A 56,606-nucleotide genomic window follows, 5' to 3' on the forward strand; every position below is an offset into this window, starting at 1 on the left:
GTTTGGCACCGAATAGACAACCTTGCATACAATGGCCGGATTTTTGGCAGTTTTTTCGTGCTTGGGGAACCGCATGCCCTTCCCAACCTAATCGTTGTGAGGCTCCACGAAACAAACGATTCATAGGATTAAAATATTCTTCACCGGCTGGCGTAACATGAAGATCCGATTCCAGTTCCGGCCAAAAGGATTTTAAATCTTCCGGTAAGTGGTGTTCAATTCCATATTTACGGTTCCAGAGTAACAATCGGTCTTCGGGTGTGCGGTAACTGTCTGCCCAGTAGTGGACTGATGCCCCACCCAAATTGTTTCCATACACAAGGTTGATTCCACCATCTGCAGTGGTGTGAAAGTTTCTCTCTGCAGAAACCTTTCCTCCCATATTCAACTCATTGTTGTCAAAAGTTCCCGTATGGTAGTTTCCTCCCTGTTCGATGAGGGCTACTTTGAATCCTTTTTTGGAAAGTTCGTAGGCCATGGTAGACCCACCGCACCCAGAACCAATCACCACAACATCAACGGTAATGGTTTCCTTTGGTTGGTAGGATTTATAATCACGATAGACTCCCGATTTCATATTATACCCCGTTTCCTTTCACTAAATTTTGGTAGTGGATTCTTGCTTCACTCCACTTCTCAGGAGGATTGGCAAAGGGACCAGGATAGGAAATCGAATTCCAAGTGGACTTATGACCGTAGTAAACAAGACAAACCAATAGTTTTAAATTCCCTACCACTGCCCTGAGAATATCAGAGTCTGTTTCTGCCAATGTGGATAGAAGGTTTTCCCTTTTTACCAAAGTAAGGTTCGAAAAAAAACTAAAATGTCCATAGAGCAGAGGGATATATTCCAAAACCATCACTGCGGAATGAAAATCTTCCTGAATTTCCTCAGACACAAAGTATAATTCTTCATCCAATCTTCGCATAACATTTGCTTCTTCTAAGTTTGGCATTCCTGGTTCTGTAATTGGTAGAACTACTTCGGAAAAAGCAGCGACTGTTTTTGTTTCCGATTCACTAAAATAGAAATACCGGATTTTGGATTTGATGCCCGCACAAAATAGCAAAAGTGCGAGAAAGGATTTTCTAGAGAAAGAGTACATACATTCTTCCTTGGGTTTTTTCTTCTTTGACAACATTGATTACCGGTTTACCACCGAGAGATAAAAAGGCATCTCCACCTGCTTTCAGATCCCAAATTTCTCCCCGGAAAAATACATTAATTCCGGCTTTAACCTTAGGATCTTTCAAACGACCAGCCATGGCATATTTTTTCCATGCTGTTCGTTCCGATATCAAACCAATATCCTTCTTTTCTATATCTTTCGGATTCGCATAACCGTTGTAACCATTCCATTTAGTTGTCCAGGCATCAGCAGGTGCCACAAAAGAAGGAACGGCCAAAAGTTCTGCTTCCGATTTTTGTAATTCCTCATACACTTCAGGAAACCAAGAATCAGCACAAACCATCGTATATAACTTACCGAGAGAGGTTTGATAAGTAGGGTTTTCTTCTAATTTTCCTTCTTTTAAAAATTCTTTCTCCTCGATAATGGGAAAGAGTTTACGAACGATTTGGTCATCCACTTGTCCATCGGGATGAAAATAAAAACTTACGTTTTCCAAAGGGCCATCGGTGGGAGTGATTTTTCCTTCAATGACTTTGGGATGAGGGAGGACAATGGAACCTGCTACAATTGCTACCCTATATTCGCGTGCAAGTCTAAGAAACACAGATTGGTATCTGTCAGACATCTGCCAAGCCTTCATCCGAAATAGTGTTTCTTTCAAACTATCTGCAGAGTAAGAATTACTAAATAGATAATGCCAAAGAAAGGAACCTAGGTTTTGTTTTACGAGTACTTCCATAGCCTCTTGGATTGTATTCGTTGCAAAAATAGATTTGTCTTCGGCTGTCACTACAAGCCAAGTTCCGATATATTCCGGAAGGACGATGATACTGCGATCGACAAAGAGAAGTTCCTTCTCTTTCGCCATTTGAAAGTAATCGCGTAAGGCGAGATAAAAACTATCTTCTGTTGCGTAGCTGTACTGATTGAGATAGGGTTCCATCCCTACAAAACTTCCACGTTTACCCGTTCCCACTGTTTGGATGTAAACTTTTGGTTTGGGTAGGAACTTCGTGATTTCCTCTTGAGGTACAACTTGCTTTTGGCACTGGATCGTAAAAATGCTGAGGCTTACAAAAACTGAGAAAGAAACGAAAAAACGCATCCACCAAATCTACTACACAATTTCGTTTCAGACAATATTTAATTGTGTTCTTAGTTTTTTCTTTTATTTTGACCTTATTCTATGAAAGAGAAACCTGCTCCCAAAAAAATCGTTCTCGCTTACTCCGGTGGACTAGATACTTCCGTCATCCTTGCTTGGTTAAAAGATACTTACGGTTGTGAAGTCATTGCTTTTTGTGCCGATGTTGGTCAAAAAGAAGAGCTAACCGGTCTCGAAGAAAAAGGTAAAAATACAGGAGCTTCTAAAGTCTACATCCAAGACCTTCGTTTGGAATTTGCACGTGACTTTATTTTCCCCGCCATTCGCGGAAATGCAATTTATGAAATGCGTTATCTTTTAGGAACTTCTTTAGCAAGACCACTCATTGCCAAAGCAATGGCAGAAGTGGCTACCAAAGAAGGAGCCGACGCTTTTTCTCACGGCGCCACAGGAAAAGGAAATGACCAAGTTCGTTTTGAACTTACTTTCAAAGCCCTTTCCCCAAATTTACAAATCATTGCCCCTTGGAGGACTTGGGATTTTGGTGGCCGAGCTGATCTTATTGAATACGCAAAGAAAAAAGGAATCCCTGTTCCCGTAACAGCCGCTAAACCTTATAGTATGGATAGAAATTTAATGCACCTTTCATTTGAAGGTGGAATTTTGGAAGATCCATTCAATGAACCTAAAGAAGATATGTTTATCTTAACGGTTTCTCCTGAAAAAGCTCCCGACAAACCAACTTACTTGGAATTGGATTTTGAAAATGGGGACTGCGTTTCTATCGATGGAAAAAAAATGAATCCACTCGAAGTGATGGAGACATTAAACGATTTAGGTGGAAAAAACGGAGTCGGAAGAGTAGACATTGTAGAAAACCGACTCGTAGGAATAAAATCTCGTGGTGTTTATGAAACCCCAGGCGGAACCATTTTACACATTGCCCACCGCGATTTAGAATCCATCACTCTCGACCGAGACACCCAACACAAAAAAGACGAACTTTCTCAAGAATTTGCTCGTTATATTTACAATGGCCAATGGTATTCCAACCAAATGAATGCTCTACGAGCATATATGGATTACACACAAAAATACGTAAACGGTACTATTCGCATTAAATTGTATAAAGGTAATTGTACAGTAGTGGGACGTAAATCCAACAAATCTCTGTACAACGCTGGACTTTCCACTTTTGAAAAAGAAGAGTTGTACAATCAGTACGATGCCGAAGGGTTTATCAACCTTTACGGACTTCCTATGAAAGAGTGGGCTAGGGTAAACAAGTAAGATGAAAAATATCGCCGTATATCCAGGTTCTTTTGATCCGTTCACCAACGGTCATCTCGACATCATACGGCGAGCCCATCCGTTATTTGAAGAGATCATCATTGCGGTAGCCATTAACTCTAAAAAAAGCTCTCTTTTTTCACCAGAAGAAAGGGTAGAAATGATCGGAAAAGTTTTTAAGGGATGGGATAAAATCAAAATCGATTCTTTTGAAGGTCTCACCGTAGATTATTGCAAAGAAAAGAATTCACGTGTCATTTTGCGGGGACTACGGGCAGTAACGGATTTTGATTACGAATATGCGATTTCTCTTATGAATAAAAAATTAGCCCCAGAAATCGAAACTTATTTCTTAATGGCAGACAATGAGTACTCCTTTGTATCCTCGACAATCGTCAAAGAAGTAGCAAGACATGGAAGAGCTGTATCCAACCAAGTCCCAGATATTGTGGGCGATGCCCTTACAAAAAAATTCTCCGTTTAAGGCGAAAATGAGGATTCTATGAGAACACGTTCCACTTTTTTTTATGGCTTCACCTTACTTCTATTTGGTTCCCTTGGTTACTTTCTTTTGCAAGCGGGAAGTTTACTGGAAGTTGCTAAAAACATAGCCTCCGTCTCAAATGAACATTTAGACACTGAGAATTTCTTTAACCGATTCCACCACCCACTAGCTCTTCTTTTCCTACAAATCATAATCGTATGTGGATCGGCACGATTTGTTGGGTATGTATTTTCTAGAAAACTAAAACAACCATCTGTTATGGGAGAGATCGTTGCAGGGATTTTGCTTGGGCCATCCCTTCTCGGCTATTACTTCCCAGAAACCATGGGATTTTTGTTTCCACCTGCCAGTCTTCCCACACTCGGAACACTCAGCCAAATTGGTTTAGTTCTTTTTATGTTTATCATTGGGATGGAACTTGATTTATCCGTTCTCAAAACCAAAGCCCACTCAGCCATCATTATCAGTCATGCGAGCATCATATTTCCTTTCTTTTTAGGAATGATTCTGGCTTACTATTTTTATACAGATTATGCTCCTGAAAATGTAGGATTTTTATCTTTTTCACTCTTTATGGGAATTGCGATGAGTATCACCGCTTTCCCGGTACTGGCAAGAATCTTACAGGAAAGGAACCTCACAAGGACACCACTCGGTGCCATGGTTCTCACTTGTGCTGCTGCCGATGATATTACTGCTTGGATCTTACTTGCGATCATTGTTACCATCTCCAAAGCCGGAAACCTGAATACAGCTCTTTTCACGATTGGTTTATCCTTCGCTTACATACTCACTATGATTTATTTGGTTGCCCCCTTTCTCAAACGATTAGGTTCCATTTACATCTCCCGTGAAAACCTAACAAGAACAGCTGTGGCCCTCATCCTAATGATTTTATTCCTATCCTCACTCACAACGGAGGTGATTGGAATCCATGCCTTATTTGGAGCCTTTCTTGCCGGTGTGATTATGCCAGCAGAAGGAAATTTAAAGAAACTCATCGCGGAAAAAATTGAAGACCTTGCAGTCATTTTGTTTTTACCGATTTTCTTTGTTATCACTGGACTGAGAACAGAAATAGGCCTCCTCAACGGTTCCCACCTATGGTTGGTCTTTGGTTTGGTGATCCTTGTTGCCGTAGTGGGAAAATTTGTGGGAAGTGCCTTTGCTGCCAAAATTGCGGGTTCCAACTGGGAGGATTCTCTTTCGATTGGTGCTCTAATGAATACACGTGGCCTTATGGAACTTGTGGTACTTAATATTGGATATGATCTCGGAATCTTAAGTCCAGAAATCTTTGCTGTATTTGTTCTAATGGCGCTTGTAACCACTCTCTCCACAGGTCCACTCCTAGATGGAATCCAAAAGTTTTTCTCCAAGCAAGAAAAACTAATTCCAACAGAAAAACCAGCCGACCACAAGTTACGAGTGTTAGTGGCATTTGCCCAAGAAAAAATGGGAAAAAGTTTGGTTCGTTTTGCTTATTCTCTATCAGGAAACCAAAAGAAAAACTTAGAAATCACTGCACTTCACATTTCACCAAACGATTCGCTTTCTAATGAAGAAATCCGACGTTATCGCGATGCAAGTTTTGAAGCCATTCGCCAAACAGGCTCTAGTATGGGAATCCAAGTCCAAACAGAATATCGTATCACAGACAATGTTACATATGAAATTGTCAACTTTGCAAAAATTAAACATACTGATATTCTGCTGATTGGTGCTGCTAAACCTCTATTTTCCCGCAGTTATACGGGTGGAAAAATCAAAGGGATTCTAAACTATTGCCCGGCAACGGTCGGAGTACTCATAGACAATGGCCTCGAATCCGTAGAAAAAGTGGCTATTCTTTATAAAGGTGAAAAAGACCCCATTCTAGGTTTTGCCCAAAAACTAACTTCACTCAAAGGAATGAAGTCGAACAAAATCAAAGTAGAAGACCTGTTACAACCAGAAACAGATTTGAATCCTTACCCAATTGCTCTGAATAAAATCACAGGATTTTCACTGATTCTCATAGATCTGAATGTTTGGGAAGAAATGGGATTTGAAAAAATGGATCTTCTCCCCACTTCTTTTCTTTTGGTTCGTTTTTTAGCCACTTAAAGATTCGATTGCTTTTTTCGGTTTCTCCAAGCTTTTGGAGATATGGAAAGAACTTTTATCATGCTTAAACCCGATGCTGTGAAAAACAAACACATCGGTGACATCCTTCAAAGAATTGAAAAAGAAGGATTTAAAATCCTAGGAATGAAATTCCTAAAACTCAGTCTCGAAGACGCAAAACAATTTTACGCGGTTCACGCAGCTCGTCCATTTTACAATGACCTTTGCTCTTATATGGCTTCTGGTCCGATCGTTGCTTGCGCTCTTGAAAGAGACAACGCGGTAGCACATTGGAGAGATGTCATTGGTGCTACTGACCCGAAAGAAGCGAAAGCTGGAACTATCCGTGCACTCTTTGCAGAAAGCAAGGAAGCAAATGCCGTTCACGGTTCTGACTCTGTTGCAAACGCACTTCAAGAAATTGCGTTTTTCTTCAAAGGGTATGAACTTAACTAAGTTCGAACAAAAACAAAGATCGGTTCTTTAGGTAGAACCGGTCCTGTACAAAGTGCCAACTCACCTTTCAAATATTCTAAAAAAATCCAAACAACTTTTTGATTCTTTTTTTGAATCCTATACCAAAGAATTATTTTCTCCAAAAACTCGCATAACAGACGCTTGTATGTACAGCCTCAGTGCTGGTGGAAAACGAATCCGACCCATTTTTGTAATTAATTCTTTTTTTAATCCAGAAGATTTGTTGAAAGAGTCAGATCACAAAAAACATAAGTCTGTATATTTGGCTTCTCTAGCTGTAGAATGTATTCATACTTATTCTTTGATCCATGATGACCTACCAGCTATGGACAATGACGACACTCGGCGAGGTTTGCCTACCTGCCATATTCAATTTGATGAAGCAACCGCAATCCTTGCTGGAGACACTCTTAATTCCCTTAGTTTCTATCTCTTGTCTTTACTGGATTCCAAAGACCCCAATACCATTCGCGACTCCATTCAAATCCTTCACCAAGGTGCTGGTATTCGAGGAATGATCCTTGGGCAAATGGAAGATATTGAAGAAGAAAAAAATCCAAGCTACAAGGATCTAGAATCTAAACTTACTTCGATTCATGAAAAAAAGACCGGTGCTTTGATAGAGGCTTCCTTTCGTTTGGGCAACCGTCTCCGTCCTGATTGGAAAGAAAGAGAAGCTGTTCTTTCTAGTTATGCGAAAGAAATTGGATTATTATTCCAAATCACCGATGATATTCTAGATGTGGAAGGAAATCTGCAGGAACTGGGAAAAACTCCAGGAAAAGATGCCAAAGCCGGAAAACTCACCTATCCAGGTCTTTACGGAATGAATACTGCCAAAAAGTTAAGAGATGAATCTGTAGAAAAAGCAATTACACTTGTATCCGCATTACCATCACTTAACAATGAATTCTTTTTAGGATTACCTAAATACATTGCCGAAAGAAAAAATTAGACTCGATGACTACCTCGTTCGCGAAGGTTATGCGATTGATATAAAATTTGCTCAATCGTTAGTTCTCTCCGGTTCTGTCCTAGTAAATGATGTAGTAGTTTCCAAAGTGGGAACAAACATCACACCAAAAGACATTGTGCGTACGAAAGAAAAAATCAAAACTTATGTTTCTCGCGGTGCCTATAAACTTCTCGGAGCATTTGATTCTTTTCCCGATGCCAATGTCCAAAACAAAACCTGTATTGATTTAGGTTCTTCTACTGGTGGATTTTGTCAGGTTCTTCTAGAAAAAGGGGCCTCACGTGTCATCGCCGTGGATGTTGGTTACGGGCAATTGGCGCAAAAAATTGCAAACGATCCCAAAGTTACAGTCTTTGACCGTACCCATTTAAAAGACCTTACCATTACTCAGTTGGATCCTTTAACACCTGAAACTTGGATCACAATGGATTTGAGTTTTATTTCTCTTGTGCCGGTCTTTGGATCACTCGTTACTTTATTTCGATCCAGTCCCAAAATTGTTTGGGAAGGGATTTCGTTATTCAAACCACAATTTGAAGTCCATCCTTCGCAATTGGACCGAGGAGTTTTGAAAGATTCGCATAAGATTGGCTATACGATAAGGTCTGTATGGCATAAAATAAAAAGGATAGATTCTAAACTAAAATTTTTGGGACTTGCTGAGTCTCCCATCCAAGGTGCAGATGGGAATCGAGAATTTTTAATTCGCTGGGAATGGAAAGGTTAAGGATAAAAAACTTAAACTGTAAAACCGGACACAGCTTCTTTTAGTTGGTCTGTAGTAAATGGTTTCATCAAGTATGCATACGATGGATTTTGATTGATTCTCTGTTTTGCAGCATCGTCTAAAAACCCGGTCAAAAACAAAACAGGTACAGAGAACTGTTCCCTCAATGACTCAGCTGTATCAATTCCATCTAATGAACCTTCCAGATTGATGTCCATTAGGATGAGATCCGGAACTTTTTCCGAAACTATTTGGAAGGCCTCATCCCCGGAAGGTACAACTGCGATCACATGAAAACCAAAAGATTCGATTTTCTGTTTGATGTTGAGTCCGAGGAAGGGTTCATCCTCAACGATGAGGATGTTCTTTTTCGTCATATATGCTTTATTTTATAAGGGGGGGTCTGTTAAAAAGTAAAAATACTCTATGGCTGATAAAAGTATCAAACAACCCGAAAATGTCCCAGGAAAATACTATGTCGACCAGACCTGTGTGCCTTGTAACGACTGTATTAAGGAAGCCCCTAACCTTTTACAGTACAGCGCCGACGAAAGTCACATATTTGTCAAAAAACAACCAACTAACCAAAATGAGGAAAAACAGGCAAAAGCGGCCATGGCGATGTGTCCCGTGGATGCAATTGGCGATGATGGCGAGTAATTAAGTATTATAGAATATTCTGATATTACTTGCGACCACTTCTGGTTTTTCCAAATGAATTGCATGCCTAACTTTCGGAATCCAAACTAATTTACTTTTTTTGATATAGGATTTCATTTTTTTCATCATAAATGGCGGGGTGATTTGGTCTTCTGACCCAGCCAAAATCAAAGTAGGAATTTGAATCCCCTTCATTTTTGAATCAAAAAAAATCTCATCCTCTCGTCTTAAGGTATTTTCCTGTAAATACTCATTTGGTTTTCCATTCCAAATAGTAACAAGTGTATGGCGAAATAAAAATCCAGGCTCGGGAAATTCTTCGCCATAAAGATAACGAAGAAGTAAAACCACTTGTTTTTCCGTTTTTGGAAATAGTATTTTTCGCATTCTTTCTCTTTCGGGATGAGGAATCCCACCCGGTGCCAAGAGAATTAATTTCTGAACTCTTTTTTGGATGTCTTGTAATACTAAATGTTGTGAAGTAAGACCTCCCATCGAGTGTCCTACCAAACAAATGTCTTTTAATTCTAATTTTTGAAAACACTCCAATAGTAAGTCTGCCCAAACATCTATTTGGTATAAATATTTTACTAATGGTAATTTACTTTTTCCATATCCTGGCAAATCAAACACGTAAAGTGGATAACCATCATTTAACAGTTCTTTAATGACTCGGCGAAACCCAAAACTCTCATCGAGCAAACCATGCAAAAAAACTATCGGTTTTTGGTTGCCATTTCCAAATTTCCAATAAAAGATTTTATGTCCGCCCATATCAACGAAACAGGGAATTCCACCCATATTTTTCATTGATTTACGTCTCTGGAATTGATAGTTTCTAAAAAGGCTTCGGTAAACGTATTTAATCATAATGTTGAATTCAAAAATTGAAAGACTATCGCAGCTCCTCTCCCATTCCCAGAATGGATTGGTTTTCGTCGATCTTAAATCCAAACAAATCCTTTATGCCAATGAAATAACAATCGAAAGATTGGAACTAAAAAATCCAAATTCTATGGAAATCCAAAATCTCTTTTGTGACCACGAACTTTTAATTTCAGAAATCCAAACCCACCCACAATCAAAAAGTGAATACAAATGGTTCCTAAAAAATCAAAAGTTAGAAAAGATTCCGGTTTCTGTTCACTTTTCTTCACTTACCGAATTCTTTGATTCTAATTCAGAAATTTATTCGATTACAATCCTTTGGAATTATGAGTTCTCAAGTAAACAATCTGAGATCATTGATGATTTAGAAATTCCATTTCTTCATGCAGATCTAAACGGAAAAATTCTATATGCAAATCCTCCTTTAATCCATTTTTTCCGTTTATCACCTAATCAAATTCATTCATATTATATTTCTGATGTTCTTTCTTTACCTGAAGATATTAAAAGAGAAATTTTAGTCAAAAATACAAAAAGAATTCTCGAATTTAAATCTCAGCTTGGGAAAGAGATCACTTTCCAATTACAAAGTTTTATTACCACAACCCAAGAAAAACCCAATGGGATTACCGTGATTTTGTTAGATCTTTCTGAATTACAAAATGCAGAAAGGATCGTAAAATATGGTGAAGATAAATTAAAAACATTCTTTGCAACCATGAACAATGGATTTGTAATTATTAATCAAGATGCAATCATATTAGAAATTGCTCCAATATTTAAATTTTTGTTATTCCAAGTATTTGCATTTGAAGTTGGTGAAGGTATTTTCCATTTTTTCGATGAAAAAACGAAATCTAAATTGATGAATGTATTACAATCTGTTGTGGAAAACCAAACGATCCAAACAACAGAATTTGAATATATTCTGCTTGGAGAGGAAAAAACTTTTGAAATTCGCTTCATTCCAGTTAGGCGTGATAATCCCAATGATAAAAAAATTATGTTGGTTTTTTCTGATATTACAGAAGCAAAGCGAATGGATCGCCAACTGATCGAATCCATGAAATTTGCAAGCATTGGAGAAATAGCAGCCGGCCTTGCACACGAAATTAACAACCCTTTGCAAAGTGCTCTATTGTATTTAGATGATCTGATTACTGTGGACGAATCGGATCCGAATGAACGAAGAAATATTCTGAAAAAAATCGAATCTGCTAATTTAAGAATTCGTGATTTGGTGAAGTCATTACTCGATTTAGGAAGAATGGAAAGTCCAAATCGAGATTTTGTATCACCTTATTATATTTTGGTTCGAACCAGCGAACTTGTTGAAGTCAGTTGTAGAAAAAAAAATATCAATTTTACTCGCCACGCTGGCCCAAATTTACCTGGAATTTTTGTTCGTTGGCAAGAAATTGAACAAGTATTAATCAATTGTGTGGTAAACTCCATCAACGCACTTTCTGAAATGGAAACAGCGAGACAATTTCCAAAAATTGAATTGGGGATAGATTTAGTTAAAAATCAAAAAAAAGAATGGGTTGTTTTTTCCGTAGAAGACAACGGACCTGGGATCGATGAGAATACTTTGGAAAAAGTTTTTTTACCATTATTTACAACCAGAAGAAATAAACAAGGAACAGGATTGGGTCTTTCTATTTCAAAAAAGATCATCGCTGAACATGGCGGTGAAATTTACATTAAGACAAAGGAAGGAACAGGAACAAAGGTAGAAATTTACCTTCCTGCCCATACGGATGAAAATGGATAAAATTCTAATAGTAGATGATGAAGAAGACATTCGAATAGCCTTAAAAAGAGTTCTTTCGCGCGAAGGTTATCAAATCGAACTCGCTGAATCTGCTTCAGAAGCAATTCAAAGAATATCTGCTGGAGAAACTTTTTCTGTAGTCATTTCAGATATTCTAATGTCTGGAATGTCAGGTATTGATTTCACAAAGTTCGTTGCCGAAAAAAACATTAACTTACCGGTGATTTTAATTACAGGAAATCCAAATCTTTCTTCTGCTGAATCTGTGATTCGTTACCATGCTTTTGAATATATATCCAAACCTGTAGACAGAACGCAGATTCTATCAGTTGTTAAACGAGCATTAGAAATTAAAAATCAAAAAGATTCCGATTTAGAAAAATTAATGTTATCGGAGAAACTAGAAAAAGCTCTACGCACTCAAAATTTAGATTTAAACAGACAGAACGCTGCCATATTGAATGCAACTTCAGACGCAGTAATCACTATAGATTCTAAACTGACAATAGTATCAGCAAATAAAGCAAGTTTTGAGATGTTTCGATTTCAGACACCGCTAGATCTCATTGGTCAATCGGTGAAAATCTTATTTACCGAAAATAAAATGCAAAAGTATATGGCACAAGTTTCTAAGGTCCTGAGTGAAGAAGAAAATAAATCCACATTGCAACTTTCAGATGTAACTTTATTACGTTCCGATTTATCTACCTTTTTAGCTGACATTGCCATTTGTTCCTATAGTTTAGATGGGGATACGTATTACACAGGTGTCATTAGAGATGTGACACAAAAGAAAGTGATGGTAGAACAACTAATCCATTCGGAGCGTAGAGCTTTTTTATCCGTAGTGGCAGCTAGTATTGGTCACGAAATTAATAACTCTTTAACTGCAATCCAAGGTTTTGTGGAAATGGCTTCTAGAGAAAACGCTGATACAATGTTGAAAGATCGAGCGTTAAAAGTGACTCTAAATCAGACAGAAAAATTAAGAGCACTCACATCCAACTTATTACAACTTGGAAAATCATTAAAATCAAATAATGAACAATCCAAGATATTGAATTTAAACAAAGAAATTTCTTCCGTTCTTCAAGTTTTCAAAGAAACAGCAAAATTAAAATACTGTCATATTAAAAGAGAGGAATCTTCGGAAGAAATACCTTTCCGAATGAACTCAGATCAATTTGCATTATTACTATCAAATATTCTTCTCAATGCAGCTGATGCCACTAACAACATCGGCACGATAGAAATTATTACCTACCAGGACCAAAGAAATTCACATCTTATTATTAGTGATGATGGCGACGGTATGTCACCCGAAACCTTAGATAAAATCTATGAACCTTATTTTACAACAAAAGAGCTGGGAAAGGGTACGGGACTTGGAATGTTTGTGGTCAAACAAATTGTAGATAATTTTGAAATTCGATTGGAAATTGAATCTTCACCAGGTAAAGGCTCGAAATTTCATTTTATTTTTCCTAAAGCATTGGAATCATAGTTGTTAAGTGTACCCAGGAATAAATGAAACACAATTAGAACTCATTTTTTCTCGTTATGGTAAAGATTGTAAAATTGAGCCATTACAAGAAGAAGCCTCCACTCGGCGATACTTTCGTATTACATCTGTAAACGGGAAAGAAGAGGTAGTATGTGCAGATGAAACGGTAAACGAGGATTTTATCGTTATTTCTGAATTTTTAAATGCTAACGGAATTCGTGTTCCGAGAATTCATGATACAAATCAAAATCTTGGACTCACCTTTATGAGTTTTGAAGGATTGAAGGATTTTAGTACTTACAACCTAAATGATTACAAAAATAAATTTCCAATTCTTATCGATTTAATTTTAAAACTCCAATCACTAGACCCACCTTCATTAGTCAAAACCAGAAAATTTGATACGGAAAAACTTAGTTTTGAAACAAACTTAACTTTAGATAAATTCGAAGCGTTTCGAAAACAGTTTCAAATTAAAACAGATATTACCAATGAAGCTAAAGCCTTTATTGAAGAGACTGTTGGTTATTTGAACAAATATCCTATTAATGTTTTTACTCATAGAGATTTCCATTGTCGAAATATCTTAATCGCTCCAAATACAGATTATGCATTAATAGATTTTCAAGATGCAAGAATGGGAGTTCCGCAATATGATTTGGCCTCTATTTTATACGATGCCTACTATCCTTTGCCTCGAGATTTTCGTTCCTTAATGTTGAAATCTTTCCGCGAAAGAAATGTTGACCAAACAAAAAAATTTAACGATACATTTTACCTGCAAGCTTTACAAAGATCTTTTAAAGCGCTCGGGACTTACTTTCGAATGGTAACAGACCATAAGAAAGATAAGTTCAAAACATCAATCATCTCTTGTTTGAATCAATTGGAAGAAATTATCCAATTGGGAATGTTTGCTGACTCCTTGTATATTTTTGTTAGAAGTTTGAGAGAGGAACTTAGTCGGCATAAGGAATTCAAAAATTTATGAAAGCCTTTGTTTTAGCTGCTGGATATGGAAAACGAATGGGAACGCTCACTGAAAATTGTCCGAAACCTTTGTTAAAAATCCAAGGAATTACTCTTCTTGATTATAGTTTGTATCTCCTATATGAATGGAAGATTTCAAAAGTTTGGATCAACACACACTATTTAGGCGAAAAAATTAAAGAACATATTCAAAAATTTATAAAGTATCCAATTGAACTATTGGTAGAAAAAGAAAAAATTTTGGGAACTGCCGGTGGAATTCGAACAGGATTATCGGATAATGATTTTGAGAATCCTATTTTGCTTATTAATCCTGATACATTATTTTTTCCGAATCAAAACTTTTCACCTAAGACAAGTTTATCGGAAAATGTCAAAATTCATCTGTATTTACTTCCTACGCCTGCAGGTCATTCTTATACAAAAATAAATATCGATGAAGGAGGACTATTAAATTTTGGAAGTGGGTCGTATTACTATATTGGACTTGCGATCTTAAATCCAAGCTGCCTTCTTCATTTAGAAAAAAATCAATATTTTGATCTTTCTGATATCTTTAAAGAATGTGCAAAACGAAAGGAAATTACCGGAGAAGTATTCTCCGGCACTGTTCTAGATTTAGGAACAAAAGAACTCTGGAATTCATACTCCACAAAGGATATATTTGGAACGAATCTTTCCAAAATCCAAACTTTCCTAAATTCCTCATATATGACTTAGGATTTCTTGTTTTCTGTTTTCATATCCCTTTTTTCCAAGTAAAGCAAACATATTGTTTTTATAGTCTTCCACACCTGGTTGGTCAAAAGGATTTACACCTAACATATATCCAGAAACTCCGCAAGCGAACTCAAAGAAATATAAAAGTTCGCCAATTGTTTCCTCATTTAATCCAGGTAATGCGATTTCCAAACAAGGTACTCCACCATCTTTATGAGCAATCAGAGTTCCAAGCATTGCACTTTCGTTTACTTCAGAAAGTTTTTTTCCTGCTAAATAATTCAATCCATCACGATCATCTGGTTTTTCAGTTAAATATACATCTTGTTTAGGTGTTTCTATTTTAATGACTGTTTCCATAAGATGTCTTTCCCCATCTTGGATGTATTGTCCCATAGAATGCAGATCTGTTGTAAATTGAACGGAGGCAGGAAAAATTCCTTTACCAGTTTTTCCTTCACTTTCACCAAATAGTTGTTTCCACCATTCTGATAAAAAAGCCAGAGCGGGGGTATAACTAACTAATATTTCTGTTTTTTTGCCTTTTGTATACAGGCAATTTCGAATCGTTGCATAGATTGTGGCAATATTTCCTTCGGCAGCAGATTTTGTTTTTAATTCTGCCTCCATTTGTTTTGCCCCATCTATCAGTTTATTGATACTAAAACCTGCGGCAGCAATCGGCAACAATCCAACCGGTGTAAAAACAGAATATCGACCACCTACATCATCAGGGATTACAAAAGTGGGAAATCCATATTCATCTGCCAATTGTTTGAGTGCACCTTTCTGTTTATCTGTCGTAGCGAAGACTCGATTTTTTACATTTTCTCTTCCATATTTACGTTCCAGAAGAGAAAGTAACAAACGAAAGGCGATGGCAGGTTCCGTAGTAGTTCCGGATTTAGAAATTACATTCACTGAAAACTCTTTGTTCTCTAAGAATGCCAACATTCGTGAATGATAATCTGCATCTAAATGATGGCCTGCATAAATGATTTTTACCGATTTCTTTTGTGTTTCAGGAGCACTGAATTCAGGTGTTAAAGCCTCAATAACGGCTCTTGCTCCCAAATAACTTCCACCAATTCCAACCACCACCAAATACTGTGAATGAGATTGGATTGTTTCCGCAGCGATCCGAACCTTTTGGAGGTCCTCAGAACTTATTTTGTTTGGAAGGTCTACCCAACCTAAAAACTCATTTCCGGGTCCAGTTTTTTGAAGCAAAGTTTGTCGGGCTTTTTCGGCATTTTCCAATTCCTTTTGAATCAAAGTTTCAGTAAGAAAAGATTTCGCAAATCTATCCGAAATTTTTAAGTTCGACATAGCACCGATCCTTGAATAAAGTATAGCATCGAAAGGAAGATGAAGTGGATTCTTTAAGAAGTAAAGAAAATTTGAATCGATTTGAATCATTATTTGGAAAAACAAAAGAGCTGCCTCGTTTGTTCCAGGCACCCGCTAGAATCAATATCATAGGGGAACATGTAGATTATTTGGGTGGAATCGTACTTCCGGCCGCCATCGACTTTTTTGTCGAAGTGTATCTTCGCCCGAATAATACAGCTTCTTACAATTTACACTCTGTCACATATAACGAAACTGTAGAACTTAAAAAACCACTCCAACCAAATTCAAAATCACCTTGGACAGATTATATATCCGGAGTCATTTCTGAAATTGAAAAGAAGGGTCATATAGTCCCAGGATTTGATTTGTTAGTAGATGGAAATATCCCGCAAGGATCTGGCCTTTCTTCATCGGCTGCTTTTGAAGTGGTAACTGGTTATGCGATCCAAGAAACCTTTGGGTTGGTTATTTCACGCGAAGAAATTGCTCTCATAGGACAAAGGGCAGAAAACAATTTCGTAGGAACCAAATGTGGAATCATGGACCAATTCATCATTGCAGTTGGCAAAAAGGATGATTGTATATCCTTAAATACGAGTACACTAAAATATTCGTACCATCATTTTGAACTAGGAAACAATGAGTTTTACCTTATCAATTCGAAAGTGAAACATAGTTTAAAAGATAGTGCTTACAACAAACGTAGAGAAGAATGCGAGTCTGCATTGGTAAAAATCAAAGCAAAGTATCCAAAATTTACACATTTATATGAAGTTGAACTATCTGACAAAGAATTAGATGAATGCCACCTAACAAATGAAGAATTAAAACGAACCAAACACGTGACATCGGAACGAGAAAGGACTAAAATTGTAATCGATGGTTTGGAAACAGGAGACTTTAAAACTGTTGGTACTTCCCTTTTTCAGACACATTGGTCATTATCGAAAGATTTCGAAGTCTCTTGTCCCGAAATTGATTTCATAGTTGATTCTTTGCAGAGTCTAGGCGTCACTGGTGCCAGAATGATCGGCGGTGGCTTTGGAGGATGCGTACTCGTACTAGATATGAAAGACCATTTTTCCAAAATCGATGCAGTTTTAAAAAAAAGTTATCAACAAAAATTTAACGTTGAGATAGACTTCTACAAGTTTCAAATTTCGGACGGGGTAAAGGAAATTTCAATATGATCGAAAACTGGAGTGATTACACAGTTGAAAGTGGAGACTTTAAAATGGAAGTTCTCCAACAGAGATTTGTCCCCCTTCCAGAAACCGCTGTGTATTTTGAATTGTCGGGAGAAATCAACCTCTACAATTCCCAAGTTATGAAAGAAAATTTGGAAATTCTCATTTCCAAAGGTATCAACTATATCTTCCTAAACTTTGAACAAGTCAGTTATATCGATAGTTCTGGACTCGGTGTGTGTTTGGGAATTCATTCCAGACTTATGAAACAAAAGGGATATATCCGTATCATCTCCCCATCTGAAAAAGTCAGATACGTTTTAGAACTTACAAAACTTCGTAGCTTGCTCCAAATTTTTCCAACATTGGAACAAGCTGTAAAATCAGATTAGAAATAAGTAGGAAAAAGGAATTTTAGTTTTTTAATCTGTTCTGGATTCCTTTTTTCTGGAGCAGTCACCAAAGAAAACTTTGTGCTTCCCACAAGACTTGTGTCATCCGACTTTCCTAAAAGGTCAATTAATGCCGAAAGTAACTTCTTTGCTGTTTCTGCATTTTTACTTAAGTTACCCAAAACCATTTCCAATGTTACATGGGCTTCATCTTCTTTCCAACAGTCATAATCTGTAGACATACAAACCATTTGGTAAAGGATCTCTGCTTCCCTAGCAAGTTTTGCTTCTGGTAATACTGTCATGTTAATGATGTCAGCACCCCAAGACCTATACATATGGGACTCTGCTCTTGTTGAGAAAAGTGGCCCTTCCATACAAATCAAAGTTTTGTTTGTATGAATGGGAAGGTTGATTAGTTTCGCAGCTTCCTCTACTTTTTTACCAAGACCCGGCGAAAATGGATCAGCAAAAGGAGCATGTGCCACCATACCATTTTCGAAAAATGTAGACGGACGAGCTTTGGTACGGTCAATAATTTGTGACGGGATCACAAAATCTCTTGGGGCGATTTCTTGACGCAAACTTCCCACAGAACTAAATGCAATGATTTCTTCAACACCTAACTGTTTTAAGGCGGCAATGTTTGCACGAACTGGAACTTCGCTTGGATTTAAAGAATGACCTTTTCCATGTCGTGGCAAAAAAGCAATTTCTTTCCCTTTGAAACGTCCTATGGTGATTGTGTCTGAAGGTTTACCCCAAGGAGTTTCCGGGTGAATTTCTTGAATGATCTCCATTCCATCGATTGAATATAGGCCAGTTCCACCAATGACCCCGATTTTCACTACATTTGCCATATGAATCCTCTTAAAGTGCAGTTTTCCCCCAACGATTTTGGTTGCATTCGTTTTTTAACTTCGCAGACTGTAGAATGCTCATGGGAGAATACATGAAATCCAAAATACTATCGATAACCACTCTAACACTTCTGTTTTTTACTGCAGGCAATATCACATCCGATTCCGCTTTTGACATGTCCACACAATCTGATCGCAAAACAGTAAGTGTGACTATCTATAATGGGGGGATAGGTCTGGTAAGGGAAACTCGGACATTGAATCTCTCAAAAGGAATTCGCACCTTACGGTTCGAAGATGTTCCGTCACAAATCATCCCGCAAACTGTGCGAGTCAAAGGGGAAGATCCAAAAAAACTCACAGTCTTCGAACAAAACTATGAATACGATTTAATTTCCCAAGAACGCCTTATGGACAAATACATAGGAAAAGAAGTGACTCTCCACAAAGAAGGGAAAGATAAAACTACTTCTGTAAAGGCAACTTTGATCGCAAATAACGGTAGCCCGGTCTATAAAATTGGCGATGAAATTTCTTTGGGTTACAATGGACGTGTGACTGTTCCTACAATTCCCGAAAACCTATTTGCGAAACCTACACTTGTATGGAAATTGAAGAACGAAACAGAAAAGGAACAAACTTTAGAAGTATCTTACCAAACCAATGGACTTGGATGGTCAGCCGATTACATCCTCGTTTTGGATAAGGAAGAGAATCTATGCGGTCTAAATTCTTGGGTCACCTTAAATAACAATTCAGGAGCGGAGTTCAAAAACGCTATATTACAACTCGTTGCTGGAAAAGTCAATTTAGTGTCCAATCAAGTAACATCCTATGCAGCACATCCGCGATCTGTGAAAAAAACAATGGTCAAAGAATATGATGAATCGGCAGAAGCACCTGAGTTCAATCAGGAAAATTTATCCGAATACTATTTATATACTTTGGACCAACCAACAAACATTGGTTATAATCAAACGAAACAAGTCCAACTTTTCCAATCAGAAGGAATCGAAATCAAAAAATATTTCGTATTTGAAAATCTCCCTATGTATGAAGGAAATGAAAAGAATTTCAACAATGCAAACATCAAATACATTTTTAAAAATGCTAAGAAAAACAATCTAGGAAGACCTCTCCCACTAGGCACCATTCGTGTTTTTAAAGCTGATTCTAAAGGCCGCCAACAACTTCTAGGAGAAGATACAATTGATCATACTCCCGAAAACGAAGAAGTAAAGATTCGCACTGGTCAAGCTTTTGATGTAGTTGCCAATGGAAAACGACTCTCCAATGAAGTATTCAAACTCTCTCGTGGAGATAAATCTACTTACTCGGTAGAAATTCGAAATAGAAAAAAAGAAGAAATCGAAGTTAGGTTCTATGCAAGTCTCTGGGGAGATTGGAATATCACAAAATCTTCTCATAAATTTACTAAAGAATCTGCAACGAAAGCTTACTCCGATGTACCTTTAAAAGCTAATGAAACTGTCACTGTGGAATATACTGTTGAGACTAAATACCACTGATGGAAAATAAATATGACGTAATCATTATTGGATCTGGTATTGGTGGCCTTACGGCCGCCTCTATCCTTTCACAAGTTGCTAAAAAGAAAGTACTAGTACTTGAACGTCATTTTAAGTTAGGTGGATTTACCCATACATTCAAAAGACTTGGAAAATTTGAATGGGACGTGGGGATCCATTATATTGGGGATTTAGCAGAAGGTTCGATGTTGCGAACTCTATTTGATGCCATCACAAGAAAAGGTGTCACCTGGAATAAAATGGAAGAACCTTTCGAAGTTTTTGATTATCCAGATTTTAGTTTTCCCGTGTATGGAAAAAAGGAAAGGTTTAAGTCAGACTTAAAAGAAAAGTTTCCCTTAGAATCCGAGGCCATTGACCAATACTTCCGTGATGTGGAAATTTTTACTCAATGGTTTGGTAGGCATTTTACTTTAAAAGCCTTACCTGCTGTTTTTGAAAAGGCAGCCAAGTTTTTAAACATTAACCATATCTCTACCCCCTATATCACCACCAAAGAATATATGGAAACACATATTCGTGATGAAAAATTAAGAGCCGTTCTTTGTTCCCAATGGGGTGATTACGGACTTCCTCCCTCTAGTTCTTCTTTTGCCATTCATTCCATGATTGTTGCCCATTATTTCAATGGTGGTTACTTTCCAATCGGTGGATCTTCCAAAATTGTAGATTCCATAGAACCAATCGTAGAAGAAAATGGGGGAAGTTTAAAAATTCTCCACACCGTAAAAGAAATCCTTCTCGAAGGGGATAAAGCAATTGGAGTGAAAGTAGAAGTCCAAAAAGGAAAAACTTTTTCGGAACAAGAGTTCTTTGCTGATGTGATCGTCTCTGATGCGGGGGCCTACACTACTTATAACAAATTATTACCAAAAGAACATTCGGTTTCTTTTCAAAAGCCTTTGGAAAATTTGAGTACACAAGGAACCACATCCATCACACTCTACATTGGATTTAAGGAATCTCCTAGAAAGTTAGGGTTCCATGGCGAAAATCACTGGATTTTTCCTGACACAAATCATGACGCTTGTTATGCGAAAAGAAATGATTTGGCCAACGGAAATCCACCCATGATGTATTTATCCTTTCCTTCTTTAAAAAATCCAGAGGCCGAAGGACATACTGCAGAAGCCATTAGTTTTGCTGACTATTCTCTCTTTGCTAAATGGAAAGACGAACCTTGGAAAAAACGTGGCGAAGACTATACAAAATTGAAAGAAACGATTATAGAAGGAATGTTAACTTTTTTAGAGGAACGATTTCCTGGATTTCGAGATCTTATCGAGTTCACTGAACTCTCTACTCCCATTACCACAGAGTTTTTTACCGGACATAAAGAAGGTTCGATTTATGGACTTTCCTGTACACCGGAACGCTTTAAACAAGAATGGTTAGGTGTGAGGACAACTATCAAAAATCTTTACCTAACAGGAGCGGATGCTTGCTCTCCTGGGGTGGCCGGCGCTCTTATGGGCGGTGTAGCAGCTTCCTCTGTGGTTTTAGGGCTCACTGGTACTCTTCGGCTCATGAAAGATCTTTTCCAAAAGAGCCAAGAAACCGGTTGACAATTGATTTAAGATTTGATAGTTTGATATTAAACTAATGGGAACAAAATTTAAAGGATCTAAAAAAGAAGTACAAGCTCTGGATGCGTTCATCAAACTGAAACGCGCAGCAGAATCTTTATCTTCTCGACTCATTTCTGAGTTTACCAAGTGGAATATCTCGGAAAGCCAGTTCGGGGTTTTAGAGACTTTGTATCATTTGGGTCCACTTTGCCAAAAAGATCTTGGGGACAAAATTCTTAAGAGTACAGGAAACATTACCCTCGTGATCGACAACTTGGAAAAAAGAAGTCTTGTAGAACGTGTACGTGGTGTGGAAGACAGAAGATTTATCTCTGTCCACTTAACTTCGGAAGGGAAAAAACTCATCGAACAAATTTTTCCTGACCATGTGAAACGAATCACTTCAGAATTTGCAGTTCTCTCACCAGACGAACAAGAAGTCCTTGGAAAGATCTGTAAAAAATTAGGAAAAAGAAACGAAGTTTTGGCGAAATAGTTTAGTCCCTATATTCCATCACCAGACGAAATCCTGCTCGCCTATCTTCTGATAGGTTAGGAATCCCACCATAAGACCTAGCGCTAGCCGTAGAATTTTTAGCCGAATCAGAATAAGAACCACCGCGTACGACTTTGTAAATTTTTCCAAAAGAAAAGTTTTTGATATGATGGCCAGGATACAATTGGTAATCACTAGATGTCCATTCTGCTGCATTCCCACACATACCAATAGCACCGTAAGGACTTGCTCCTTCCGAAGATAACTCATAAACGGACTGAGCCTTACCTAATTTCGATTCTCTCGTATTACAATACAAAGAATCAAACTCATCACCAAATGGATATTTGGTAGCTATGATTTGGTATCCGAGGGTTTCATCCCGATTGGTAAATTCGATCACACCTGGTCCCCGCGCTGCTTTTTCCCATTCCCATTCAGTTGGAATTCGTTTGCCTACCCAACTTGCATAACGTTCCACTTCGCGATACGTAAGATGGACCACAGGATAATCCCCTTCTCCTTCGGGATACTTTCCACCAATCCAATGCGGAGGACTTTGTGTATTGGTTTGTTTTAAAAAGTAGGCATACTCGGCGTTTGTTACTTCAAACTTATCTATATAAAAAGAAGGAATCTCTTTTAGGTTCGAAGGTTTTGGTTCTAAATAATATGGATTGAAACTATCAGAAGACGGATCGGTGCCTTGGCCATAAAGAAAAAGTCCCCTGGAAACTAGGACCATCTCTTTTCTATCTTTAGGATGAAAGACAGTTTTTCTCGGCGGAGTAAATCTTCCTTTAAAAAAGGCATCCGGTTCAGTAAAAAAATCTTCTTCAATATAACTGGAAATATAAGCGTCCGTAGTAATCTCTTTCATTTTAGAACTGAGATCTGGTTTATAATCACCTACTAACACTACTTCGATGAACTGATTTTTTTTATTGATATGTTTTTCTTCCCAAACAGTGTCACGTACTACGAGAACCCCTTGTTTGAGATCAGTAACCTTTTGATACACCGGAAATTCCTTTGTATCTGCAAATAATGATTTAATTTCATTCAAAGAAAGTTTGGAAATCCGTTGGTTGCGGTAAATTCGAACTTTGATCCACAATCTGTTTTTATAAACACCAACCACTTCCCCTTTCCAGAGTTGAACTTTCTTTTTGGTTGTCGCAAAGGGTGATTCTTCCGAAGTTTCCTCTTGCGAAACAAGGGGTGCCATTACAATCCCCAAAGCGAATAGAATCAATAGTAGTTTTTTCATACTGTCTTTTATCATCATCGGCGTATTTTGCAGAAACCTTTTGATTGAAATTTCCTGTGCATGTATACAATCTGTGGGAAAGGGAAATGCCACATTGATCGAGTTTCAATACAAACGAGAGAAGGAAAACATCCTCATTTCCCTAAAAACGGATACTACCCAGATTGGTACCTTCCACCGAATTGCTACGATCATTTATGCTCTGAAAATGGACATCCTTTCAGGAGAACTGAGCACGGTGATTGAGAAAGGAAGGGAATTTACAATCGATTCGTTCATTTTACAGGCAGATGGTGGTGATACTACCCAAGCGGCATTTAAACTTGGAATGATGATGGATTCCTTATTTTCTAAGAATACGAAGTTTGAAGAAATTTTGGAGAAGTTACAAATCCAAGAGCCTGCCGTTGCGACTTTCTTTAGAGAAACACCAGAATTTATTTTTAGCGATTTACCCGAACGGAATGAAACTTGTTTGTATTTGGAAAGTAGTGCAGGAAGGGGTTTGTTGTATTATGTTTCGCGAATTCTAATGCAAAACCAAATTAATATTCGTAGTGCAACCATCGAAACTGACTTCGAAACAGGGCGCGCTAAAGACAGTTTTTATTTAACCGATGTTTCGGGGAAGATGTTTGCCTCTTCTGACCTTGCTGACAAAATCAGAAGAGAAATTCTAGCCCCGATCCAATCGAACTCTCGTTAGAGATTAATTTTTACAAAGAACTTTTAAGGAAGTAGCTTTATCCACTTTTGGTGCTTTTCCGTTTGAAAAACGGTAAGCCAAACCGGACTTCTTATCCACTTCTGTTTTAGTCCAATATTTCTCTTCGCTAGATTTGATCTCTTTGGGAGCAGTCGCAGCAAATTTTACTAGATCATCTTTAGAAGGAACAACACCACCAACGGTTTTACAATAAGCAGAAGCTTCTGTCCATTTTTTTGATGCGACTTTGTCCACTAAGAATCCAGCAGCAGGAGCTTCCGTTTGTGCCTCTTCTACCTTTTTCTCAGGCTCTGCAGCCACTGGTTTGGTTTGCGCATCAGCAGGAACAGTCGTCACTGCTACGGGAGCTTTTGTTTTGAAGTATTTCACGTATCCTAAGTACCCGATGGCAAGCACACCTGCCAAAACTAAAAATAGATACACTCCATTTCCAGATTCTTTTGTACCGTGGGAAGATCCGTCGGAGTGAGATACCGGGGATTGAAGAGAAACTTGTGCAGACTCATCGTTTCTGAATAGAGAAGCACTCTCGTTTCTTTTAGATTGTTTCTTAACCGTATTTGTTTTCTTAGCCGCTTTTTTGACAGCCTTCTTCTTAGCGGCAGATGATGATTTTTTCGTTGCCATAATGATAATCCTTATTGCCGAGACAATTCTAATTATAGTTATCACATGAAATCAGAAAAAGCTGAAGAACTTCTTCTCAAATTTGTTTTTTTTTAAAATTTTTTTAAGTGTGTTTCCTTTTCTCCTACGAAATCGTGATCCTAGATGAAAGAAGTTCGTATTGGTCTATTGGGTGCCGGAGTCGTCGGCACAAGCTTACTCCAACTCTTGGATAAAAACCGAGAAAAAATCCAAAATCATTATGGAATCAACTTACAACTAACGGCCATTGCCACTCGGAGTCCGGGAAAACTCCAAGGTAAAACGAACGTTCCAGTAACTGAGGATGTACTATCTGTTACAAATCGTTCGGATATCGACATGATTGTTGAATTGATAGGCGGAACTGACATGGCATTCAAAGCCGTCCGTTCTGCATTGGAAAATGGAAAGACAGTCATCACCGCCAATAAGGCTTTGTTATCCGAAAAAGGAAGAGAACTATATCCAATTGCAAAAAAAACTGGGGTCGAACTTGGTTACGAAGCAGCCGTCGCCGGTTCCATTCCGATCATCCGCACTTTAAGAGACGGCCTAGCTTCTTGCGAATTTGAAGTCATCTGTGGAATCCTGAATGGAACCACCAACTTCATCCTAACCAAAATGGAACAGGAATCTTGGGACTATTCTACTGCCTTAAAAAAAGCCCAAGAGTTGGGCTTTGCCGAAGCTGATCCAACATTTGATGTGGAAGGAATTGACGCAGGTCACAAAATCAGTTTGCTTGCAAGTCTTGCGTTCCGAGAGTACGTTTCGTTCACTTCTTTATCGGTAAAAGGGATCTCTGACTTACAATCTTTAGACATTCAATCTGCATTATCACTCGGATACCGAATTAAACTTTTAGGAATCTCTAAACGAAGTTCGGCGGGTGTTCTTACCAAGGTGCATCCAACTCTTGTACCTCTCGACCATCCGTTGGCAAATGTGATGAATGAATCCAATGCGGTGTTTTATAAAACCAAAGAAGCAGATTCTGGTATGATCACAGGAAAGGGTGCTGGGGGAATGCCTACTGCCAGTGCAGTTCTCTCTGATATCATCTACTATGCCTCGAGACTAGGTAGCAAAGACATTGCCAAAGAAAATAACCTATTCCCAGAAGCAAAAGCATATCCAGAGCCGGACAACTTGGCTCGTTATTACCTACGTTTTTCTACAGTAGACAAACCGGGGGTTCTTGCTGAAATTTCTAGAGTCCTCGGTCGTCATAATATTTCAATTGCTTCCGTCCAACAGAAGGAATCCACTTCCGAACCTGTGTCCGTGATTGTAGTCACCCACGCAGCAACAGAAGGAGAATTTCAAAAATCTTTGCAGGAAATTGATACTATGTCTACTATCATCAAACAGAAAACGGTAGCCATTCGGCTCTTGGAAAAACTGTAAGTCGCCATGGCGAATTTAGAATTTCCATCTCTAGATCTCAAAACAGAAATCGTTGAAGTCAAAGGCGAACGGGTTCTCGTTGTTTCTTTTGTGGGCCAAATCACCAACACCAATGCCTATGAAATCAATCGGAATATTTCGGTAATCTTTCGTGATGCGGTTTATAATATCATTTTGGAATTAACCAAATTGGAATACATCAATAGCATTGGTGTAGCAACACTCATAGGTATCATCAAAACCGTAGAGAGCAACCACGGCAAAATTCTAATCGGGGGTTTAAATCATTTTTTGGAAAATGTAATTCGACTGATGGATCTACCAAGCAAAGTAAAAATCTTCCATACTAAAAAAGAAGCCATCTCTAACTGGGAGTAGTAGCTAAAGGTTTTTGTTCTTTTTTCTTCCAAATTTCGTCTTCAATCAAATCCAAAAGTTGAGCGAGTCCCTCACGAGTAACAGCGGAAACGAGTAAACTTCCATTTTTTTGGAAAGAGATATGAGTTTCTTCATCCAATCCATCGGCTTTATTAAAAACCACCATCCTTGGAATTTCATTCAATTGTAATGAATTGAGAATGGTATCCACTGCGTCCATTTGTTCCGCATAATTAGGATTTGTGGAATCAACGACATGGAGGAGGAGATCCGCATCCCCTAATTCCTCAAGAGTGGCTTTGAATGCCTGAGACAAATCGGGAGGAAGGTCATGGATAAATCCTACGGTATCAGAAATAATGATTTCTCTTTCTTCAGGAAAACGAATTCGCCGAGTCGTAGGATCAAGTGTTGCAAATAATTTGTCTTCAGCAATCACTGTGGAATTTGTTAGGGCATTGAGGAGAGTGGATTTACCTGCGTTGGTATAACCGACAATTCCCACAATGGGGATTTCATTTCTAGTTCGGGACTTACGATTCAGTTCTCTTCGTCGTTTTAGATCTTTAAGTTCATTTTCCAAACGTGTGATTTTTTCTTCTACTCGTCTGTTCCCAATTTCCAATTTGGTTTCTCCAGGACCTCTCCCTCCAATTCCTCCTGTTAGGCGACTCATATTGTCATCCAATTCAGAAAGTCTATTTTTAAGGTATTTAAGTTGGGCAAGTTCCACTTGGAGTTTTCCATCTCTCGATTTTGCATTTTTGGAAAATATATCTAAGATAAGTTGGGTCCGATCGATGATTTTTAAATCACTAGCATCGGAAATTTTTTTTGCCTGAGATGGTGTCAGTTCCAAATCAAAAATCAAATGTTCAATGTCTTTATGAACAGAGGTTAAGATGATCTCTTGTAATTTCCCTTTTCCGACAACGGTTTTGGGATCGGGATCTCTTTTTTGAACATAGGTATCTACCACATGGATTCCAGCTGTGCGACAGAGTTCTTTGAGTTCTGCCATGGAATGGTCGGGGGAACGTTTCATCTTCCGCACATCATAAACACCGACAAGGAATGCTCGATTTTCTTTTTGTGATTCCTTTAGGTTCGAAGTTTTTTTGGTGAATTCAGATTCTAATGCTTCTACTTGTTCTGAGTATCCATACTTCAATTGGCCTGGATATTGTTTGGGAGAAAGGATCCAAGGTTCTTTCGCATCAGGATCAGGATTGATAAAGGCTGAAAAAAAGAATTTAGGAATTCCATCAGAACCAACACAAGCCGCAGTGATGGAATCAAAACGGTTGAGGACAAGGTCCATTAGGTCTTCTTGGTTTAACGGGTGTTCTTTGAGATGTGTGTGAAAGAGACGGAGACCTCGGAGTCTAGAATGGGCCACACGGTATCGGTCCAAATGAGGAATTTCGATGGAGTGGTCGTTTCCCACAATCAGATGGGTGACATAACCGGAACGTTCGATCAGAAGTCCCACCTGCCTACCGATTTCTACAGAAATCTCACCTACGAGCCGTGCAAGGTCCATAGATATGATAGAATCCTCTCTAAGACGCCTTTCGGAGAGAGATTTTAACTTTTTTAGCTGGTTTGGCTTGAGACCAGCTAGATTGCCGCTAATTTTACTTATAGTAAGTATCCGATATTCAAAGTATGGAAGTAGGCTATCAGATGATTCAAAAGGGTCAAGACATAATTTGGAAGAGCAGTTTATGGGTGGTCCTTGTTTTATTGATAAGTTGTTCCACATCAAAACCATACCAATTAACAGACGTTTCACCAAAGTATAAAGAATACCAAGGAAGTGATTTAGATCCTCATAAATCAAAAGATGTTATCATCCCTGTAACGAACAATCGTAAGTACGATGAGTTTATCCAAGAGGCACACAAGGCCATTGCTCTATTAGAATTTGGTGAGAACGTTGCTCTCCGTGCTGATAGCAAAAAGACAGTTGGAGAACCAGTTGAAAAAGAGATGCAAGCAGCCGCTTATTTAGAAGAAGACCTCCCAACATTGATTGCGAAACTTCCTGGTCTTATTCAAACCAACGAAGATTTGATTGAAAGTACGCCGAATGATTTTGATGGCCCAGCCATTGGCCGAGTGAGTAATGAATTAGGTAATATTCTAGAGGCTTTAAAACAGAATAGTCCCAAGGCAATTGGAATTCAGAATGCAATCCGTCATTTACGATCAGATTCAGGAAACTACAACCAAGGAAAAGATACTCTAGAGAAGGAAACAAAACCAGTAGTTGAAGATCCTATCATCATAACAAATGAAAAGGAAGCTGCGAAAAAACTGGAAAAAGTGATTTCGAAAAAAGAAGATAACAGTTCTAAAATTTCAATCAAACGTCTAAATCGCAAAACAAAAGTTACCGGAAAAGCAAAAGTCTCTGAACAAATTAATGAGTTAGTAAAAAAAGAAGAAGAAGACGTTCTTTCTGAAGAAGAAAAAAAAGACAGAGAGTATACAGAACAAATTCGAAATGGATTGGTTCAGGTATTTCAATGGGAATACTATCGCAATCCCAAGAACTTAGAAAGAATTCTAGCCACGCATCCCATACCCCGTGTTCGATCTGCAGCAGCACTCGCACTAGGTCGCCTAAAAGCTGGTCGAGTGAGTTTACAAACTGCTATTGATAAAGATGGATACCAAGTAAGGCCTGCGGCTTACAAAGCTCTGTCTGATCTTGGAGACAAACGTTCTCTTTCTTATTTCATCGCTGGAACCAAAGCCGAAGATCCCGAAGTAATCGCTGTCAGTTACGAAGGACTAGGCAAAACAAAAGATCCAGCTGGTAGGGAAATGATACTCACTACAGGTCTTGCATCTGAATATGTAGTGATTGTTTCTGGATCCCTCCGAGGACTCGCCCATCATAAATTAGATGCTGATGTAGAAGTGTTTGATAAATTTCTAAAATCAAATGAACAAGAAATCAAAGAAGCCGCTCTCGAAGCACTTGCCATTCATGGAAGTAGAGAAAGTTTACGGATTTTAGAACGAGTTGTGGCTGAAGAACCAAATCTTGCTCTAATGGCCGTGGATGAAATAAGCAAAAATCACTCGCTCTCGGCGACTTTTGCTCTCATCCGATTGAATGAATCCCAAACTGACGAAAAAATAAACAAACGCATTGGTGAATCTTTACTCCGACGCAAAGCCTTTGGAAAATATGCAATCATTCTGATAGAGGATGATTATCTGAGATCAGAACCTAACGAACGTTCGAGACCAGTATCTTATATCAAAAATAAGGAAATTGGTCTTATCCTTTCTGAAACGAAAAAGGAATTTGCAGTTCGGATTGGCGAAGATATTTTAACAGATAAATACATCCAAGTGAAAATGGAATCCACTCTTCCAGGAGCACGCGGTGCCTTTGTGACTGGTTGGGTATTTTATCCAAAACTGGATATCATTGAAGTAAAACAATTAGGAAGTGATGGGAAATCAGGGAAGTACTCTAATCTAAAAAAAGGAAAACATAATAATCTCTTCGATCCGATTGAAGAAATCAAAGTTCCTAGAAAGGATTAATTTTTCCTTTGGTAAGGGCGGTGGGAACCCATTCCACCGTTCCTTGTTTGAGAGGCACTTTAGGAATCATCCAATGAATGCCACAAAACCAAGTTAAAAAGTAAGAAGAAAAAGGCATCACACCGATTACATCAAATCCAGTCGAGGCGATAACAAGAGTTCCTTTGTAACCGGATTTGTAGATTTTACGCATCATCCAAAGTCCAGAGGTTTGTGTTTCCATAGTCACATCAGAAACTATCATATCGTAATTTGGATTTTTAGTAAATAGAATCAGGCCTTCTTTAGCATCCACTGCTCTGTCCGAGTGGATATTTAGAGAATCAAAATATGATTTTAAATTGTTCGCATAACGATCATTATCATCAACAATTAAAACTCGTTTCATATCTGAATCTCCGCATCGGCAAATTGACTATCGTATAATTTTTTATAAATTCCATTTTCGGCCAAAAGGGAATCGTGATCCCCTTGTTCTTTGATTTCACCCTCTTCAATGACAACAATGTTCTTCACTCGGCGAACAGTAGAAAGACGATGGGCAATAATAAAAGTAGTTCTATTCTTAAAGAGTCGCTCCAAAGCGCGACTGACCAAACGTTCTGATTCGGCATCTAGAGCACTGGTTGCTTCATCCAATATCATGATTTCTGCATTTCGTAACAAGGCTCGAGCAATGACTAGACGTTGTCTTTGTCCCCCACTAAGGTCGAGTCCACGAACCCCAATGACAGTATCATATCCATTTTCCATTTTGGTAATGAAGTCATGGGCATTTGCAAGACGAGCTGCACGAACGATTTCCTTTCGAGAAGCTGCACCCGTCCCATAAGCTATGTTATCTGCAATGGTTCCGTGAAAGAGAAAAATTTCCTGAGTCACAATTCCGATTTTTTTACGAAGTGAGTTGAGTGAATAATTTCGAATATCCTCACCATCGATTCGAATTTTCCCAGCTGTCGGATCAAAAAATCGGGGAATTAAATCCATAAGAGTGGATTTACCGGATCCACTAGTTCCGACAAATGCATAGGTTTCCCCGAGTTTGATATCCAAGTTGATTCCTTTTAAAACTTCCTGGTTTGTTCCTGGATAGGAAAAATGGATGTCGTCAAATTGGATTCCTTTCTCAATTTTTTCGAGAACAGTTTCATCGCCATGTTCCACCACTTCAGAATCGCGATCAATGATTTCGAAAATACGTTTCCCTGCGGAATTGGCTTGGGTGATTTTTCCAACCATTTGTGAAAGTTGAGTGAGAGGACGTAATAAAAATAACAAGGTAAGGAGGAAGGCCATAAACTCACCTTGAGTGAATTTACCGGAATAAATGAATTTTGCTCCCATGGCAAAGTATCCGAGAACTACGATGGAAGAAGTTAATTCTACAAGGCTTGGTGCCATTTGTAAATAGAACTGGCCTTTAAATGTACGACGGTAGACCTTATAGTTGATATTATCAAATTTTTTTAGATCTTGAGTCTCTTGACGGAAGGTTCTGATGACCTTAATCCCTGAAATGAATTCTTGGATATGGCTATTTAAGTCGGCGATTTTTTCTTGGAACCTGGCAGTTGAGGAAGAAATTTTTCGCGTAAAGAGTGTTACAGGCAAAATCACAACGGGAATTGTAAGACATGCTAATACCAATAATTCTGAATTTAGATAAATAAGAATCATTAGATGCGTTAAAACATAAAAAAAGTTGATCACCGCATCACGCAGGTTACTCGAAATAACGGCCGCCACAATTTCCGCATCGTTTATGACACGGCTCATGATAAGACCAGTTTTTTCTTTATAAAAATATGTCAGCGGGAGTCTTTGAACTTTTTGAAATAACTCTTGGCGAATGTCCCTGACCGCTTTATAACCTGCAGTGGCAATACAAAAGACAGATAAAAGATAAGTTCCTAATTTTAAAAGGTATAACGGAAAAACAGCTACGCAAACTGCCCAGACCACTTCCTTAGGTTCCATATCCGCTGTGAACTCATTGATTTGGAGTTTTGCTGAGATAATAACACGTTTGATTCTTTCCAGACCATCCAAACTATCCGCACCTAGTAATACTTCTTGGACTAAGATAGTTTTTTCTGGCAAGGTCAAATCCAAATGAAAACGATTGTTTTTATCTCCACCTAACGAATCAAAAAGTGGAATCAGTGCTGTAAGAGAAATACCATTCAGGACGGCTGTCAAAAGTGCAAATACCAAACCCAGAACAAAACGTTCGCGGTAACGCACAGAATAGGAAAGTAATCTTAAAAAATATTTCATTGGATCACTTCCTCATAGAAGTTGCGGAGTAAGGTTTCCCCATGTTCAGTGAGGATGGACTCGGGATGGAACTGAACCCCAAAGACCTGATTCCATTTTCTATGACGAATTCCCATTATGACTCCATCTTTTGTTTCGGCTGTCACTTCCAATTCACTCGGAAAGGAAACTTTCGATACCGACCAGGAGTGGTAACGGTTTGCTAAAAAGCCATTGGGAATGTTTTTAAAGATACCTTCGCCATTGTGAAAGATTTCAGAAGGCCTTCCATGAAACACATCTGGAGTTTGTTCCAAAGTGGCTCCAAACATTTCTCCGATGGCTTGGTGGCCAAGGCAAATTCCAAGGATTGGCATTGTCTCATACATTGAGTTTAAATGAGACATGAGTTTTCCTGAAGTTTTGGGAAGACCGGGTCCTGGAGACAAAACCACAGCCTTGTAGTTTTTTTGTAAATCCAGAGGTAAATCTTCATCATGCCGCATGACAGTCGTTGGTATGATTTGGTTCAGGTATTGGTACAGAATATAGGTGAATGAGTCGTAGTTGTCGATGAGAAGAAACATACTAGGAGAGGACAAGTGGAGTCAACATTTGATTCCACCTGTCCTTTATCCAATCTTTACGCGTTAGGAGTTTCGATCCCAACTCCGTCATTGAGAAATTTGGAAATGATCACACGTTGGATTTGAGAAGTACCTTCGTAGATTTGGAAAATTTTTGCATCTCGCATTAATTTTTCTACAGGGTATTCTTCGTTGAATCCGTAACCACCAAAGATCTGAACTGCATCTGTTGTGACACGCATTGCCATATCAGCACAAAATACTTTTGCAATAGATGCTTGGTATGTGTTTCTGTAACCGCTATCGATAAGCCAAGCGGATTGCCAACAGAGTAGTCTTCCTGCTTCAATGTCGCGAGCCATTTCAGCGATCATAAAGCTAACACCTTGGTTAACGGAAATAGGTTTTCCGAACGCATTACGTGTGTTTGCATAACGAATGGAATGATCAAGTGCTGCACGAGCCACACCGACTGCTCCAATCGCAACGGCAGGGCGAGTTTTATCAAAAGCACCCATTGCAATTTTGAATCCGTCCCCTTCTTTACCGATCATGTTTTCTTTTGGAACTTTTACATCTTCGAAGGTAACACCGCGAGTGTCAGAACAACGTTGTCCCATATTTTTTTCTTTTTTACCGATGATGATTCCAGGAGATTTTGCATCTACGATGAATCCGGTCATACCTTTGTGACCAGCATTGGGATCTGTTTTAGCTAAAACAAAAAACCAGTCGGCATGACCTGCGTTTGTAATCCACATTTTGGATCCGTTGATAATATATTCGTCACCCACTCGTTTTGCTACTGTGCGAATTCCCGCAACATCTGATCCTGCACCTGGCTCAGTGACTGCGTATGCTGCGAGAGTGAAGGTTTCCGACATTGGTTGGATGAATTTTTTCATGACATAGTCATCAGCACCTAACAAAACAGGCGCTAATGCAAGATTGTTTGCGAGGATAGCAGTTGCCATTCCTGAACAACCATAAAACAACTCTTCAGAAGCAATGAGTTCGTCCAAAACACCGAGGCCTGCCCCACCGTATTCCACTGGGATGTGCATATTCATAAGGCCTACGTCAAAAGCTTTCTTTAATATTTCTTTCGGATATTCACCTGTGTGGTCATGGTGTTCCGCCTTGGGAATCATTTCATTTTTGGCGAAATCTCTCGCTAAATCGCGGAGGGCTTTTTGTTCATCGGTGATGGAAAAGTCGATCATGGTATGCCTTATTGATGTTTTTTTACAGTACTTTGGAATTTTCTCTCTGAGTCAAGAAACTAGGGCGACTTAAATCTGTTGAAAAATCTTTTGAATCCAAAATCCTAGCCTTGGGAGAAAACAATGTCAGGACACTCGAAATGGGCGACGATTCGAAGAAAAAAGGGAGCCATTGACGCCAAAAGAGGCGCCATCTTTACAAGGATTGCCAAAGAAATTTCCGTAGCAGCAAAAGATGGTGGTGGAGACCAAGAAGGAAATCCAAGACTTCGCCTAGCGGTTACAAAAGCAAAAGCTGCCAACATGCCAAAGGACAATATCGAACGTGCCATCAAAAAGGGAACCGGTGGTTTGGAAGGGATGGTCTACGAAGAGTGCCTGTATGAATGTTACGCACCTGGTGGCGTTGCCATTATGGTTGATGTCCTCACTGATAAAAAATCTCGTACCACTCCTGAAATTAAAAGTATTCTAACTAAATTGGGAGGGTCGCTAGCCAACGCAGGTGCCGTTTCTCGTCTTTTTGAACGAAAAGGACAATTGACTCTAAAAGCAGATCAAATTTCAGAGGAAGCTCTATTTGATTTAGCACTGAGCGCCGGTGCCGAAGACATCCAAGTCAATGATGGGATGTATGTTGTTCTTACAACGCCTGCAGAATACGAAGCAGTCCAATCAGCTCTTTCCACGAAAGGATTGAATATGGAAGAATCGGAAATCAAATACATTCCGATGACCACTGTGGAAGTGAACGATAAAGAAACCGCAGAAAAAGTAATGAAGTTAATTGAAAACTTGGAAGCCAATGATGATGTGCAAGGTGTGAGTTCCAACTTTGAGTTAGGTGATGGAGTCGAGTTAGATTAAAAATTTTCTCCCGAAGACAGGGACGATTGATTATGTCGCCCTGTCTGCATCTGATTTGGTTCCTTAGGTTTGCGAAGTAACCACTAAGAACCGAAACCAATGGTTTATCTTTTTTTGATCAACCCTGCGATGAAGATAAGCAAAATGGATCCTGCCACTGCCACTAGAAGTTCTGCAATTAGGCCGTAAGAGCGAAAACCCAAAAGACCGAATACAATTCCTCCCAAAAAGGAACCAACCACACCAATTACCAAATTGGCAATCAGTCCAAATCCCCTTCCACGTAAAATACGGCCGGCAAGCCAACCTGCTGCAAGACCAATGAGTAAAAACCAAATAAAACTAATCATAAGTTACTATCCTTGTTGCCTTTTCTTTTGAATTCTCATAAATTTACAACAAGTCGTTTGAGAATCAAATCATATACGAAGGCTACATTTGAAAAATCAACTTTTAACAGGTCCCTATTACTTTGGTATGAAGGACTTAGATGTGTTCAAAAAACATTTTATCCAAGAGAACCAAGGGAAACCTCTCTTTCTCATTCGGTTTGAAAATATCAGCGGTATTGAACTGACTGATTTTTTAGATCTACTTCGTACAGAATTTTATGCCTGTTTGGATTTGGAAGATATCTGTTTTGGATTCCATTATATAGAAAAACAAAATATATTGATCATGGGAATTTCCCCTCTCTTTGAGTGGGACATTGAAAGATTTCCCAATATCGAAAATGCCGTTGGTAAATTTCAACAACAATGTTTACAAAACAAAACAGCATCCTTTCATTTTGGAGTCTCAAGAACCCAATCCAATTTTATTTCTGATAGCGATGAAATTTATAACGAACTTTATAAATCTTCAGAAAAAAACCTAAACGATAACTTGGTTCGTTGGAGTTGGACTTATTATAATAAAGCCAACACTTATATTTCTGGCTCAGTTCATGAAGCCATGATCCAACCGACGGTAATCTTCAATCCAAAAGATAAAACTTATGCAGTGAAAGGTGGGGAAGTTTTTTTGGGTGGTGGCGCTTACATTGGATATAAAGATTTAATCAACGATATCCCTGCTGACCAAGACTTAAATCGAATCGAACTTTTGATTTTAGAAAAGTTGATCGTTGCTTGTGAAGGAGCCCCGGGACTTTTAAAATTCAATATTTCTCCTCAATCTTTGATTGATACTTTTTCTCATGTCGATCGAGTCGATCGCTTGAAAAAACTAATTCAAAATAAGGATCTTCTTCCAGAAAACGTACGCTTTGAGTTAGTAGAAAAACCATACGACGATTCGCATTATCCATTAAAAGACGTATGCCATGCTTTTTATTCTCATGGAATGAGTTTTGCCGCAGATGACTTTGGTGTCAAAAGCCAGTCGCACCAAATTGTTTTGGATCTTGGAATAATGATCAAAGAATTCAAACTAGACCCGATTAGTTTTAAATTTAAAATTGAAGAAGACCAGATTAAATTTTTAGACAATCTAGCTTTTATTGATTATTGCAAACGTCTTGCTGATAACAGGGAGGCCGTAATCACAGCGGAAGCCGTTGAGGATTATGATACTTTACGTTTCTTAATGGAACACCAAATCTATCAGTTCCAAGCAAACATTCTTTTTGGTAAAATGACAATCTCTGATTACAAAAGGGATTTTGAACTTCTCCATTCCATACATGAAGATGTTGTGAAAGAAGTATTGACAGATAAAATTTTATCAGAAAAACAAAAGAAAGTCGGGAATTTGTTTCGAGTTGCTTCGGAAGAGGGTTTGATTTAAAAAACATATGCATTTCATTATGGCGATTGAAAACGATCTGAATTCTGCACAGGCTTTGGAAAACATCTTCCTTGGTTTACGCCAACGAGTAGTCGTAACAAAATTTTCGCAAACTGTACAGGAGTATGTTAAATCCTCTAACCCCGATATCATTCTTATGGGGATAACTTTTAAAGATAAAAAAGAATTGGAATTTGTTTTGGAACTTCGACGCGACGTAATCACCCATAACATTCCCATCATGGCAATGATACCGAAAGAGGACGCCAATTTTGTAGCAAATCTAAAGGCCCTTGGTTTTACAGATTATATGGTAAAACCTCTGATCAAACAGCCACTACTAGATAGAATTCATTCTCATATTGAAGAATATAAATTTAGTGAGTCTTCTAAAACAAGAGATAATATGTCTTTTGTCGTTGTAGACCGTGGCCATGGACGAGTTCTCTTTCAATGCCGTGCCAATCTCAAACGATATGTTTTTCCTGAATTCAAAAAAATCTTTACGCCCAATTTTCTTAAATCAATTCAAGCGGAACGTATTTGTTTTGATGTTCGTGTTGTTCCAGAATTAGGAAAAGATGAAGTAGAAGTATTTGAACGTGTAATGAAACTTTTTTCCAATCATGAAAAAGTTGTATTCATAGCTGGTCGTCATATGGGTGCTTTTATTGAGCATGCCACTGATGATGAAAAGATGTTAGTTTTTATGGCTCCAAACGAATTCGATGAATACGTAAAAATGGAAGAGCAGAAAATTGAAGAACAAAGGAAAAAAGAAAAAAAAGAAAAATTTGTAAAGGAAACAGGCAAAGAACCTCCGCCTGCACCGACTCTTTTAAGCCAAGTCAAAATAGAAATTCCTCTTAATCCTCCGATTGTTCCAGAAAATTTAAATTCTTCTGCAGAATCGACAGATTCACAACCTAATTCTGATTCAGCGAATCCCCCTTCCCAATCATAATTTTATAAAAAAAAACGAAAGAAGTAAACAATGAACTACAAACGCGAAGTTATCGATATTCCCAACGGCAAAGGCGAAATCATTCGCTTTCAAATGAATGATCAAAACTCATTGACTGGTCAAAATATGAGAGACCTAAGTGAGATCTTAAATGAAATCAAAGCCGACAATTCCAAACGTGGTGTTATCCTTACTACAGATAACCCCAAATTTTTTTGTAATGGTCTTGATGCGGAAAACTTACTTTCCACAAGCCGTGACAAACTGATTGATGAAGTTGGTGGGATAGTACTTCTTTTTGGCGAACTTGTCAAATTTGACAAACCATTGATTACAGAAGTTACAGGCCATGCCATGGGTGGCGGTGCCGTGATCACTGTTGCATCCGATTTTAAATATATGTTGGATGGAAAGGGAAGGATTGGGTTTACAGAAGTAAATGTTGGTTTGCCTTTGCCTGGAAGTTTTATCGATCGCATTAAGATGTGTGTGGATCCAAGGTATTGGGCAGAAGTTTGTTTAGAAGGAACCACTTACAAAGGTGCGGAAGCAAAAAAAATTGGGCTTATTGATGAAATTGCTCCAACTCCAGAAGATGTAAGAAAGATTGCTTTAAAGAAATTGGAAACACTTTCTAAAGTTCCATCTGCTGCATATCGTGCTACAAAGAATACATTAAATGGAGCTCTACTCGCAAACCTTGATCAGTATAAAAAAGATACGATCAAATCTTTTGAACAACTAGGTGTCGTTGACAATTTACTAGAAGCAATGACAGCTCTTAAGGAAAAACGTAGACCCGTTTTTAAATAAAAATCTCCATGATCGAGGGGAAAATTACAAACACCCCTCGATTCTTATAAGTCTTTTCACCATAAGCGCCGAAAATAATACTGAAATCTGATGTTGCGTTCATTCGTATTAGTACTTATACTCTCTATTTATCCACTCTCTGCAATATCTGTCTCTGATTTCCCACCAGGTTTTGTTTTAAAAAATCCATATGTTTGGCCAGTAAAAGGATATGATACAATCACTGGAACATTTGGAGAATTTAGAACTGGTCACTTCCATATGGGCCAGGACTTTTCCACTGGTGGCAAAATTGGTATTCCTATTCTTGCTGTCGCAAAAGGGAAAGTAACCAGAGTCCAAAGACGATGGACTAGCATTGGTTATGCAATCTTCTTACAACACGATGATGGGATGACCTCTCGTTATGGTCACTTGCATAAGTTTTCACAAAAAATTATCAAACAAATTTTAAAATCAAAACAAGCAAAACGATACAAAGACCGAACAGATTTTGATATTGCTCTTCCGGAGGCAGTGGAAGTAGATGCAGGTGAAACTATTGCTTTTTCGGGCGATACAGGAGTTGGCCCACCTCACCTTCATTTTGAACTTTTTAAAGATAACGTATATTACAACCCTGTGCATTATGGCTTAGGTTATAATGTAGCAGAACCTATTGTATTCAACGCTTTGCGTATTACTCCACAAACACCTCGCACCTTCATCAATGGTCGAAATGAACCTGTAGAAATTCCATTTTATGAAACCACTGGAAATCGATTTGAGTTATTAGAATCTCCTACTCTTTTTATCCAAGGGAAAGTTGGAATTCAAATTGCTATTCATCAAAAATCAAATAGCAATCGTCTTGGAATTTTCACCTTGGATATGTTAATTGGTGAAAACGTTTTACAAGGTTTCCAACTTTCTAAAATTCTAAAAGAACATACTCGTAAAAATGTATTGTTATATGATAGTTCTGTAAGTAAACCCAACGGAAATCCATTTTCATATTATCTACATACTAGAGATGGAAACGACCTCTTAGGTATGAGAAGTAATGGTCGTGAACAAGGACTTCTTGATAGCGAACAGATGCGTATGGGAGAACCAAAAGAAATTACGATACGTGCTACAGGGATGGGAGGTCAAATGTCATTTGCTTCCTTTTTTATTCTAAAAGACCAAGGTGATTATAGTCACATTGTTACTAAGGAATGGAAATACAATGTGTATTACGATCGTTATACTACCTTCAAATCCAAAGATACAAAAGTAGAACTTTTTTTCCCAGTAAATGCAGTATATTCGAAAGCATTTTTCGAAATCGAAGCGCAAGAACAAATCCAAATCAATACACAGGGACTCAACCAACTCTCTAGTGTATATAAAATCGGGCCAGATTTTAAAGACTTCAATTTAGGTTATGATCTTTATGTAAAAGTTCCCAAAACCAAAGACATCAATTCTGCTGATTTGTACGAAGTACTGGCGAATGGAAATGTGAAAAAGATCAATGGATCTTCTTTTAGTTCTTGGGGTCAGTTTTTTAAAGTGAGACTTCGAAAAACTGGTCTCTTTGTCGTTTTATCTGACCAAACACCTCCCAATATTTATCTACATGAGTTTATGAATAAAACGGTTTATCCAAGAGAAGACTTTGCCCTCTATTTGAAGGCAGTGGATGTAGGATCAGGAATTATGCCCGATGGATTTGATATCACTGTCGATGGAATTCCGGGCAAAGCAGAGTTTTTTCCAAAAGATGGACGATTGGAAATCTTTGAACCAGAAATTTTATACGAACCAGGAAAACACACGGTGCTTGCCAGTGTAAGAGATTTTGCAGGAAATTGGAGTTCGACTGTTCGTTATGATTATGAAATCCAATCACCACCAGTGCCTGAAGAAAAAAAGAAACCTACTCCTGAAAACCACAGTGTAGATACTTTAAAAGAAAAAAAGAATACTAAAGAAACCAAATCTAAGCCATCTTCGCCTAAGGTGCAAAAGGCGATCAAATCGATCACTGCCGCACCTAAGGCAAAGGATAAAAAATCTACATCCCGATAGCTGCACCACCGTCTACACGGAGGTAAGTTCCAGTAATGTAAGAAGCATCGTTACTTAAGAAAAACTTAACAGCAGAGGCAATCTCTTCTTGTTTTCCCGGACGTTTGAGAGGAATTACAGAAGGATCTGTCAACTTGTCTTGTACTTCTTTAGAAAGTGTTCCAGTCATTTCTGTTTGAACGTATCCTGGACAAACTGCGTTTACTAGTACGTTTCTACCTGAAAATTCACGTGCAGAAACTTTTGTTAACGCAATCACACCAGCTTTTGAAGTGGAGTAGTTTGCTTGTCCTGGTTGTCCTGTAAGTCCAGAAACTGAGGAGATATTGACTATCCGGCCAGAGTCAGATTTAAGAATCAATTTACTTGCGGATTTTGTCATAAGGAAAACTCCCTTACAGTTCACATCCATTACGAAGTCGTATTCTTGTTCAGACATACGAATGAGAAGGTTATCTTTCAAAACTCCCGCGTTGTTCACAAGAAAGTCTAATTTTCCAAAAGCTTCCTTTGTTTTGCTAATCGCAGCATCGCAATCCTCTGGTTTTGTTACGTTACAAGCAACACCAATTGCTTTCACACCAAACTTTGCTTCTACTTCTCTTGCAGCTTCTTCAATTTTTTCCTGATTTAAGTCAACAAGCACCAAACTTGCACCATGCGATGCGATACGGTTTGCGATTGCTCTTCCCAAACCAATGGGAGAGGCAGCTCCTGTTACCAGTGCTACTTTTCCTTCGAATTCTTTGGACATATGCCCCCCTGGGATTTATTACTAGATTCTAAACTTGAATCTCGAACATCGTTCGGCAATCGTAAAATTCCCAGTTGAAACGGAAGTTTCGACTGAAAGACTGCCCTTATGATCGATCGTTATAGCCACCCAGAGATTTCCGCCATCTGGGAATTAGAGAACAAATTTAAAATTTGGACAGATATTGAAATTTATGCCTGCGAGGCACGCGCCAACCGAGGAGAGGTCCCCAAAGAAGATCTCGAAACCATCAAACAGAAGGCAAAATTCAATGTAGAAGAAATTCTAGAAATAGAATCGAAGGTTCACCATGATGTGATTGCCTATTTAACAAACCTGAATTCATATATTGGCCCTGCTGGCCGTCATGTTCACTTTGGACTGACTTCCAGTGATGTAGGAGATACGGCGCTTTGCGTACAAATGGTTCAAGCGATGGACCTTCTCATCCAAAGAACCGAAACACTTTTACAAACAACAAAAGAAAAAGCAAAAGAGTACAAAGACCTTCCTTGTATCGGACGTTCTCATGGGATCCATGCGGAACCAATGACTTTAGGATTAAAATTTGCACTCTTCTTTGCAGAAATGACCCGCAACTTAGAACGGATGAAAGATGCAAGGGAACAAATTGCAGTAGGTAAATTGTCTGGAGCTGTAGGAACCTATTCCAATATTGATTTAGAAATCGAAGAATATGTTTTAAACAAACTTGGTCTTAAGGTAGATCCGATTGCAACGCAAGTGATCTCTAGAGATCGTCATGCTTTCTATATGTCTGTTCTAGGTGTGGTTGCTGCCAGTTTAGACCGTATGGCAACAGAAATTCGACTTTTGCAAAAAACAGAAGGACGTGAAGTAGAAGAACCATTTGCCAAAGGCCAAAAAGGATCTTCCGCAATGCCTCACAAACGAAACCCAGTGGTTTGTGAAAGAATTTCTGGAATCTCCCGAGTCATTCGTTCTAATGTAAACGTTGGATTACAAAATGTGGGACTTTGGCATGAAAGAGATATTTCTCATTCCTCAGCAGAACGAATTGTACTTCCCGATTCTACAATTGCACTCGATTACATTTTAGAAAAAATGAACTTTGTATTGAAAGGTCTTCATGTTTATCCTGATGCTACAGAACGTACACTAAACGTAACACGTGGACTCATTTTCTCTCAAAAAGTTTTGCTTTGGCTCATCGAAAAAGGGGGAATCACTCGCGAGGATGCATACCTTATCGTGCAAGAAAATGCAATGGCCGTATGGGCAGACCAATCCAAAAATCTTCGTGACCTTTTGAAACAAGATCCAAGATGTTCTGCCATTCTGAAAGATAGCGATTTGGAGGAAATTTTTCAAATCAAACCTTATCTGGAACGAATTCCGCTCATTTTCAAACGACTAGGGATTATTGATTAGATTTTCTTTGCTATGTTCATCGATAGTAAGTGAATGATCCTTTTACTCAAAATTCCAATGAATCCTATAGGCCAAACAACTCTGGTCTATAGGATTTTTATTTAGGATTTTCCAACTCCACTTCCAACCATTGGATTAAATCTTTTAACATCTCCCGATTGATACTGTGACCTTCTTCATATTCTTTATAATGAGGATGGATGCCGATAGATTCTAAATATCCTTTTACCGATCTAGCATATTCCACTGACAAAACACGGTCATTCGTTCCGTGAGAGATAAATATTCTTTTGTTTAGAACTTTCTCAGTGGCATCTACAATTGTTTTGTTTTCTTCTAACAATCTCCCACTCAGAGCAATGATACCTTTAATTCTCTCTGGATGTAGTAGACCGATGGAATAAGACATGATGGCACCTTGGCTAAATCCACCAATCCAAACTTTGGATTCATCAAATTGATAATTTAATTTAAGATAATCCAAAAACTCTAAGAGAAGTTTTCTACTTTCTCTTTCTTGTTCTAAGTTGATTTTCGGCTGACCAGTTGTAAATAATACTTCATACCATCCATAACTATCCCGTCCTAAAGTCAGAGGTCCTCGAACTGAAACGATTAACATTGAATCAGGCAGATAATTGGTTAAGGAAAATAAATCTTCTTCATTACTACCAACTCCATGTAACAAAAGTAAGAGAGGTGGTTTTTCTACAGAAACTTTTGGTTTACGAATTAAATATTCTAATGGTTTTTCCATTTTTTTCAAGATCCCTAATTTAATTGAGAGTCAAGTCGTACCGAAGTCATTGTTAATGCTCCAGCGACTGGTTTGTCATTAAAAAATGAGACAGTATCCGAATTCAATTTTGTCCCCAAAGTATACAATAGTGGTAGATAATGTTCCGCTGTTGGAATGGCCCATTCAAATTCTTTCCCGTGATTTCGGATTTGAATGAGTGATTGGTAATCTTCTTTACTGATCCAATCTTTTACTTTTTGATTCACATCGAGTGCCCAATCAAAACCATACACTTCGTTCAACCTGTCCCATGCCACCATACGCAAGTTATGCACTATATTTCCACTAGCAATGATTAGGATTCCTTTGTTTCGGAGAGGGGCTAATTCTTTTGCTAATTGAAAATGTTGTTCTGGAGAACTTTTGTAATCCATACTCAATTGAACGATCGGAACATCTGCTTGAGGGTAGATATGTTTGATCACACTCCACGCCCCATGATCCAGCCCCCATTCGTAATCTAATTTTACATTTTGAGTTTTTACCACTGACTGAACTAGTTTTGCTAACTCAGGGCTACCGGGAGCAGGGTATTGTACATCAAACAAAGCCTTGGGAAAACCACCAAAATCATGTATGGTCGGAGGTTTTTCCATAGCAGTGACAAAGGTTCCATCTGTCACCCAGTGTGCCGAAATACAAAGGATTGCCTGAGGTTTTGGAATTTGTTTTGTTAGGTCACGTATTCCATCCACAAATTCATTTTCTTCAATCGCATTCATAGGACTGCCATGGCCTAAAAAAAACGAAGGCATTGTATCGGAAGTTGGAAAAACATTCGAATTCTCTTTGGTTTCTGTCTGGTTCATACGGTTTTTCGGAGCATTTTTTCGCCTCCGATCCCTCTCTATAGATAGTTTAATATTAAACTACTTATTGTCAATCTATTCACAAACTGCAAAATACAAAAATAATTCTTTTCATCGTCTGTAATCTCTAACCAAAATGCATTAAAGATTACAACGAGGGTTTTCCAAAATGAAAGCAATTAAATGGAATATAGGATATGGTTTTTTAAGTTGGTTTGTACCGTTTTTTGTCTCGATCTTCTTTTTCTCAAAGGATGGCGGACTACAAATTGATTTGTTTCTTTTCAAAACGATCATGATTGTCGTCGGATCCCTCAGTGGATGTTTTTTACTATATCGTTATTTTTTGTTAGTTGATTCAAAATTTCTTAAAGAAGGATTTGTCATTGGAATCTCTTGGCTTTTTATCAATTGGCTTTTAGACATTCTCGTTCTGATTCCAATGTCAAAAATGCCTATGGATGTATATTTTATTCAAATTGGATTTCGATATTTGTCTTTGTTGTTTTTTGCCATAGCTATGGGAGCAATTTTGGAACGGAAGGTAAAGTAAAGGGTGAAACATCTTGTCTGATTTTGAGGTTTCCTATGGAAAATAAAAAGAAAATAGAGTATATACTAAACGAACTCATTTCGAATCAAAATACTTCAGACATTCCGAAGTTTTTCTCAAATAATTATGTAGTACATACATCTAAAAAAGATTACTTGGGACATAAGATCATCATTAAATGGAGTAAAGATTTACATAATTTCTTCTCTGATTTAAAAGTTATCAAAATTCAATTCCTTGTTCAGACAGATGAGTTTATTGTTTGGAAAAGAACTCTACGAGGAAAAATCAAACCTTCAAAAAACAAAAACTTAAAGATGGGCCAATTAATCAAATGGGAAGAGATGATTGTGTCCAGGTTTAAAAATGGATTGATTATGGAAGAGTGGAATAACTCCGAGTTTCTCGGTGCTTTGATGTCTAAGTCAAGTCGAATTGGAAAATAAAATTTTGATTGATTGATACCTATCGTTACTCAATATTTTTATCTAACAAGTGCTATGTTTTATTGCCTTAAATATTCCTCGTCACTCACTGGTTCCAACCAAGTTACGGGGCCAGCCTTCATGTTCGTTCCGATGGCTATATGACTGAGTTCTTCCGAGGGTGTGGCTCCATGCCAATGATGTGTATTAGGCGGACATTGAATGATATCACCTGCTTTCACAATACGAACTGGCTTTCCTTTTTCTTGATAATATCCACTACCTTTTGTTACTAATAAAATTTGACCGCCTGGATGATAATGCCAATTGGTTCGAGAACTTGGTGAAAAAGTAACATTTCCAATTTGAGTGTTCCATGTTCGATCGTCAGCGACTAGAATCTCCACCCAGACCTTACCTGTAAAATTCTGATTCTTAATGGCGACCTCGTTTGGAGAGATTTCCGCGAAAGTTAACTCCCCAACCAAGGTTTGGTCCAAAATTCTTTTTGCCACTTGTCCATCTTGCCAACTGACTTTTAACTCCAAGATCGAGACTAAATGCTGGAGTTGATTTTCTGTAAGGCCAACATTAAGAGCAACTTTCATATGCGATCTTAGTTGAGTTTCTGTTCCTCCGAGGCTTGCAAGAATGGAAACTGTTGCGATTTCGCGACTTTGAAAGTTTAACGTATCCCGACTGAAAATATCTGCAAATAGATGTTCTTTTAAGAACTGATCAATCACGGGAGCAAAGGTATAAACTTCACCATGATTGGGTGCGCCAATTAATTTAGTCTGAATTTCTGTGCCTATTTCCAACTTACTTTTGTCAGTTAAAAGAGGCCGTGCATCTGTTCCTATTTTGTCTTTAATTCCATTTTGTTTGCGTATCTTCAACACTTGCATTAGAACGTTCAGTCCATTCAAACTACGAGGAAAGCCTGCATAAGCGTATGTATGAACCAAAATTTCTTTTACTTCGCTGACTGTTAAACCATGACTTCAAAAAAGGAGGCATCGATCCTTGGCCCAATTATTTTAAAAGAGTTACTCTATCGTGCATCTTATGGTGAAAATGGTGAATCATTGCGAGCAATGGCATACCAAAATCGACGATTTTTCATGATCGCAAGAGTGTTGGATAAAATTCATGAAGATTTTTCTGATGATCTAAATATAAATACTCTAGCAATATATGCGGGAATGAGTGTCTCCGCTTTTCACGCTAGTTTTAAGGCGGTAACTAATTCTTCCCCTTTACAATATATAAAGAATGTAAGATTACACAAAGCAAGGGCACTAATGACACACGACGGATTGAATGCTATATCTGCCTCCCTTCGAGTTGGTTATGAAAGCGCTTCACAATTTAGTCGAGAATACAAACGTTTCTTTGGAATTACACCAGGCAGAGATGTAGGTTTCGTTGCTGAATAACAAATTAATTTGATTGAACTCAATGCTAAATTATCCTTTTTACAGAGGTAAAAAGGAAGTATCGATTGATTAGCAATTGATGATACCAAAAATGCTTTAATAACCAACGTCTGGTTTTTAATGGAAAACCAAAATTATGAAAACAAGAAACTTTCTGAATGAAATTCAATTGTAACTCTCTTCCTCATTTGATTGATATTTAAAATTAAAATTTCCTAAAAGCCCAATAAAAGATTGATCAATCCTTGATTCTGCATCTAAATACTTATGTTTTCCGACCAAATCACCAGAGAATTTGTAACAAATCGTATCCTTAGAATTAACGAACAGGTTAAAACCATGGCAGCACCAAAGAAGAAAAAGAGCACAAAAACCAAAACAAAATCTACTTCGAAAAAGTTAGATTATCGGAGCAATCCAACTCATAGCATTACACCCTTTCTGATGTTTAATGCAAACATTGAAGAGGTGACAAAGTTCTATGCTTCGGTTTTTAAAAAAACAAAAATTATCACTGCCAACCCAATGCAAGGAGAGTTCATTTTAAACGGCCAAAAGTTTACTGCTTACAATGGAGGGCCTGAGTTTAAATTCACTTGGGGAGTTTCCTTTATGATCAGTGTAGAAACTCAAAAAGAAGTAGATTATTATTGGAATGCTCTTTTAGCAGATGGTGGTAAAGAAAGTATGTGCGGTTGGCTTCAGGATAAATACGGAATGTTCTGGCAAGTGACCCCGAAAATTCTTTTAAAACTTATTTCACATAAAGATCCAATCAAAGCCGAACGCGCAACACAAGCCATGCTTAAGATGAGAAAAATTGATATCGCAACATTGCAAGAAGCGGTAAGTTAATTTACCGCGTTCAAACAGTCGCTACTTGTGTTTCCGGAACCAAATTGTATTTCAATTTGATTAAATCGATTTTTTCTTCCATCGACTTCCATAATGAATCTTTTTCTGGATGGAAAGTACAAAGTACACCTTGTCTTACCAAATCAATGATTTCATCGATAGAAAAATCCAAAAAGCGATATAGTTTAAAGAATTCGTAAGTTAGATTTACATTAAAGATATCTGGATCGTCTGTATTGATACAAAGCATCAGCCCCTGATCGTAATAATAACGAACTGGATGGTTTTGTTCTTTGCGAACATATTTTCCAGTAAAAACATTGGAAGTAACACAAATCTCAATGGGGATTCGGTTTTCTTTCATATAACGGACAAGTTCTGGATCTTGGATGGCGGAAGTGCCATGGCCAATCCTTTCCGCCTTACAGAGGTTTACCGCATCCCAAATGGCCCAAGGACCGTCATCTTCACCAGAGTGAGCCACACATCGTAAACCAGATTCACGTGCCACTTTGAAAACTTCAGAATAATCTTTGGCAGGACCCATAAGTTCCGCACCACCAAGGCCAATCCCAATCACTTCTTTTTGTTTTAATCCCAATACTCTTTTGAGATTGTTCATCGCATTCTCAGGACCAAAGGATCGAGATACATCCACTAACAAACGAATGGTGATTCCTTCTTTTGCTTCGATTTGGCGAATACGATTCACCATCACTTCCACCATTTCATCAAAATCCAAACCATTTTGTATGAACTTTGATGGAGCAAAAAACGCTTCGCAATAGATAATATTATTAGAACGTAAATATTCAGCTAAACTATCGATAAAATAACCAAGGTCAGATGCCTCTTTTACTGAGCCTTGGACAAAGAAAAATACCTGAATGAATCCATTTAGGTCTTTGAAATTGTATTTATCTTCAAATTCTTTGTCGGTAACTTCGATTCCATTCTTTTTGTAGAGAAACTTCAAAGTTTCTTTGTTCACACATGCTTCTAAATGTAAGTGTACTTCCGTCTTTGGAATTTCTCGAATGAAATTAATCACATCTTGTTCATTTGGATGGGGAACCGACAAATCCCCAGCGAGTAAGGATTTTCGTTCTTTGAGGAGTGAAGGCTCTGCCGATGGTTCCAATCCCTCTTTGGAAAGCAACCAAAGTGGGGGATGCAGGATGGGGAGTTCCATTAAAGAAACTCTCTCGTTTAACAGAGTATTGATTTGTTTATCAAACGTAAGTTGGATGGTAGGTGAGTATGGTCTGTCAGCTGGCAGACGACTCTTCAGACGGTTGAGCTCTGCAATGTCTCGGTCAATGACAGCAATACGATTTAAAATCTCAGAAAAAGGAACTTCCATGTTCCAGGAAAGAATGCGGAATTTCCTGGGTGTCTACAAGTAGATTTTTAAAGAGTAGGTGAAAATCCCTATTTAGCTTTGAAAAATCCCGTCGATAGGATGTTTGGGGGCGGAAAAGACTGGAAATTTTTTCCGAATTATGTCGTATAAATGAATATGCTTACATCTCGCAAAACCTTCCTGCCATTTGCGCTTCCTTCCATCTCTGAGGATGCCATAGAAGAAGTAGCACAAGTGTTACGATCTGGATGGGTTACCTCAGGCCCCAAAGTCAAACAGTTCGAGATGGAGTTTGGCGACTTTGTAGGGAGTAAAGAAAGTATCGCGGTGAATTCTGCCACGGCTGGTCTCCACCTAGCTTTAGAAGCCATTGGCCTTACAGCAAATGACGCCGCTATTACTAGTGCGATCACCTTCACTGCCACAAGCGAGGTGATTTGTTATTTTGGTGCAGAACCAATTCTCACTGATGTAGATCCAATTCACAATTTAATGACCCCAGATACTTTGTTAGAAACCATCAAAACCAAGTGTGATTGGAACGGCAAAGAACTCAAAAGTAAAAAAACGGGCAAACAAATCAAAGCAATCTTACCCGTTCATTTGGCTGGATATACATGCGATATGGAAGGTCTTATTAAAATCGCTAAAGAGTATCATCTCTATGTAATCGAAGATGCCGCTCATGCCTTCCCCGCTGTTCATAAAGACAAAATGATCGGAACTTGGGGTGACTTCACTGTATTTAGTTTTTATGCCACAAAAGGAATCACAACAGGAGAAGGGGGAATGGTCACCACTTCTAATAAAGAAGCAGCAGAACGAATTCGTAAAATGCGACTTCATGGGATTAACCGCGATGCGTTTAACAGACCTGGTTGGTACTACGAAGTTGTGGATGCAGGTTACAAATACAATATGACTGACATCGCAGCTGCCTTAGGTGTAATTCAATTGAAAGAATCACATGGATTTTGGGAACGTAGAACAGAGATAGCTAAACATTATAACGAAGAATTTAGTTCCTTAAAAGGAATCAAACTACCTAAAGAGGATGCTAATGGAATTCATAGTTGGCACCTCTATCGAATTGAAGTGGATCCAAAGATTGCTAAAGTCGGTCGCGATAGTTTGGTAGAAGAATTAAAAGAAAGAAATATTGGGACAAGCCTTCATTTCATCCCTATCTTCGAACATCCTTATTATAAAAAGACATTCCAATACAACAGAAAAGAATATCCGAATGCATGCCAAATGTATGATAGATCAGTTTCTCTTCCTTTATTTGCTGGGATGTCAAAAGCTGATGAAAAAGATGTGATAGATGCTGTAAAAGATATTTTGGGATAAACAACTATCAATTGGTAATTTGTGCAGTTCGGTATTGGTAAAACTCCGGATCGTACAACTTTAATAAATCCACCAAACCTAAAATAAATTCTGTATCCGTGCCATCTGCCTTTCTCCGAATCCAAAATCCTACAAGTTCCTTAACTACTTGAGCATCAATGTTATCGTCTCCTTTCCGATAAACAAAACGAGAGGATTCCTCTGGATCTTCGTTGTCCGTAAAGGCAGGATAGAGAAATAGAATAAATCTGTCCAAATAAAACGGATCGAGTCTATTTTCTTCCACTAACAATAAATAACGCTCGGCTTCTTTTCTAAAAAACTTAGGATTGGAATCCAACTTTTGAAACACAATAAAAAATTCGCGAGCAGTGTTGCGAAGCAAACTTTCATATATAGGTAAAGTTACTTTATATAAGATAGGATTTGTTTTTGCAGGAATAAGGTATTCACGAAGTTTCAAAGGAAATTCTGGATTGTAATGTCCAAATTCGGAAGGCGAATTCAATTCTAAATAATATTTTGAATGAGGACCAGATTCAAAAATTTGAATTCCAAAATATTCGGATAGCTTTTTAAAACTAACTACAGTTTGTATCTTACAAAAGATTTTATGATAGGAAATCTCTTTTTCACAATACAAACCTAGTTTTGGAAATTGTATCCAAGTAGATTCGATAAGATCCTTAAGTTTATTTTCGCGTTCAATGGATTTGTCTACAAACAATGAATCAAATCTTTGACCAAATCCAGAACAGGCAAAAAGAAAAATTACGGAAATTTTACTTAATTTTGTAAGTAATTTCAGCAGGCAAATTTTCCCATTCCGAACTAACATCCTTACGGAAGTATACAGGAGAACTAGAAGATTTGAAATTCAAACTTTGGTACAAAATCAAATCAGACTCTTTTTTTTCAAAATATCGTTTGTCAGTATTACTTCCTAAACCTAAATCCGCAATAGGAATCCAACCATAACTTAAAAGAAATATCGATAACGAATCTTGAATTGATTTCGCTTTTCCCTTTTCAAAACGAATCATTCGAAACGGTTGCATTGGAACTCCAATTTCTTTCATTTTGTCTTTGAAGTCGTTGATACTTATGCTAGTTTGGCGTGCCTGATAAATCGCATCCAAATAATCTCTCGGTAAAAGTTTGGATTCCTCACTAAGCTTTTCATAAAAAGCATTCACATCCCCAGGATAAGTTGCCTCTTTATCTAAATATTCATCTGTAACATAGTATTTAATGAATTGGTTTTTAGAAGAAAACTTATATTTAATTGTTTGTTCTCCGGGCAAATCTTCTATCGAAAGTTTTTTCAGATGAACACGATTTCTTTGAATGAAAGTAGGTTGGTAGGATGGATCAGAAAATTTAACAGACCTGATTCTTTGTTGTTCGTTTGATGGAGGATGCAAAATTGCAATCTGTGCTTTTGACAAAGATACTGAATCAAGTTTGAATTTTAATGTAACTTCTAGGTTGTATTCTTCTTCTCCAGAAGCGATAAAACGCTCTGTTTCAACAAAGGGAATATTTTTAATTTCCTTATTTTCACGATCCACAACCCAAAGTTTGGATCCACTTAACAAAACACCACGAATCGAACGTAAGTTTGTTTTAATCGATCCAGTAATTTTTCCTGTTTTGGTATCATAACGATAAATACTATTATCAGCAGAATCCGAAATCCATAATGAATCTCTTCCATAACAGATGTCACGTGGCCGAGTTCGATCTGTGAAAAAACCTCCAATCAAAAGTGAAGAAGATTGGTCGTAAATTTGAACTTTTCCAGAATCCAAATCCAGAATGTAATAATAATTTCCGACGCTCGCAATTCCGGCAACATTCGCAAGGGGAATTTGGATTTTATCTGTAATCCCACCAGAATTGGGATCAAGCTTAAGAATTTGTTTTGGAGCTACAACAAGGAGTTTTCCTTCGCGAGCATCAAAACTAATACCACGTAAGTTTGCTAATCCTAAATTAAATATTTCTTGTTCTCCAATTTCATTGATTTTAATGATGGCACGACGGTTGGTATCAATGTACCAAAAGTTGATTCCATCCCAGGCCAAACCATAAGCCTTTTCTGTAAGTTTATATTCCTTACTTTCCTGAGCAAAGATTCCAAAAGAAAAAAATGTTAATAATAATAAAATACGAATCATTAATCCAACCCAATGTTATGTGTTATCAGACGAAAAATATCCATCAACAAAGAGGACTCTTCGAATTCTGATCCTAAGATAATTGGTTTCGGAACAAAAATGATTAGGAATGTTACTAACATTGACGCTCCAAAATAGAATCGAAATTTTCCTATACCTGATATGGAATCACGTATGAACGGATGTTCAATTTTCACAACATAATAAATGATAAAACCCCAAAGTAACCAAGTGAAATGAATTAAAGCAAAAATTAAAAAGAATACAAATAAACCATGAATCCACTTTCGATAATTTTCACCAAACATTGAATAAATGACATGACCTCCATCCAACTGTCCAAAGGGAAGCAGGTTGACTGCTGTAATCAATAGACCCACCCATCCTGCTTTTGCCAGTGGATGTGCTTGTATATCCATCGTTGCAAGATCAATAGGTCCAAGAATCCACTGAGTTGTAAAATAGGTGAAAAGACTATCACCGAAAAACAAAAAACCAGAACGATCAAAATCTGGTGGAATTTCGATCACCTTGGATAAACTGATACCCACTAACCAAGCAATCACTGAAAGCACTAAGCTTGCCGTAGGCCCACCAATACCAATGTCAAATAATACTTTTTTATCAGGGATTTGTTGTTTGATCTGGATCACAGCTCCCATAGTCCCTATTGGACCTACTGGTAAAGGAATGAAATACGGCCAAGTAGCTTTCACACCATAATGCTTTGCCGGTAAATAATGCCCCATTTCATGAGCAAAAAGAATCACTAACAAAGAAACTGAATAGGGCCAATTCTCTAAAAACATGAGTTTATAATTCTCTAATGTTTGAGGCACTTGAGGATTGAGAAAAATATCAGAATAAGTTAAAGTAAAAAAAGTAAGAATGAATAAAAGAATGTGTAATGTTTTTTTTGATTCCAAAGTCGGAACAACCTAGAAATTTATTTCTAATCGAAAGCTTATAGAACTTAAGTATAGAATCAATTAGAAACCTAATCGATAAAAGAAATTTGAATGAATCTTTCCAAACTGAACTTCATTCAGCTTAAACCTAAAATCTTTCGCATTTGGAAAAACTGTGTCAATTCCATCCAAATTGGCAAAGTTGATTTCTTTTCACAAATCTTAGACTATGAAATTTTTCTTCCTCAAATTTGGTCTTTGGATTCCATTGAACAAGTGAATTTTTTGTACAGAACCTCAGTCCCTTACTCTTTTAAATCTTTCCCAACTCTTGGAAAAGTTGACTAGTCTAATCAGTAATTTTAAAACCAACTAATCAATGTTTGAAAATATAAAAATTATCAAAAAATTTGACCCGGCTGCGAAATCCTATTTGGAAATTGTATTATGTTACCCCGGACTACATGCCCTATGGCTCCACAAATTCGCACATTTACTCTATAAACTCCGATTACCCATCATCCCTAGACTTGTGAACTACATTAGTCGGTTTTTAACAGGCATTGACATCCATCCGGGAGCAAAAATTGCACCTGGAGTTTTTATCGACCACGGCTCTGGAGTTGTGATTGGAGAAACTGCGATTGTTGGCAGTGGGTCACTGATCTTTCAAGGTGTCACCCTTGGCGGTACTGGAAAAGAATCGGGAAAACGTCACCCAACGATTGGCAAAAATGTTGTGATTGGAGCCGGAGCAAAAGTCCTCGGAAACATCACTGTAGAAGACCATGTTCGAGTAGGTGCTGGATCAGTTGTTATGCGAAATGTTCCTGCTGGTTGTACTGTGGTAGGAATTCCTGGTAAAGTTGTCAAAGCAGGAGATATAGCTTCTGATAGTGTAGAACAAATGTTAGAGCACAATCAAATGCCTGATCCAATTGCCAAAGTCTTTTCTGTTCTATTGGAAAAAGTCGAAACCCAACAACAACTCATTAACAAACTATACGAGAAACAACAACTGTTAGAAAAATCTTCCATTGATGCTCCTGAAGATGACCGGTTCATTCAAGAATTCATTCATGGAGATGGCATTTAAAATTCCTTTAATAGTTCTGTTTTTTTTCGATTGTATTCTTCATCGGTGATGAGTTGATTTTTTCTCATTTCCTCTAAAGCTTTTAGTTTTTCTGGAACCGATTTCCACTGTTCGGTTGGAATCGTAATTTCGTCTTCTTTGGGATACCGAAAGAGGAGAGGATGGGGAATCAGTTCAGGGACTTGAAAAACAACCACGTTTCCATAAATTGCATTTTTGACTGCGGACTTATCTTTATATAGGCTCGTATGTTGTTTATCTCGTAACAAAAGTTCTGGTCTGTAAATTGGTTTAATAGGAGAAGGATGAAAAATCACCCAGTCTTCAAATGAATATTGAGTTTGGAAACTGATATTGGTATTGATTTCATGAAATAACAAAACCAATCCTTCTTTTGTGCTTAAAATATAAAAACTCGTTTTTAAAATTTTTACATTTGGTGCCAATATATCATCTAACTTAAAAATACAGAGATACACCTTTGGTTCTTTATTTGTTGCTACTTTCTCAGCAAACTTTTGAATTTCCGGAAGATAAGACTCAGGAATGAGTACTTCCCAGTCTTCGTATGCAAGGACTCCACGTTTGTACTGGATGGATTTCAATACATTGGCAAGTTCGGTAAAATTTTTTGTATCAATCGAGAGTTTAGAAATTTCCGTAGGGAAAATATTTCTCCACTCCTCTTCCTCCACTTCAAAAAATGCCAAAGAAGCAGATGAATCAATTAACTTGATTTTACTAGGAAAACTAGAGCAACCTAAGATAAAAAAAACTAGAATCAAAACAAAGGATTTTTTTGAACTTGCCGTTAATGAATTTATGAATACATTGAAAACCGTGTGCCGGTCTGTATTTTTTGTATTGGTTTTTGCTTTTATCTCTGCAGAGGAATGGAATGCACAGTCCATGCCACAGTTTCAGATGAAGGACCAATATGGGCAATCGTATTCTGACAGTTCTGTAAAAGGAAAACCCGTTGTTTTAATGGGATGTTTTCTCCGCGATTTGGAACTCTGTCGCAAACAAGGCCGTAAACTCTATTGGAAAATGCAAAATTTGCTTTGGAAAGACAGTTCTAAAGTAAATTTCCTTTTGTATTTGGATTTCCAGGAAACGAACAAACTTGTGGAAGATTACCTTGAAGAATCCAAAACAAAACAATACGAAAGCATTCTTTTAGATCGCAAAGGCCAACTTTCTGTTGGTCTAACCAAAGGCGAATCGTATTTACGCATATTTAACAAATCAGGGAAATTGATTTCTTCTTCTTATCAGGAACAGATGGATGAAGAACTCATCCAAGTAATCTATGGAATTCTTAAAAAAGAAATATAACTTAAGAAAATATTTATTCTTCGCATTTCTAGTAATAACTGTTTCGAATTGTTTTCAAAAAAATGAAAACTATTATCAGTTTTGGAAAGGATATGACCATTTACAACGATCCATCAAATCTACTTCCAAAAACGAAGTTTATTTTGCAGCCCTTGCCGGTAGCCTTAGCGAAGAAAACGAATCTCAATTACAAAAATCACCTGAAGGTTATCCGTTTCTTTCTCTCTCTGGTAATATTGACAACCAACAGAATTGGAACTTACATTGGAATGAACCCGAACCACCTAAATACGATTATTTGGCAAAAGTTACTTTTGTCCCAAAACAATGGGAAGAACATGAAATTTATGCTGTGGAAAGAAAAATCATCCACAAACTGAATGGTTACCAACCACGAGATTTTTTCAAATGGTTTCATGATTTTGCTTTAGCCATCAATGACCACAATGCCTACCAATCTTTAAAATCATCTTCACAAAACTTACAGTTTCTTTGCAGTGCTATGCAATG

At 37.9% G+C, this 56,606-nt stretch carries 59 protein-coding genes (2 of these 59 running past the window's edge); 35 read left to right on the forward strand and 24 right to left on the reverse strand.

Going from position 1 to position 56,606, the window contains the following annotated elements:
- The 3 genes in view from LEP1GSC203_RS03555 to LEP1GSC203_RS03565 are tightly spaced (at most 1 nt apart) and all read right to left on the reverse strand, a layout consistent with a single transcriptional unit that may run on beyond the window.
- Window positions 1-577: the 5' end (the start) of an FAD-dependent oxidoreductase gene (locus tag LEP1GSC203_RS03555; protein WP_002972209.1), read on the reverse strand. It extends 977 nt beyond the left edge of the window; the window shows 577 of its 1,554 coding nt (coding positions 1-577); its start codon is at window positions 575-577; the stop codon falls past the left edge of the window.
- A 1-nt stretch (window position 578) separates the two neighbouring features.
- Entirely contained in the window at window positions 579-1,106 is a 528-nt protein-coding gene (locus LEP1GSC203_RS03560) for a hypothetical protein (RefSeq protein WP_002972267.1), read from the reverse strand.
- Window positions 1,090-2,238, reverse strand: a complete 1,149-nt coding sequence (locus LEP1GSC203_RS03565) for a nitrilase-related carbon-nitrogen hydrolase (RefSeq protein ID WP_002972543.1) — start codon at window positions 2,236-2,238, stop codon at window positions 1,090-1,092. Before LEP1GSC203_RS03565 ends, LEP1GSC203_RS03560 begins: the two co-directional genes overlap by 17 nt.
- Window positions 2,239-2,319: 81 nt before the next feature.
- Here LEP1GSC203_RS03565 and LEP1GSC203_RS03570 point away from each other — a divergent pair, with 81 nt between their 5' ends.
- The 6 genes from LEP1GSC203_RS03570 to LEP1GSC203_RS03595 are packed head-to-tail and all read left to right on the forward strand — an operon-like array spanning window position 2,320 to window position 8,319.
- Window positions 2,320-3,528, forward strand: coding sequence for an argininosuccinate synthase (locus LEP1GSC203_RS03570; protein WP_002972713.1), 1,209 nt, complete (start codon window positions 2,320-2,322; stop codon window positions 3,526-3,528).
- 1 nt (window position 3,529) lies between these two features.
- Window positions 3,530-4,012, forward strand: coding sequence for a pantetheine-phosphate adenylyltransferase (gene coaD, locus LEP1GSC203_RS03575; protein ID WP_002972644.1), 483 nt, complete (start codon window positions 3,530-3,532; stop codon window positions 4,010-4,012).
- A gap of 18 nt (window positions 4,013-4,030) precedes the next feature.
- Complete coding sequence (locus tag LEP1GSC203_RS03580; RefSeq protein ID WP_002972452.1) at window positions 4,031-6,139, forward strand: cation:proton antiporter domain-containing protein; 2,109 nt, start codon at window positions 4,031-4,033, stop codon at window positions 6,137-6,139.
- A 42-nt stretch (window positions 6,140-6,181) separates the two neighbouring features.
- The gene (locus tag LEP1GSC203_RS03585) at window positions 6,182-6,595 is read left to right on the forward strand and encodes a nucleoside-diphosphate kinase (RefSeq protein WP_039937085.1); all 414 of its coding nucleotides are present in this window, start codon (window positions 6,182-6,184) and stop codon (window positions 6,593-6,595) included.
- 52 nt (window positions 6,596-6,647) lie between these two features.
- Window positions 6,648-7,571, forward strand: a complete 924-nt coding sequence (locus LEP1GSC203_RS03590; RefSeq protein ID WP_002972149.1) for a polyprenyl synthetase family protein — start codon at window positions 6,648-6,650, stop codon at window positions 7,569-7,571.
- Window positions 7,552-8,319, forward strand: a complete 768-nt coding sequence (locus LEP1GSC203_RS03595) for a TlyA family RNA methyltransferase (protein ID WP_002972541.1) — start codon at window positions 7,552-7,554, stop codon at window positions 8,317-8,319. The genes LEP1GSC203_RS03590 and LEP1GSC203_RS03595 overlap by 20 nt, the downstream gene beginning before the upstream one ends.
- A gap of 11 nt (window positions 8,320-8,330) precedes the next feature.
- On the opposite strand, the gene LEP1GSC203_RS03600 is transcribed toward LEP1GSC203_RS03595, so the two are convergent.
- Window positions 8,331-8,696, reverse strand: coding sequence for a response regulator (locus LEP1GSC203_RS03600; protein ID WP_002972424.1), 366 nt, complete (start codon window positions 8,694-8,696; stop codon window positions 8,331-8,333).
- 49 nt (window positions 8,697-8,745) lie between these two features.
- On the opposite strand from LEP1GSC203_RS03600, the gene LEP1GSC203_RS03605 reads away from it, so the two are divergent.
- Entirely contained in the window at window positions 8,746-8,979 is a 234-nt protein-coding gene (locus tag LEP1GSC203_RS03605) for a ferredoxin (protein ID WP_002972481.1), read from the forward strand.
- Here the strand turns inward: LEP1GSC203_RS03605 and LEP1GSC203_RS03610 are convergent, their stop codons facing one another.
- Window positions 8,980-9,849: an alpha/beta fold hydrolase gene (locus LEP1GSC203_RS03610; protein WP_232225756.1), complete on the reverse strand. Its 870-nt coding sequence runs from the start codon at window positions 9,847-9,849 to the stop codon at window positions 8,980-8,982.
- Window position 9,850: 1 nt separating this feature from the next.
- Here LEP1GSC203_RS03610 and LEP1GSC203_RS03615 point away from each other — a divergent pair, with 1 nt between their 5' ends.
- The 4 genes from LEP1GSC203_RS03615 to LEP1GSC203_RS03630 are packed head-to-tail and all read left to right on the forward strand — an operon-like array spanning window position 9,851 to window position 14,855.
- Entirely contained in the window at window positions 9,851-11,641 is a 1,791-nt protein-coding gene (locus LEP1GSC203_RS03615) for a PAS domain-containing sensor histidine kinase (protein ID WP_002972141.1), read from the forward strand.
- A complete protein-coding gene (locus tag LEP1GSC203_RS03620; protein ID WP_002972728.1) occupies window positions 11,634-13,145 on the forward strand; it encodes a hybrid sensor histidine kinase/response regulator in 1,512 nt (503 codons plus the stop codon). The genes LEP1GSC203_RS03615 and LEP1GSC203_RS03620 overlap by 8 nt, the downstream gene beginning before the upstream one ends.
- A gap of 7 nt (window positions 13,146-13,152) precedes the next feature.
- A complete protein-coding gene (locus LEP1GSC203_RS03625; protein ID WP_002972286.1) occupies window positions 13,153-14,136 on the forward strand; it encodes a phosphotransferase in 984 nt (327 codons plus the stop codon).
- Complete coding sequence (locus LEP1GSC203_RS03630) at window positions 14,133-14,855, forward strand: NTP transferase domain-containing protein (RefSeq protein WP_002972652.1); 723 nt, start codon at window positions 14,133-14,135, stop codon at window positions 14,853-14,855. Before LEP1GSC203_RS03625 ends, LEP1GSC203_RS03630 begins: the two co-directional genes overlap by 4 nt.
- On the opposite strand, the gene LEP1GSC203_RS03635 is transcribed toward LEP1GSC203_RS03630, so the two are convergent.
- The gene (locus tag LEP1GSC203_RS03635) at window positions 14,841-16,184 is read right to left on the reverse strand and encodes a glucose-6-phosphate isomerase (protein WP_002972563.1); all 1,344 of its coding nucleotides are present in this window, start codon (window positions 16,182-16,184) and stop codon (window positions 14,841-14,843) included. The two genes, LEP1GSC203_RS03630 and LEP1GSC203_RS03635, sit on opposite strands and share 15 nt — an antisense overlap.
- A 44-nt stretch (window positions 16,185-16,228) precedes the next feature.
- Between LEP1GSC203_RS03635 and galK the strand changes: the two genes are divergently transcribed.
- Together galK and LEP1GSC203_RS03645 are read left to right on the forward strand one after the other, a co-directional pair.
- Window positions 16,229-17,398, forward strand: coding sequence for a galactokinase (gene galK / locus LEP1GSC203_RS03640; protein ID WP_002972301.1), 1,170 nt, complete (start codon window positions 16,229-16,231; stop codon window positions 17,396-17,398).
- On the forward strand, window positions 17,395-17,787 hold the full coding sequence (locus LEP1GSC203_RS03645; RefSeq protein WP_002972465.1) for an STAS domain-containing protein: 393 nt from the start codon (window positions 17,395-17,397) through the stop codon (window positions 17,785-17,787). Before galK ends, LEP1GSC203_RS03645 begins: the two co-directional genes overlap by 4 nt.
- On the opposite strand, the gene mtnP is transcribed toward LEP1GSC203_RS03645, so the two are convergent.
- Window positions 17,784-18,647, reverse strand: a complete 864-nt coding sequence (gene mtnP / locus LEP1GSC203_RS03650) for an S-methyl-5'-thioadenosine phosphorylase (RefSeq protein ID WP_002972403.1) — start codon at window positions 18,645-18,647, stop codon at window positions 17,784-17,786. The two genes, LEP1GSC203_RS03645 and mtnP, sit on opposite strands and share 4 nt — an antisense overlap.
- 92 nt (window positions 18,648-18,739) lie before the next feature.
- On the opposite strand from mtnP, the gene LEP1GSC203_RS03655 reads away from it, so the two are divergent.
- From LEP1GSC203_RS03655 to LEP1GSC203_RS03665, 3 genes are read left to right on the forward strand one after another with little or no spacing between them, the layout of a single operon-like run.
- A complete protein-coding gene (locus LEP1GSC203_RS03655) occupies window positions 18,740-20,176 on the forward strand; it encodes a DUF4139 domain-containing protein (protein ID WP_039937088.1) in 1,437 nt (478 codons plus the stop codon).
- Entirely contained in the window at window positions 20,176-21,762 is a 1,587-nt protein-coding gene (locus LEP1GSC203_RS03660) for a phytoene desaturase family protein (RefSeq protein WP_002972641.1), read from the forward strand. The genes LEP1GSC203_RS03655 and LEP1GSC203_RS03660 overlap by 1 nt, the downstream gene beginning before the upstream one ends.
- 37 nt (window positions 21,763-21,799) lie before the next feature.
- Window positions 21,800-22,261, forward strand: coding sequence for a MarR family winged helix-turn-helix transcriptional regulator (locus LEP1GSC203_RS03665; RefSeq protein ID WP_002972497.1), 462 nt, complete (start codon window positions 21,800-21,802; stop codon window positions 22,259-22,261).
- A 1-nt stretch (window position 22,262) separates the two neighbouring features.
- On the opposite strand, the gene LEP1GSC203_RS03670 is transcribed toward LEP1GSC203_RS03665, so the two are convergent.
- Window positions 22,263-23,531 (reverse strand): formylglycine-generating enzyme family protein, encoded by a 1,269-nt coding sequence (locus tag LEP1GSC203_RS03670; protein ID WP_002972848.1) that lies wholly within the window; start codon window positions 23,529-23,531, stop codon window positions 22,263-22,265.
- A gap of 94 nt (window positions 23,532-23,625) precedes the next feature.
- Here LEP1GSC203_RS03670 and LEP1GSC203_RS03675 point away from each other — a divergent pair, with 94 nt between their 5' ends.
- A complete protein-coding gene (locus tag LEP1GSC203_RS03675) occupies window positions 23,626-24,237 on the forward strand; it encodes a hypothetical protein (protein ID WP_002972552.1) in 612 nt (203 codons plus the stop codon).
- 3 nt (window positions 24,238-24,240) lie between these two features.
- Here the strand turns inward: LEP1GSC203_RS03675 and LEP1GSC203_RS03680 are convergent, their stop codons facing one another.
- Window positions 24,241-24,885: a hypothetical protein gene (locus LEP1GSC203_RS03680; protein ID WP_002972545.1), complete on the reverse strand. Its 645-nt coding sequence runs from the start codon at window positions 24,883-24,885 to the stop codon at window positions 24,241-24,243.
- A 144-nt stretch (window positions 24,886-25,029) separates the two neighbouring features.
- Between LEP1GSC203_RS03680 and LEP1GSC203_RS03685 the strand changes: the two genes are divergently transcribed.
- Entirely contained in the window at window positions 25,030-26,313 is a 1,284-nt protein-coding gene (locus tag LEP1GSC203_RS03685) for a homoserine dehydrogenase (protein WP_002972213.1), read from the forward strand.
- A gap of 6 nt (window positions 26,314-26,319) precedes the next feature.
- Complete coding sequence (locus LEP1GSC203_RS03690) at window positions 26,320-26,691, forward strand: STAS domain-containing protein (RefSeq protein ID WP_002972771.1); 372 nt, start codon at window positions 26,320-26,322, stop codon at window positions 26,689-26,691.
- Here LEP1GSC203_RS03690 and hflX read toward each other — a convergent pair.
- Window positions 26,678-28,234, reverse strand: coding sequence for a GTPase HflX (gene hflX / locus LEP1GSC203_RS03695; protein WP_002972340.1), 1,557 nt, complete (start codon window positions 28,232-28,234; stop codon window positions 26,678-26,680). The genes LEP1GSC203_RS03690 and hflX overlap by 14 nt on opposite strands.
- Before the next feature lie 143 nt (window positions 28,235-28,377).
- Here hflX and LEP1GSC203_RS03700 point away from each other — a divergent pair, with 143 nt between their 5' ends.
- Window positions 28,378-30,258: a HEAT repeat domain-containing protein gene (locus LEP1GSC203_RS03700; RefSeq protein WP_051064133.1), complete on the forward strand. Its 1,881-nt coding sequence runs from the start codon at window positions 28,378-28,380 to the stop codon at window positions 30,256-30,258.
- On the opposite strand, the gene LEP1GSC203_RS03705 is transcribed toward LEP1GSC203_RS03700, so the two are convergent.
- The 4 genes from LEP1GSC203_RS03705 to LEP1GSC203_RS03720 are packed head-to-tail and all read right to left on the reverse strand — an operon-like array spanning window position 30,245 to window position 34,327.
- Window positions 30,245-30,646, reverse strand: a complete 402-nt coding sequence (locus tag LEP1GSC203_RS03705) for a response regulator (protein WP_002972758.1) — start codon at window positions 30,644-30,646, stop codon at window positions 30,245-30,247. The two genes, LEP1GSC203_RS03700 and LEP1GSC203_RS03705, sit on opposite strands and share 14 nt — an antisense overlap.
- On the reverse strand, window positions 30,643-32,538 hold the full coding sequence (locus LEP1GSC203_RS03710; protein WP_002972628.1) for an ABC transporter ATP-binding protein: 1,896 nt from the start codon (window positions 32,536-32,538) through the stop codon (window positions 30,643-30,645). The genes LEP1GSC203_RS03705 and LEP1GSC203_RS03710 overlap by 4 nt, the downstream gene beginning before the upstream one ends.
- Entirely contained in the window at window positions 32,535-33,104 is a 570-nt protein-coding gene (locus tag LEP1GSC203_RS03715) for an anthranilate synthase component II (RefSeq protein ID WP_002972718.1), read from the reverse strand. Before LEP1GSC203_RS03715 ends, LEP1GSC203_RS03710 begins: the two co-directional genes overlap by 4 nt.
- A gap of 56 nt (window positions 33,105-33,160) precedes the next feature.
- Window positions 33,161-34,327, reverse strand: a complete 1,167-nt coding sequence (locus LEP1GSC203_RS03720; RefSeq protein ID WP_002972423.1) for an acyl-CoA dehydrogenase family protein — start codon at window positions 34,325-34,327, stop codon at window positions 33,161-33,163.
- A 123-nt stretch (window positions 34,328-34,450) separates the two neighbouring features.
- On the opposite strand from LEP1GSC203_RS03720, the gene LEP1GSC203_RS03725 reads away from it, so the two are divergent.
- Window positions 34,451-35,194 carry a YebC/PmpR family DNA-binding transcriptional regulator gene (locus LEP1GSC203_RS03725; RefSeq protein ID WP_002972727.1) on the forward strand — a complete coding sequence of 248 codons (744 nt, stop codon included), beginning with the start codon at window positions 34,451-34,453 and terminating at the stop codon, window positions 35,192-35,194.
- Window positions 35,195-35,298: 104 nt separating this feature from the next.
- Here the strand turns inward: LEP1GSC203_RS03725 and LEP1GSC203_RS03730 are convergent, their stop codons facing one another.
- Window positions 35,299-35,544 carry a GlsB/YeaQ/YmgE family stress response membrane protein gene (locus LEP1GSC203_RS03730; RefSeq protein WP_002972556.1) on the reverse strand — a complete coding sequence of 82 codons (246 nt, stop codon included), beginning with the start codon at window positions 35,542-35,544 and terminating at the stop codon, window positions 35,299-35,301.
- A 127-nt stretch (window positions 35,545-35,671) separates the two neighbouring features.
- Between LEP1GSC203_RS03730 and LEP1GSC203_RS03735 the strand changes: the two genes are divergently transcribed.
- From LEP1GSC203_RS03735 to LEP1GSC203_RS03750, 4 genes are all read left to right on the forward strand, one after another.
- A complete protein-coding gene (locus LEP1GSC203_RS03735) occupies window positions 35,672-36,982 on the forward strand; it encodes an EAL domain-containing protein (RefSeq protein ID WP_198008553.1) in 1,311 nt (436 codons plus the stop codon).
- Between the two features lie 19 nt (window positions 36,983-37,001).
- A complete protein-coding gene (locus tag LEP1GSC203_RS03740; RefSeq protein WP_039937090.1) occupies window positions 37,002-37,946 on the forward strand; it encodes a PleD family two-component system response regulator in 945 nt (314 codons plus the stop codon).
- Window positions 37,947-37,976: 30 nt separating this feature from the next.
- The gene (locus LEP1GSC203_RS03745; protein ID WP_002972880.1) at window positions 37,977-38,759 is read left to right on the forward strand and encodes an enoyl-CoA hydratase/isomerase family protein; all 783 of its coding nucleotides are present in this window, start codon (window positions 37,977-37,979) and stop codon (window positions 38,757-38,759) included.
- A 90-nt stretch (window positions 38,760-38,849) separates the two neighbouring features.
- Window positions 38,850-40,814, forward strand: a complete 1,965-nt coding sequence (locus tag LEP1GSC203_RS03750) for a M23 family metallopeptidase (protein ID WP_002972691.1) — start codon at window positions 38,850-38,852, stop codon at window positions 40,812-40,814.
- On the opposite strand, the gene LEP1GSC203_RS03755 is transcribed toward LEP1GSC203_RS03750, so the two are convergent.
- Complete coding sequence (locus tag LEP1GSC203_RS03755; protein WP_002972927.1) at window positions 40,801-41,568, reverse strand: glucose 1-dehydrogenase; 768 nt, start codon at window positions 41,566-41,568, stop codon at window positions 40,801-40,803. The genes LEP1GSC203_RS03750 and LEP1GSC203_RS03755 overlap by 14 nt on opposite strands.
- A 108-nt stretch (window positions 41,569-41,676) precedes the next feature.
- Here LEP1GSC203_RS03755 and purB point away from each other — a divergent pair, with 108 nt between their 5' ends.
- On the forward strand, window positions 41,677-42,981 hold the full coding sequence (gene purB, locus LEP1GSC203_RS03760; RefSeq protein ID WP_002972430.1) for an adenylosuccinate lyase: 1,305 nt from the start codon (window positions 41,677-41,679) through the stop codon (window positions 42,979-42,981).
- A 97-nt stretch (window positions 42,982-43,078) separates the two neighbouring features.
- Here the strand turns inward: purB and LEP1GSC203_RS03765 are convergent, their stop codons facing one another.
- On the reverse strand, window positions 43,079-43,738 hold the full coding sequence (locus LEP1GSC203_RS03765; protein WP_002972510.1) for an alpha/beta hydrolase: 660 nt from the start codon (window positions 43,736-43,738) through the stop codon (window positions 43,079-43,081).
- 14 nt (window positions 43,739-43,752) lie between these two features.
- The gene (ygiD, locus tag LEP1GSC203_RS03770) at window positions 43,753-44,589 is read right to left on the reverse strand and encodes a 4,5-DOPA-extradiol-dioxygenase (protein WP_002972685.1); all 837 of its coding nucleotides are present in this window, start codon (window positions 44,587-44,589) and stop codon (window positions 43,753-43,755) included.
- A gap of 169 nt (window positions 44,590-44,758) precedes the next feature.
- Between ygiD and LEP1GSC203_RS03775 the strand changes: the two genes are divergently transcribed.
- Window positions 44,759-45,142: a hypothetical protein gene (locus LEP1GSC203_RS03775; protein WP_002972773.1), complete on the forward strand. Its 384-nt coding sequence runs from the start codon at window positions 44,759-44,761 to the stop codon at window positions 45,140-45,142.
- Window positions 45,143-45,177: 35 nt separating this feature from the next.
- The gene (locus LEP1GSC203_RS03780; protein WP_002972538.1) at window positions 45,178-45,588 is read left to right on the forward strand and encodes an ester cyclase; all 411 of its coding nucleotides are present in this window, start codon (window positions 45,178-45,180) and stop codon (window positions 45,586-45,588) included.
- Window positions 45,589-45,647: 59 nt separating this feature from the next.
- Here LEP1GSC203_RS03780 and LEP1GSC203_RS03785 read toward each other — a convergent pair whose 3' ends face one another.
- Window positions 45,648-46,535: a (R)-mandelonitrile lyase gene (locus tag LEP1GSC203_RS03785; RefSeq protein ID WP_156808561.1), complete on the reverse strand. Its 888-nt coding sequence runs from the start codon at window positions 46,533-46,535 to the stop codon at window positions 45,648-45,650.
- 30 nt (window positions 46,536-46,565) lie between these two features.
- Between LEP1GSC203_RS03785 and LEP1GSC203_RS03790 the strand changes: the two genes are divergently transcribed.
- Both LEP1GSC203_RS03790 and LEP1GSC203_RS03795 read left to right on the forward strand, forming a co-directional pair.
- Entirely contained in the window at window positions 46,566-47,006 is a 441-nt protein-coding gene (locus LEP1GSC203_RS03790; RefSeq protein WP_002972206.1) for a helix-turn-helix transcriptional regulator, read from the forward strand.
- Between the two features lie 339 nt (window positions 47,007-47,345).
- The gene (locus LEP1GSC203_RS03795; RefSeq protein WP_002972792.1) at window positions 47,346-47,861 is read left to right on the forward strand and encodes a VOC family protein; all 516 of its coding nucleotides are present in this window, start codon (window positions 47,346-47,348) and stop codon (window positions 47,859-47,861) included.
- Between the two features lie 10 nt (window positions 47,862-47,871).
- On the opposite strand, the gene add is transcribed toward LEP1GSC203_RS03795, so the two are convergent.
- On the reverse strand, window positions 47,872-49,224 hold the full coding sequence (gene add / locus LEP1GSC203_RS03800) for an adenosine deaminase (RefSeq protein ID WP_002972711.1): 1,353 nt from the start codon (window positions 49,222-49,224) through the stop codon (window positions 47,872-47,874).
- A 156-nt stretch (window positions 49,225-49,380) separates the two neighbouring features.
- Here add and LEP1GSC203_RS03805 point away from each other — a divergent pair, with 156 nt between their 5' ends.
- Window positions 49,381-50,574, forward strand: coding sequence for a DegT/DnrJ/EryC1/StrS family aminotransferase (locus LEP1GSC203_RS03805; protein ID WP_002972187.1), 1,194 nt, complete (start codon window positions 49,381-49,383; stop codon window positions 50,572-50,574).
- 7 nt (window positions 50,575-50,581) lie between these two features.
- Here the strand turns inward: LEP1GSC203_RS03805 and LEP1GSC203_RS03810 are convergent, their stop codons facing one another.
- The 3 genes from LEP1GSC203_RS03810 to LEP1GSC203_RS03820 are packed head-to-tail and all read right to left on the reverse strand — an operon-like array spanning window position 50,582 to window position 53,680.
- Window positions 50,582-51,412: a hypothetical protein gene (locus LEP1GSC203_RS03810; RefSeq protein WP_232225757.1), complete on the reverse strand. Its 831-nt coding sequence runs from the start codon at window positions 51,410-51,412 to the stop codon at window positions 50,582-50,584.
- The gene (locus LEP1GSC203_RS03815; RefSeq protein ID WP_002972434.1) at window positions 51,357-52,754 is read right to left on the reverse strand and encodes an NHL repeat-containing protein; all 1,398 of its coding nucleotides are present in this window, start codon (window positions 52,752-52,754) and stop codon (window positions 51,357-51,359) included. Before LEP1GSC203_RS03815 ends, LEP1GSC203_RS03810 begins: the two co-directional genes overlap by 56 nt.
- Window positions 52,754-53,680 carry a site-2 protease family protein gene (locus LEP1GSC203_RS03820; protein ID WP_002972146.1) on the reverse strand — a complete coding sequence of 309 codons (927 nt, stop codon included), beginning with the start codon at window positions 53,678-53,680 and terminating at the stop codon, window positions 52,754-52,756. The genes LEP1GSC203_RS03815 and LEP1GSC203_RS03820 overlap by 1 nt, the downstream gene beginning before the upstream one ends.
- A gap of 93 nt (window positions 53,681-53,773) precedes the next feature.
- Between LEP1GSC203_RS03820 and LEP1GSC203_RS03825 the strand changes: the two genes are divergently transcribed.
- Entirely contained in the window at window positions 53,774-54,010 is a 237-nt protein-coding gene (locus LEP1GSC203_RS03825) for a hypothetical protein (RefSeq protein WP_039937096.1), read from the forward strand.
- Between the two features lie 31 nt (window positions 54,011-54,041).
- Window positions 54,042-54,758, forward strand: a complete 717-nt coding sequence (gene cysE / locus LEP1GSC203_RS03830; RefSeq protein ID WP_002972602.1) for a serine O-acetyltransferase — start codon at window positions 54,042-54,044, stop codon at window positions 54,756-54,758.
- Here the strand turns inward: cysE and LEP1GSC203_RS03835 are convergent.
- Window positions 54,755-55,543: an SHOCT domain-containing protein gene (locus tag LEP1GSC203_RS03835; protein WP_232225758.1), complete on the reverse strand. Its 789-nt coding sequence runs from the start codon at window positions 55,541-55,543 to the stop codon at window positions 54,755-54,757. The two genes, cysE and LEP1GSC203_RS03835, sit on opposite strands and share 4 nt — an antisense overlap.
- Before the next feature lie 37 nt (window positions 55,544-55,580).
- On the opposite strand from LEP1GSC203_RS03835, the gene LEP1GSC203_RS03840 reads away from it, so the two are divergent.
- Together LEP1GSC203_RS03840 and LEP1GSC203_RS03845 are read left to right on the forward strand one after the other, a co-directional pair.
- Window positions 55,581-56,096: a TlpA family protein disulfide reductase gene (locus tag LEP1GSC203_RS03840; protein ID WP_232225759.1), complete on the forward strand. Its 516-nt coding sequence runs from the start codon at window positions 55,581-55,583 to the stop codon at window positions 56,094-56,096.
- Window positions 56,071-56,606 carry the beginning of an LIC10025 family lipoprotein gene (locus LEP1GSC203_RS03845; RefSeq protein ID WP_002972677.1) on the forward strand. Its footprint extends 688 nt past the window's final position, so only the first 536 of its 1,224 coding nucleotides appear in the window; the start codon lies at window positions 56,071-56,073; its stop codon lies off the right edge, out of view. The genes LEP1GSC203_RS03840 and LEP1GSC203_RS03845 overlap by 26 nt, the downstream gene beginning before the upstream one ends.

It is taken from the genome of Leptospira terpstrae serovar Hualin str. LT 11-33 = ATCC 700639 (assembly GCF_000332495.1).
GTDB classification, from domain to species: domain Bacteria; phylum Spirochaetota; class Leptospiria; order Leptospirales; family Leptospiraceae; genus Leptospira_A; species Leptospira_A terpstrae.

Coding starts and splice junctions, on each gene's coding strand:
- LEP1GSC203_RS03560 (WP_002972267.1), bottom strand. CDS start 1,106: ATGTACTCTTTCTCTAGAAAATCCTTTCTCGCACTTTTGCTATTTTGT.
- LEP1GSC203_RS03565 (WP_002972543.1), bottom strand. CDS start 2,238: ATGCGTTTTTTCGTTTCTTTCTCAGTTTTTGTAAGCCTCAGCATTTTT.
- LEP1GSC203_RS03570 (WP_002972713.1), top strand. CDS start 2,320: ATGAAAGAGAAACCTGCTCCCAAAAAAATCGTTCTCGCTTACTCCGGT.
- coaD (WP_002972644.1), top strand. CDS start 3,530: ATGAAAAATATCGCCGTATATCCAGGTTCTTTTGATCCGTTCACCAAC.
- LEP1GSC203_RS03580 (WP_002972452.1), top strand. CDS start 4,031: ATGAGAACACGTTCCACTTTTTTTTATGGCTTCACCTTACTTCTATTT.
- LEP1GSC203_RS03585 (WP_039937085.1), top strand. CDS start 6,182: ATGGAAAGAACTTTTATCATGCTTAAACCCGATGCTGTGAAAAACAAA.
- LEP1GSC203_RS03600 (WP_002972424.1), bottom strand. CDS start 8,696: ATGACGAAAAAGAACATCCTCATCGTTGAGGATGAACCCTTCCTCGGA.
- LEP1GSC203_RS03605 (WP_002972481.1), top strand. CDS start 8,746: ATGGCTGATAAAAGTATCAAACAACCCGAAAATGTCCCAGGAAAATAC.
- LEP1GSC203_RS03610 (WP_232225756.1), bottom strand. CDS start 9,849: ATGATTAAATACGTTTACCGAAGCCTTTTTAGAAACTATCAATTCCAG.
- LEP1GSC203_RS03615 (WP_002972141.1), top strand. CDS start 9,851: ATGTTGAATTCAAAAATTGAAAGACTATCGCAGCTCCTCTCCCATTCC.
- LEP1GSC203_RS03620 (WP_002972728.1), top strand. CDS start 11,634: ATGGATAAAATTCTAATAGTAGATGATGAAGAAGACATTCGAATAGCC.
- LEP1GSC203_RS03630 (WP_002972652.1), top strand. CDS start 14,133: ATGAAAGCCTTTGTTTTAGCTGCTGGATATGGAAAACGAATGGGAACG.
- LEP1GSC203_RS03635 (WP_002972563.1), bottom strand. CDS start 16,184: ATGTCGAACTTAAAAATTTCGGATAGATTTGCGAAATCTTTTCTTACT.
- LEP1GSC203_RS03645 (WP_002972465.1), top strand. CDS start 17,395: ATGATCGAAAACTGGAGTGATTACACAGTTGAAAGTGGAGACTTTAAA.
- mtnP (WP_002972403.1), bottom strand. CDS start 18,647: ATGGCAAATGTAGTGAAAATCGGGGTCATTGGTGGAACTGGCCTATAT.
- LEP1GSC203_RS03655 (WP_039937088.1), top strand. CDS start 18,740: ATGAAATCCAAAATACTATCGATAACCACTCTAACACTTCTGTTTTTT.
- LEP1GSC203_RS03660 (WP_002972641.1), top strand. CDS start 20,176: ATGGAAAATAAATATGACGTAATCATTATTGGATCTGGTATTGGTGGC.
- LEP1GSC203_RS03665 (WP_002972497.1), top strand. CDS start 21,800: ATGGGAACAAAATTTAAAGGATCTAAAAAAGAAGTACAAGCTCTGGAT.
- LEP1GSC203_RS03670 (WP_002972848.1), bottom strand. CDS start 23,531: ATGAAAAAACTACTATTGATTCTATTCGCTTTGGGGATTGTAATGGCA.
- LEP1GSC203_RS03680 (WP_002972545.1), bottom strand. CDS start 24,885: ATGGCAACGAAAAAATCATCATCTGCCGCTAAGAAGAAGGCTGTCAAA.
- LEP1GSC203_RS03685 (WP_002972213.1), top strand. CDS start 25,030: ATGAAAGAAGTTCGTATTGGTCTATTGGGTGCCGGAGTCGTCGGCACA.
- LEP1GSC203_RS03690 (WP_002972771.1), top strand. CDS start 26,320: ATGGCGAATTTAGAATTTCCATCTCTAGATCTCAAAACAGAAATCGTT.
- hflX (WP_002972340.1), bottom strand. CDS start 28,234: ATGGACCTTGCACGGCTCGTAGGTGAGATTTCTGTAGAAATCGGTAGG.
- LEP1GSC203_RS03700 (WP_051064133.1), top strand. CDS start 28,378: ATGATTCAAAAGGGTCAAGACATAATTTGGAAGAGCAGTTTATGGGTG.
- LEP1GSC203_RS03705 (WP_002972758.1), bottom strand. CDS start 30,646: ATGAAACGAGTTTTAATTGTTGATGATAATGATCGTTATGCGAACAAT.
- LEP1GSC203_RS03710 (WP_002972628.1), bottom strand. CDS start 32,538: ATGAAATATTTTTTAAGATTACTTTCCTATTCTGTGCGTTACCGCGAA.
- LEP1GSC203_RS03715 (WP_002972718.1), bottom strand. CDS start 33,104: ATGTTTCTTCTCATCGACAACTACGACTCATTCACCTATATTCTGTAC.
- LEP1GSC203_RS03720 (WP_002972423.1), bottom strand. CDS start 34,327: ATGATCGACTTTTCCATCACCGATGAACAAAAAGCCCTCCGCGATTTA.
- LEP1GSC203_RS03725 (WP_002972727.1), top strand. CDS start 34,451: ATGTCAGGACACTCGAAATGGGCGACGATTCGAAGAAAAAAGGGAGCC.
- LEP1GSC203_RS03730 (WP_002972556.1), bottom strand. CDS start 35,544: ATGATTAGTTTTATTTGGTTTTTACTCATTGGTCTTGCAGCAGGTTGG.
- LEP1GSC203_RS03735 (WP_198008553.1), top strand. CDS start 35,672: ATGAAGGACTTAGATGTGTTCAAAAAACATTTTATCCAAGAGAACCAA.
- LEP1GSC203_RS03740 (WP_039937090.1), top strand. CDS start 37,002: ATGGCGATTGAAAACGATCTGAATTCTGCACAGGCTTTGGAAAACATC.
- LEP1GSC203_RS03745 (WP_002972880.1), top strand. CDS start 37,977: ATGAACTACAAACGCGAAGTTATCGATATTCCCAACGGCAAAGGCGAA.
- LEP1GSC203_RS03750 (WP_002972691.1), top strand. CDS start 38,850: ATGTTGCGTTCATTCGTATTAGTACTTATACTCTCTATTTATCCACTC.
- LEP1GSC203_RS03755 (WP_002972927.1), bottom strand. CDS start 41,568: ATGTCCAAAGAATTCGAAGGAAAAGTAGCACTGGTAACAGGAGCTGCC.
- purB (WP_002972430.1), top strand. CDS start 41,677: ATGATCGATCGTTATAGCCACCCAGAGATTTCCGCCATCTGGGAATTA.
- LEP1GSC203_RS03765 (WP_002972510.1), bottom strand. CDS start 43,738: ATGGAAAAACCATTAGAATATTTAATTCGTAAACCAAAAGTTTCTGTA.
- ygiD (WP_002972685.1), bottom strand. CDS start 44,589: ATGAACCAGACAGAAACCAAAGAGAATTCGAATGTTTTTCCAACTTCC.
- LEP1GSC203_RS03775 (WP_002972773.1), top strand. CDS start 44,759: ATGAAAGCAATTAAATGGAATATAGGATATGGTTTTTTAAGTTGGTTT.
- LEP1GSC203_RS03780 (WP_002972538.1), top strand. CDS start 45,178: ATGGAAAATAAAAAGAAAATAGAGTATATACTAAACGAACTCATTTCG.
- LEP1GSC203_RS03790 (WP_002972206.1), top strand. CDS start 46,566: ATGACTTCAAAAAAGGAGGCATCGATCCTTGGCCCAATTATTTTAAAA.
- LEP1GSC203_RS03795 (WP_002972792.1), top strand. CDS start 47,346: ATGGCAGCACCAAAGAAGAAAAAGAGCACAAAAACCAAAACAAAATCT.
- add (WP_002972711.1), bottom strand. CDS start 49,224: ATGGAAGTTCCTTTTTCTGAGATTTTAAATCGTATTGCTGTCATTGAC.
- LEP1GSC203_RS03805 (WP_002972187.1), top strand. CDS start 49,381: ATGCTTACATCTCGCAAAACCTTCCTGCCATTTGCGCTTCCTTCCATC.
- LEP1GSC203_RS03810 (WP_232225757.1), bottom strand. CDS start 51,412: ATGTTAGTTCGGAATGGGAAAATTTGCCTGCTGAAATTACTTACAAAA.
- LEP1GSC203_RS03815 (WP_002972434.1), bottom strand. CDS start 52,754: ATGATTCGTATTTTATTATTATTAACATTTTTTTCTTTTGGAATCTTT.
- LEP1GSC203_RS03825 (WP_039937096.1), top strand. CDS start 53,774: ATGAATCTTTCCAAACTGAACTTCATTCAGCTTAAACCTAAAATCTTT.
- cysE (WP_002972602.1), top strand. CDS start 54,042: ATGTTTGAAAATATAAAAATTATCAAAAAATTTGACCCGGCTGCGAAA.
- LEP1GSC203_RS03840 (WP_232225759.1), top strand. CDS start 55,581: ATGAATACATTGAAAACCGTGTGCCGGTCTGTATTTTTTGTATTGGTT.